Origin of the sequence: Acetobacterium sp., assembly GCF_039830195.1 — a bacterium.
Taxonomy (GTDB): Bacteria; Bacillota; Clostridia; order Eubacteriales; family Eubacteriaceae; genus Acetobacterium.
Window position 1 is genome coordinate 1 of the sequence record NZ_JBDODG010000019.1, and the last position, 53337, is coordinate 53337.

At 38.1% G+C, this 53337-nt stretch carries 65 protein-coding genes; 56 read left to right on the forward strand and 9 right to left on the reverse strand.

Going from position 1 to position 53337, the window contains the following annotated elements; genetic code table 11:
* Positions 1 to 77: 77 nt before the first annotated feature.
* Both ABGU93_RS06875 and ABGU93_RS06880 read right to left on the reverse strand, forming a co-directional pair.
* Positions 78 to 1988 carry a recombinase family protein gene (locus tag ABGU93_RS06875; protein ID WP_347412734.1) on the reverse strand — a complete coding sequence of 637 codons (1911 nt, stop codon included), beginning with the start codon at positions 1986 to 1988 and terminating at the stop codon, positions 78 to 80.
* Between the two features lie 17 nt (positions 1989 to 2005).
* Entirely contained in the window at positions 2006 to 2431 is a 426-nt protein-coding gene (locus tag ABGU93_RS06880; RefSeq protein ID WP_347412735.1) for an ImmA/IrrE family metallo-endopeptidase, read from the reverse strand.
* Positions 2432 to 2604: 173 nt separating this feature from the next.
* On the opposite strand from ABGU93_RS06880, the gene ABGU93_RS06885 reads away from it, so the two are divergent.
* Entirely contained in the window at positions 2605 to 3315 is a 711-nt protein-coding gene (locus ABGU93_RS06885) for a phage Gp37/Gp68 family protein (RefSeq protein WP_347412736.1), read from the forward strand.
* Here the strand turns inward: ABGU93_RS06885 and tcmP are convergent.
* The 4 genes from tcmP to ABGU93_RS06905 are packed head-to-tail and all read right to left on the reverse strand — an operon-like array spanning position 3300 to position 6365.
* Positions 3300 to 4439 (reverse strand): three-Cys-motif partner protein TcmP, encoded by a 1140-nt coding sequence (gene tcmP / locus ABGU93_RS06890; RefSeq protein ID WP_347412737.1) that lies wholly within the window; start codon positions 4437 to 4439, stop codon positions 3300 to 3302. The two genes, ABGU93_RS06885 and tcmP, sit on opposite strands and share 16 nt — an antisense overlap.
* Before the next feature lie 23 nt (positions 4440 to 4462).
* Complete coding sequence (locus tag ABGU93_RS06895) at positions 4463 to 5281, reverse strand: hypothetical protein (protein ID WP_347412738.1); 819 nt, start codon at positions 5279 to 5281, stop codon at positions 4463 to 4465.
* A 37-nt stretch (positions 5282 to 5318) separates the two neighbouring features.
* Complete coding sequence (locus ABGU93_RS06900) at positions 5319 to 5930, reverse strand: hypothetical protein (protein WP_347412739.1); 612 nt, start codon at positions 5928 to 5930, stop codon at positions 5319 to 5321.
* Positions 5931 to 5966: 36 nt separating this feature from the next.
* Positions 5967 to 6365 carry a helix-turn-helix transcriptional regulator gene (locus ABGU93_RS06905; protein WP_347412740.1) on the reverse strand — a complete coding sequence of 133 codons (399 nt, stop codon included), beginning with the start codon at positions 6363 to 6365 and terminating at the stop codon, positions 5967 to 5969.
* A gap of 156 nt (positions 6366 to 6521) precedes the next feature.
* Between ABGU93_RS06905 and ABGU93_RS06910 the strand changes: the two genes are divergently transcribed.
* Positions 6522 to 6767 carry a helix-turn-helix domain-containing protein gene (locus tag ABGU93_RS06910; protein WP_347412741.1) on the forward strand — a complete coding sequence of 82 codons (246 nt, stop codon included), beginning with the start codon at positions 6522 to 6524 and terminating at the stop codon, positions 6765 to 6767.
* 260 nt (positions 6768 to 7027) lie between these two features.
* On the opposite strand, the gene ABGU93_RS06915 is transcribed toward ABGU93_RS06910, so the two are convergent.
* Together ABGU93_RS06915 and ABGU93_RS06920 are read right to left on the reverse strand one after the other, a co-directional pair.
* The gene (locus ABGU93_RS06915) at positions 7028 to 7828 is read right to left on the reverse strand and encodes a hypothetical protein (RefSeq protein WP_347412742.1); all 801 of its coding nucleotides are present in this window, start codon (positions 7826 to 7828) and stop codon (positions 7028 to 7030) included.
* Positions 7829 to 7844: 16 nt separating this feature from the next.
* Positions 7845 to 8087: a helix-turn-helix transcriptional regulator gene (locus ABGU93_RS06920; RefSeq protein ID WP_347412743.1), complete on the reverse strand. Its 243-nt coding sequence runs from the start codon at positions 8085 to 8087 to the stop codon at positions 7845 to 7847.
* Between the two features lie 136 nt (positions 8088 to 8223).
* Here ABGU93_RS06920 and ABGU93_RS06925 point away from each other — a divergent pair, with 136 nt between their 5' ends.
* The 51 genes from ABGU93_RS06925 (at position 8224) to dinB (ending at position 46608) form a co-directional block, all read left to right on the forward strand.
* Positions 8224 to 8436: a helix-turn-helix transcriptional regulator gene (locus tag ABGU93_RS06925; RefSeq protein WP_347412744.1), complete on the forward strand. Its 213-nt coding sequence runs from the start codon at positions 8224 to 8226 to the stop codon at positions 8434 to 8436.
* 11 nt (positions 8437 to 8447) lie between these two features.
* Positions 8448 to 8726: a hypothetical protein gene (locus ABGU93_RS06930; RefSeq protein WP_347412745.1), complete on the forward strand. Its 279-nt coding sequence runs from the start codon at positions 8448 to 8450 to the stop codon at positions 8724 to 8726.
* A gap of 105 nt (positions 8727 to 8831) precedes the next feature.
* Complete coding sequence (locus ABGU93_RS06935) at positions 8832 to 9407, forward strand: helix-turn-helix transcriptional regulator (protein WP_347412746.1); 576 nt, start codon at positions 8832 to 8834, stop codon at positions 9405 to 9407.
* Complete coding sequence (locus ABGU93_RS06940) at positions 9379 to 9552, forward strand: hypothetical protein (protein ID WP_347412747.1); 174 nt, start codon at positions 9379 to 9381, stop codon at positions 9550 to 9552. The genes ABGU93_RS06935 and ABGU93_RS06940 overlap by 29 nt, the downstream gene beginning before the upstream one ends.
* Positions 9553 to 9714: 162 nt before the next feature.
* The gene (locus ABGU93_RS06945; protein WP_347412748.1) at positions 9715 to 9939 is read left to right on the forward strand and encodes a hypothetical protein; all 225 of its coding nucleotides are present in this window, start codon (positions 9715 to 9717) and stop codon (positions 9937 to 9939) included.
* 2 nt (positions 9940 to 9941) lie between these two features.
* The gene (locus ABGU93_RS06950; protein ID WP_347412749.1) at positions 9942 to 10133 is read left to right on the forward strand and encodes a helix-turn-helix transcriptional regulator; all 192 of its coding nucleotides are present in this window, start codon (positions 9942 to 9944) and stop codon (positions 10131 to 10133) included.
* A 5-nt stretch (positions 10134 to 10138) separates the two neighbouring features.
* Positions 10139 to 10375 (forward strand): hypothetical protein, encoded by a 237-nt coding sequence (locus ABGU93_RS06955; RefSeq protein ID WP_347412750.1) that lies wholly within the window; start codon positions 10139 to 10141, stop codon positions 10373 to 10375.
* Between the two features lie 14 nt (positions 10376 to 10389).
* Positions 10390 to 10659: a hypothetical protein gene (locus tag ABGU93_RS06960; RefSeq protein WP_347412751.1), complete on the forward strand. Its 270-nt coding sequence runs from the start codon at positions 10390 to 10392 to the stop codon at positions 10657 to 10659.
* Positions 10646 to 11554, forward strand: coding sequence for a lambda-exonuclease family protein (locus ABGU93_RS06965; RefSeq protein WP_347412752.1), 909 nt, complete (start codon positions 10646 to 10648; stop codon positions 11552 to 11554). Before ABGU93_RS06960 ends, ABGU93_RS06965 begins: the two co-directional genes overlap by 14 nt.
* On the forward strand, positions 11554 to 12456 hold the full coding sequence (locus ABGU93_RS06970) for a recombinase RecT (RefSeq protein WP_347412753.1): 903 nt from the start codon (positions 11554 to 11556) through the stop codon (positions 12454 to 12456). The genes ABGU93_RS06965 and ABGU93_RS06970 overlap by 1 nt, the downstream gene beginning before the upstream one ends.
* A gap of 53 nt (positions 12457 to 12509) precedes the next feature.
* Positions 12510 to 12839 carry a hypothetical protein gene (locus ABGU93_RS06975; RefSeq protein WP_347412754.1) on the forward strand — a complete coding sequence of 110 codons (330 nt, stop codon included), beginning with the start codon at positions 12510 to 12512 and terminating at the stop codon, positions 12837 to 12839.
* Positions 12839 to 13546: a hypothetical protein gene (locus ABGU93_RS06980; RefSeq protein ID WP_347412755.1), complete on the forward strand. Its 708-nt coding sequence runs from the start codon at positions 12839 to 12841 to the stop codon at positions 13544 to 13546. The genes ABGU93_RS06975 and ABGU93_RS06980 overlap by 1 nt, the downstream gene beginning before the upstream one ends.
* A gap of 93 nt (positions 13547 to 13639) precedes the next feature.
* Positions 13640 to 14551: a DUF4373 domain-containing protein gene (locus ABGU93_RS06985; protein ID WP_347412756.1), complete on the forward strand. Its 912-nt coding sequence runs from the start codon at positions 13640 to 13642 to the stop codon at positions 14549 to 14551.
* Complete coding sequence (locus ABGU93_RS06990) at positions 14544 to 14846, forward strand: replicative helicase loader/inhibitor (RefSeq protein WP_347412757.1); 303 nt, start codon at positions 14544 to 14546, stop codon at positions 14844 to 14846. Before ABGU93_RS06985 ends, ABGU93_RS06990 begins: the two co-directional genes overlap by 8 nt.
* The gene (locus ABGU93_RS06995) at positions 14785 to 15225 is read left to right on the forward strand and encodes a hypothetical protein (RefSeq protein ID WP_347412758.1); all 441 of its coding nucleotides are present in this window, start codon (positions 14785 to 14787) and stop codon (positions 15223 to 15225) included. The genes ABGU93_RS06990 and ABGU93_RS06995 overlap by 62 nt, the downstream gene beginning before the upstream one ends.
* Before the next feature lie 3 nt (positions 15226 to 15228).
* The gene (locus tag ABGU93_RS07000) at positions 15229 to 15414 is read left to right on the forward strand and encodes a hypothetical protein (RefSeq protein WP_347412759.1); all 186 of its coding nucleotides are present in this window, start codon (positions 15229 to 15231) and stop codon (positions 15412 to 15414) included.
* Complete coding sequence (locus tag ABGU93_RS07005) at positions 15395 to 15619, forward strand: hypothetical protein (protein ID WP_347412760.1); 225 nt, start codon at positions 15395 to 15397, stop codon at positions 15617 to 15619. Before ABGU93_RS07000 ends, ABGU93_RS07005 begins: the two co-directional genes overlap by 20 nt.
* Positions 15620 to 15729: 110 nt before the next feature.
* Positions 15730 to 16077, forward strand: coding sequence for a hypothetical protein (locus ABGU93_RS07010; protein WP_347412761.1), 348 nt, complete (start codon positions 15730 to 15732; stop codon positions 16075 to 16077).
* Positions 16078 to 16277: 200 nt separating this feature from the next.
* The gene (locus ABGU93_RS07015; RefSeq protein WP_347412762.1) at positions 16278 to 16556 is read left to right on the forward strand and encodes an RtcB family protein; all 279 of its coding nucleotides are present in this window, start codon (positions 16278 to 16280) and stop codon (positions 16554 to 16556) included.
* A 38-nt stretch (positions 16557 to 16594) separates the two neighbouring features.
* Complete coding sequence (locus ABGU93_RS07020; protein ID WP_347412798.1) at positions 16595 to 17362, forward strand: RtcB family protein; 768 nt, start codon at positions 16595 to 16597, stop codon at positions 17360 to 17362.
* A gap of 213 nt (positions 17363 to 17575) precedes the next feature.
* Positions 17576 to 18007, forward strand: a complete 432-nt coding sequence (locus ABGU93_RS07025; RefSeq protein WP_347412763.1) for a sigma factor-like helix-turn-helix DNA-binding protein — start codon at positions 17576 to 17578, stop codon at positions 18005 to 18007.
* Between the two features lie 212 nt (positions 18008 to 18219).
* Positions 18220 to 18873, forward strand: a complete 654-nt coding sequence (locus ABGU93_RS07030) for a hypothetical protein (protein WP_347412764.1) — start codon at positions 18220 to 18222, stop codon at positions 18871 to 18873.
* Positions 18874 to 18955: 82 nt separating this feature from the next.
* Positions 18956 to 19765 carry a hypothetical protein gene (locus tag ABGU93_RS07035; protein WP_347412765.1) on the forward strand — a complete coding sequence of 270 codons (810 nt, stop codon included), beginning with the start codon at positions 18956 to 18958 and terminating at the stop codon, positions 19763 to 19765.
* Positions 19766 to 19843: 78 nt separating this feature from the next.
* Positions 19844 to 20716, forward strand: coding sequence for a terminase small subunit (locus tag ABGU93_RS07040; RefSeq protein WP_347412766.1), 873 nt, complete (start codon positions 19844 to 19846; stop codon positions 20714 to 20716).
* A complete protein-coding gene (locus ABGU93_RS07045) occupies positions 20701 to 22044 on the forward strand; it encodes a PBSX family phage terminase large subunit (protein ID WP_347412767.1) in 1344 nt (447 codons plus the stop codon). Before ABGU93_RS07040 ends, ABGU93_RS07045 begins: the two co-directional genes overlap by 16 nt.
* 3 nt (positions 22045 to 22047) lie before the next feature.
* On the forward strand, positions 22048 to 23703 hold the full coding sequence (locus ABGU93_RS07050) for a phage portal protein (RefSeq protein WP_347412768.1): 1656 nt from the start codon (positions 22048 to 22050) through the stop codon (positions 23701 to 23703).
* Positions 23703 to 25673, forward strand: coding sequence for a phage minor capsid protein (locus ABGU93_RS07055; RefSeq protein WP_347412769.1), 1971 nt, complete (start codon positions 23703 to 23705; stop codon positions 25671 to 25673). Before ABGU93_RS07050 ends, ABGU93_RS07055 begins: the two co-directional genes overlap by 1 nt.
* The gene (locus ABGU93_RS07060; protein WP_347412770.1) at positions 25670 to 25876 is read left to right on the forward strand and encodes a hypothetical protein; all 207 of its coding nucleotides are present in this window, start codon (positions 25670 to 25672) and stop codon (positions 25874 to 25876) included. The genes ABGU93_RS07055 and ABGU93_RS07060 overlap by 4 nt, the downstream gene beginning before the upstream one ends.
* A 62-nt stretch (positions 25877 to 25938) precedes the next feature.
* Positions 25939 to 26121, forward strand: coding sequence for a hypothetical protein (locus ABGU93_RS07065; RefSeq protein WP_347412771.1), 183 nt, complete (start codon positions 25939 to 25941; stop codon positions 26119 to 26121).
* Between the two features lie 283 nt (positions 26122 to 26404).
* Positions 26405 to 27013, forward strand: a complete 609-nt coding sequence (locus ABGU93_RS07070) for a phage scaffolding protein (RefSeq protein WP_347412772.1) — start codon at positions 26405 to 26407, stop codon at positions 27011 to 27013.
* Positions 27014 to 27040: 27 nt separating this feature from the next.
* Entirely contained in the window at positions 27041 to 28177 is a 1137-nt protein-coding gene (locus ABGU93_RS07075) for a P22 phage major capsid protein family protein (RefSeq protein WP_347412773.1), read from the forward strand.
* Positions 28178 to 28181: 4 nt separating this feature from the next.
* Positions 28182 to 28520: a hypothetical protein gene (locus ABGU93_RS07080; protein WP_347412774.1), complete on the forward strand. Its 339-nt coding sequence runs from the start codon at positions 28182 to 28184 to the stop codon at positions 28518 to 28520.
* The gene (locus tag ABGU93_RS07085) at positions 28517 to 28936 is read left to right on the forward strand and encodes a DUF6751 family protein (RefSeq protein ID WP_347412775.1); all 420 of its coding nucleotides are present in this window, start codon (positions 28517 to 28519) and stop codon (positions 28934 to 28936) included. The genes ABGU93_RS07080 and ABGU93_RS07085 overlap by 4 nt, the downstream gene beginning before the upstream one ends.
* A complete protein-coding gene (locus ABGU93_RS07090) occupies positions 28936 to 29274 on the forward strand; it encodes a minor capsid protein (protein WP_347412776.1) in 339 nt (112 codons plus the stop codon). Before ABGU93_RS07085 ends, ABGU93_RS07090 begins: the two co-directional genes overlap by 1 nt.
* Complete coding sequence (locus tag ABGU93_RS07095; protein ID WP_347412777.1) at positions 29271 to 29696, forward strand: chloramphenicol resistance protein; 426 nt, start codon at positions 29271 to 29273, stop codon at positions 29694 to 29696. Before ABGU93_RS07090 ends, ABGU93_RS07095 begins: the two co-directional genes overlap by 4 nt.
* Positions 29697 to 29700: 4 nt before the next feature.
* Positions 29701 to 30210 (forward strand): hypothetical protein, encoded by a 510-nt coding sequence (locus ABGU93_RS07100; RefSeq protein WP_347412778.1) that lies wholly within the window; start codon positions 29701 to 29703, stop codon positions 30208 to 30210.
* A gap of 11 nt (positions 30211 to 30221) precedes the next feature.
* Positions 30222 to 30623 (forward strand): DUF6673 family protein, encoded by a 402-nt coding sequence (locus ABGU93_RS07105; RefSeq protein WP_347412779.1) that lies wholly within the window; start codon positions 30222 to 30224, stop codon positions 30621 to 30623.
* A complete protein-coding gene (locus ABGU93_RS07110) occupies positions 30620 to 31213 on the forward strand; it encodes a Gp15 family bacteriophage protein (protein WP_347412780.1) in 594 nt (197 codons plus the stop codon). The genes ABGU93_RS07105 and ABGU93_RS07110 overlap by 4 nt, the downstream gene beginning before the upstream one ends.
* Positions 31214 to 31421: 208 nt before the next feature.
* Positions 31422 to 34274, forward strand: coding sequence for a peptidoglycan DD-metalloendopeptidase family protein (locus ABGU93_RS07115; protein WP_347412781.1), 2853 nt, complete (start codon positions 31422 to 31424; stop codon positions 34272 to 34274).
* Positions 34271 to 34915 carry a hypothetical protein gene (locus ABGU93_RS07120; RefSeq protein ID WP_347412782.1) on the forward strand — a complete coding sequence of 215 codons (645 nt, stop codon included), beginning with the start codon at positions 34271 to 34273 and terminating at the stop codon, positions 34913 to 34915. Before ABGU93_RS07115 ends, ABGU93_RS07120 begins: the two co-directional genes overlap by 4 nt.
* Positions 34912 to 37248: a phage tail spike protein gene (locus ABGU93_RS07125; RefSeq protein ID WP_347412783.1), complete on the forward strand. Its 2337-nt coding sequence runs from the start codon at positions 34912 to 34914 to the stop codon at positions 37246 to 37248. Before ABGU93_RS07120 ends, ABGU93_RS07125 begins: the two co-directional genes overlap by 4 nt.
* A gap of 24 nt (positions 37249 to 37272) precedes the next feature.
* A complete protein-coding gene (locus ABGU93_RS07130) occupies positions 37273 to 39501 on the forward strand; it encodes a hypothetical protein (protein WP_347412784.1) in 2229 nt (742 codons plus the stop codon).
* A gap of 49 nt (positions 39502 to 39550) precedes the next feature.
* Positions 39551 to 39988 (forward strand): phage holin family protein, encoded by a 438-nt coding sequence (locus ABGU93_RS07135; protein WP_347412785.1) that lies wholly within the window; start codon positions 39551 to 39553, stop codon positions 39986 to 39988.
* A complete protein-coding gene (locus ABGU93_RS07140) occupies positions 39985 to 41028 on the forward strand; it encodes an N-acetylmuramoyl-L-alanine amidase (RefSeq protein WP_347412786.1) in 1044 nt (347 codons plus the stop codon). Before ABGU93_RS07135 ends, ABGU93_RS07140 begins: the two co-directional genes overlap by 4 nt.
* Positions 41029 to 41157: 129 nt before the next feature.
* On the forward strand, positions 41158 to 41913 hold the full coding sequence (locus tag ABGU93_RS07145; protein WP_347412787.1) for a DNA adenine methylase: 756 nt from the start codon (positions 41158 to 41160) through the stop codon (positions 41911 to 41913).
* Positions 41914 to 42036: 123 nt separating this feature from the next.
* Positions 42037 to 42795, forward strand: coding sequence for a hypothetical protein (locus tag ABGU93_RS07150; protein WP_347412788.1), 759 nt, complete (start codon positions 42037 to 42039; stop codon positions 42793 to 42795).
* A gap of 303 nt (positions 42796 to 43098) precedes the next feature.
* Complete coding sequence (locus ABGU93_RS07155) at positions 43099 to 43296, forward strand: hypothetical protein (protein ID WP_347412789.1); 198 nt, start codon at positions 43099 to 43101, stop codon at positions 43294 to 43296.
* 141 nt (positions 43297 to 43437) lie between these two features.
* Positions 43438 to 43785: a hypothetical protein gene (locus ABGU93_RS07160; protein ID WP_347412790.1), complete on the forward strand. Its 348-nt coding sequence runs from the start codon at positions 43438 to 43440 to the stop codon at positions 43783 to 43785.
* 144 nt (positions 43786 to 43929) lie between these two features.
* Entirely contained in the window at positions 43930 to 44601 is a 672-nt protein-coding gene (locus ABGU93_RS07165; RefSeq protein WP_347412791.1) for an Abi-alpha family protein, read from the forward strand.
* A gap of 191 nt (positions 44602 to 44792) precedes the next feature.
* The gene (locus ABGU93_RS07170; RefSeq protein WP_347412792.1) at positions 44793 to 45194 is read left to right on the forward strand and encodes a hypothetical protein; all 402 of its coding nucleotides are present in this window, start codon (positions 44793 to 44795) and stop codon (positions 45192 to 45194) included.
* A gap of 160 nt (positions 45195 to 45354) precedes the next feature.
* Entirely contained in the window at positions 45355 to 46608 is a 1254-nt protein-coding gene (gene dinB, locus ABGU93_RS07175; protein WP_347412793.1) for a DNA polymerase IV, read from the forward strand.
* Positions 46609 to 46644: 36 nt separating this feature from the next.
* On the opposite strand, the gene ABGU93_RS07180 is transcribed toward dinB, so the two are convergent.
* Positions 46645 to 46890 (reverse strand): hypothetical protein, encoded by a 246-nt coding sequence (locus ABGU93_RS07180; protein WP_347412794.1) that lies wholly within the window; start codon positions 46888 to 46890, stop codon positions 46645 to 46647.
* A gap of 144 nt (positions 46891 to 47034) precedes the next feature.
* On the opposite strand from ABGU93_RS07180, the gene ABGU93_RS07185 reads away from it, so the two are divergent.
* The 3 genes from ABGU93_RS07185 to ABGU93_RS07195 all read left to right on the forward strand — a co-directional run bounded on the left by ABGU93_RS07185 (position 47035) and on the right by ABGU93_RS07195 (position 53137).
* Complete coding sequence (locus ABGU93_RS07185) at positions 47035 to 48585, forward strand: MBL fold metallo-hydrolase (RefSeq protein ID WP_347412795.1); 1551 nt, start codon at positions 47035 to 47037, stop codon at positions 48583 to 48585.
* A gap of 11 nt (positions 48586 to 48596) precedes the next feature.
* Positions 48597 to 48809, forward strand: coding sequence for a DUF3006 domain-containing protein (locus ABGU93_RS07190; protein ID WP_347412796.1), 213 nt, complete (start codon positions 48597 to 48599; stop codon positions 48807 to 48809).
* A gap of 185 nt (positions 48810 to 48994) precedes the next feature.
* Entirely contained in the window at positions 48995 to 53137 is a 4143-nt protein-coding gene (locus tag ABGU93_RS07195; RefSeq protein ID WP_347412797.1) for a leucine-rich repeat domain-containing protein, read from the forward strand.
* The last annotated feature ends 200 nt before the right edge of the window (positions 53138 to 53337 follow it).

Below are 53337 nucleotides of genomic sequence, written 5' to 3' on the forward strand. Positions count from 1 at the left end.
GGTGGAGCAGTCGAACATGTAAAAACATATTGCTATTATAGCCGACAAACCGCTCCACTATCAGCAGAATAGGTATTTTATTTTGTTCGTTTATAACACCCTTTCCCGAGCTCAGGAGCTTGTTCGATGAGATTTCTACTGACTAATGCCCTAATAATTTGCGCTGATTGAGATTTGTTAATTCCTGATAGATCCCGCAGATCCTTATGCGTGATGGCTCCTTTATCATCAAGAAAACTATCAATTTCAGATTCATATTTTTTCAAAAATATATTTATCTTCGAAGTAGCTTTTCTTTTCCCGGGTTCCCAAACGAATTGATGAACAAGGCCATTCTTAAAAATAACTACCTGTGGGACACTGTCTTTAACATATATTTTTGAGATGACTGCTTGAAATAGTTTGCTTAATGTTTCTCTGCCCATATATTTCATTAAAAATTCATAGTCATACGATACATTCTTTTTGATGAGGCTCTTGAAAAAAACAACACCAGAGATAAATTCGAAAAGATCTTTTGAGTCATCTTCTTGAGGGGTCGTATATTCATCAATTTCTTTTTGCTTCAATTCATTAATTTTTTCTTGAAGTCTTGCTTTCTTAACAATGAATTCGCTTTGGCTCATCGATTCACTTGAAAATAAAAATAATTCTTCTAAGCGATTGATAGCTGTTTCATACTTTTTTATTTCTTCAGCAATCATCGGTGTAGGTTTTACAATTTGTTTAGGTTTTTGAATTTCAATGCTCCAAGGATCAATGCCGGAATTACTTAAATCATTCAATATAAAGAATTTAATATCTTCAATACTTTCTGAAGAGAGAGTTCTGACATGGACAAAAGAGTTACCTTTAAGAAGTATCTTTTCAATGGTGCTGTTTTTCATTCGATATGATATTTTATCGGCCAATTCACAATAGTTAGCTAAGTAATTAAAAACAAATGGCACCAGAAAGATGTCTCCAATAGTCCCAGAACATGCATCGCCACTATTATAATTTGCACAATTGTATCTTGATGATGGTATCCCATCTTTTCTTTTTGGTCCCGGCCCTGGCGTATACCTTTTTGAACAATTCTGACAAAATACGATTCCAGAAAATATATGAGGGACTGCGCTTTGTCGGTGCGCTTGACTTCCGCCTTTATGGTTCTTTTTAATCGTTTCTTGGACCCGATAAAATTGTTCTTTTGAAATAATTGCCTCATGGTTATCTTCAAGAATTATCCATTCTCCTTCATCTTTGCGCTTTCTTGGATTCAATGAAGCTTTCCTGTAATTGTACCGGTAGGTTCCAATGTAAAACGGATTCTTCAAAATACGATAAACAGATTCATTGCTCCAAGTATAACCGTTTCTTGTGACATACCCATTGATATGAAGGGTTCTGGCCACAGCGATTGTTGATTCAAGTTCTTCATATAAGTCAAAAATATATTGTACTATCTTTGATTCAGAGTCTTTTATAAAAGGAAAGTCTACTTCATTATTTAGATCATAACCAAATGGAGCAAAACCTCCATTCCAGAGTCCTCGTGATGCTCGATCGATCATCACGCTGAGGACTCTTTCCCCGGTTAACTTTCTTTCTAATTCAGCGAACACCAGGATGATCTTGAGCATGGCCTCGCCCATGGCGGAGCTGGTATCGAATTGCTCATTCTTAGAAATAAAGGCTGTATCGTATTTCTTGATTTCCTCATACATCTCACAAAAATCTATGAGGTTCCTTGAGATCCGGTCGATTTTCCAAACGAGTATATGGCTAAACTCACGCCGTCTAACCCGATCCATCATATCCTGATACCGTGGCCGATCAGTGTTTTTGGCAGAAAAACCCGCATCTTCAAACACCTCGTAATCGTCGATGTTTAAAACCAATTTCGCATAATTTATTAAATCGCTACGCTGGAGGGGAAGACTGTCGCGATCCGCTTGCATGGCAGTTGATACTCGTATATATAGAGCTGCTTTTTTTGTAGTCATGTTAGTTACCTCTGTTACTATTGAATCAGATCAATGGATAATTCCATCCTTTTATTGATAAAATTGACTGGAACTCCATAGAATTCGCTCAAGTCGTATTTAGTCATTGCTGGCGCATGATCTTCAAAATGTCCTGAAGGCATTAAGAAATAGGCTGCAAAAGCATCAGCTCTGGCTTCACTTTGAGCAGAATGAATAAAGAATTCATGCAAAATTATATGGCCAAGCTCGTGAGCAAGAGAGACCCGGAATTCAAAATCTGGAAGATGTGGTACAAAAAGGGTTTTATCAAAGATTCCGGATTTTGTGAGAGTGGGGATAATCACAATATCAAAATCGTGATCAATGATTATTTGCTCAATGGTGTAGATAGGCGTGGGGAATTCTGAAATATTATTAGATTCTAATGTGCTGAGCGCACATTCTTCACAATGCTTAAACATAATACCTCCTTAAATGGAACGTTAGTTCTAAATGAGGGTATTATAACACAAAACATTTGTTCTTATTAGATGAAGTGAGGGTAAAAATTTGCGTTAATGCTTTTAAAAAAATTAGTTTTGTGTTAAAATAGAATCAGAACAGTAGTTCGATTTCGAGCAAATGAGGTGCTTCTATGGCGGGAAATACGAAAATTGAATGGACAGAAAAAACTTGGAATCCCGTAACTGGATGTACAAAAATTTCTGATGGATGTAAGAATTGTTATGCAGAGAAGATGGCTAAAAGATTAAATGCGATGGGGAATCCACGGTATGAAAATGGGTTTGAAGTAACGATGCATGAGGATTTATTAACAGTACCTTTGAAATGGAATAAGTCTGCTAAGATATTCGTTAATTCGATGTCTGATTTATTTCATGAAGATATTCCTTTTGAATATATTCAAAGGGTATTTAACACCATGAACTTAGCAAATCAGCATGTTTTTCAAATATTAACAAAAAGAAGCGATATATTGCTAAAATATGCACCTCATCTTAATTGGAGCAATAACATTTGGATGGGTGTTACTATCGAGAGTGATAAATATAAATATCGAATTGATGATCTAGCGCAGATACCGGCAAAAATAAAATTTATTTCTTTTGAACCGCTTATTGAAAGAGTGAATAACCCAGATCTATCAAAGATCGATTGGGCGATTATTGGGGGTGAAAGCGGTGTTGGGGCTAGGCCGATAATCGAAGAATGGGTTATCCACTTGAAAAATGTTTGTGATCAATATGATACTGCATTTTATTTCAAACAATGGGGCGGTAAAAATAAGAAAAAAACAGGACGAGAATTACTTGGTCAAACATGGGACGCTTATCCGGTTGTTTGATTTTGATCCATATTTTGTGGAAATGTAATATATAGATGATCTGCCATTGTATTAGCCCTATGTTTCGGGCAAGTAATTAAGCCTTCCAATTCAAGTTCAATTAAGGCTACTTTTATATTTTTGCTTGTATAGATAGTTTCAACTAAGTTATCTATTATATTTTTCACTTTTATAGTATATCCTGAAAACTGTTTTAACAATGTCTGTTTTAGTGTGTTTCTCAGTTCTTCTGTTTTAGAAATATCTATGAAATTCAACTGCTGTGGTCGACTGCTTGAAACATAAGAAAAATTAGCAATTCCATTTGTTTTAGTTGAACTTAAAGAGTGCATAATCTCTTTCATGACATTTAGTGCTAGATGGGAATGAGTAATAAAGATGATGTAATGACTTGTCCCCATTCGATTCTCAAATTCGAAACGAAATGGAAAGGATAACAGATTATTTTCTTTTAGTGATCGAGAGAAGGCTTCAATTATTATTTCTTCTTTATTTATCGTATTTTTCTTTAGATTTTTTTTCAATTCTTCATATATTTTGTTGCTAAATAATTTGCGCATATGAATTTCTACCTTTGGGTTCAAAAGTCCAGACTGGATGCGGTTGTAGTTAAAAAAGAGGATGGCATCACATCCGAAATTCCCTAAACATGTTGAAAATAGATCTTGAGATAATCCTTTATAACCAAATGGGTCAATGAAATATAGAGTTGGAATTTTTAAGTTCGCAAATTGATGTAAATGTGAGTCGGTTGACAACTTATCGCAAAAGAATTGCGGTTTATTTTCTAAAAGATCGTAGCCATCAATTTTTTTTAGGTTTTCTTTAAGTTGTAATATATTATTCTCATCACAATCATTAAAAAAAGTCAGCATATTTTGACAATAATGGCGGTCATTCAATATATGTTCCATAATTAAAATAGGAGTTGACTTCTCACCGTCTTCAAAAGCACCTGGGCCTGAAAAAAAATCTACATAAGCGAGTTTACCAGAATTCTTAAATGGATAACGTTGAACCACGGACTTCATTATTTTTGCCCAAGCGGGGAAATAATTTTTAACGATTAGTGTTTTTGTTGTATTATTATTGTCCTTAACACTATAAAAATCATTGCAATCCATAAGTTAAAACACCTTTCAAAAAGTTATTGAATAATATTATTTTTAGTAGTTTCAATTTTGGGATTTGTTTTAATTTTTTTAGGAGGCGTAATTCTGCTATTCGAATCCCATAGACACATATAACTATTGGCTGGACCTATGTCAAATTCATCAGTCTGCAAGTAACACTCAAGTGTATAGATATCATGGAATTCATAAACAAGAGTAATTGCTTTATTCTCAATTTTCGCGTTTTCAGAAAAAACAAACAGAAAGATGAAAACTTTTTCAGTATTAATGGGAAGGGCAAAATTTGGACAGACACTTTTATTATTGAGTTTCATAGCAATATCCAAAGCATTCCCTGCACCAACATTTGACAAAGAATATTTTATTGTTATGTACTTTTGTTTCGCAGTTATTTCATTAATACCACCCTTATATCTTTTAAGATTTTCAGGGAAATGAGTACTAGGTGTTATTTCATTAGTATCAAATTCCACTAGAAAGTATTTGTAGTCATAATCATTAGAACAGATATTAGATAAATGATCAGCTGGAAAAATTTGGAGAAACTGAGCTTCTAAGTAAGGTTTCACAGAAAGTGTTCGTTCGTTTCTAAGCTGAATTTCATTAAGCCTTCGTTCATCTCCAATTTGTTTTTTATTATAATTAATAGTTAATACGACGGCAACGATCGTGGCTCCAGCACCCAAGATAGATCCATAATATGACAATAAATTTGGGAAGGTCAATGAAGTTTCAGCATTTAATTCATGGGCAAGTAAAAGTGGAAGTGTCAGAGCAAACAAAACTAAAAATATTATTATTAGAATAAAAATACTCGAACTATATTTTTTCATTTATACTCGCTTTCATTATGAATTATTTGTTGGCATATCAAGTAGTTGTTTGAGTGGCAGTTGCAGCTTGAAGAAGGTAAGGAGCAACTGCCACAAAAAGTTCAAATCCTTTATTCCCGATAGTGTTCAATACTTTTGAAATTTTCGACTTGGCTCCTTCATTATCTTTTACAGCAATCATTTCATCAATTGAATGAATAAGCTCTTTCAGTTCGACTGTTTCATTTTTGTTTAAGATGCCTTCCGGCAATTCGTTGATATTTTTCATAGTTTGACTTATGGAAATGTTAGTAATCGCTGTTGCTGATGAAATTGAATTACTGGTATTATGGTTATTGTTGTTAATTGTAATTTGACTCTTAAGTTCCAAGATTTTTAGTTCTTCTATTCTCTTTTGGTCTTCACGCAAGAGATTATCTCTATGGTTTTCTAATTTTAATTTCAATACTTTTAGGTCATGGACTGGATACACAGATTCCTTTTCAAAATTATCGTCAATAAATTTAGGAGATAAACCATACTCTAAATCAGATATTTCTGAGTGATAAATCATTGTAATTTCATTAATTAGATCTTGATGGTCAAAAATGCTTTGGTTTTCTAAATCACAACTGTGTATGTAAAAATTAAGGGTTTCAATTTTTCCCATCGTTCCTCCAAAAAAAACAGACTCAAATAAAGCCTGTCATTTTCCCTTATTCTGTTCTCTTAAAGCTTTCTGCCCTTTTAAAAACTGCAATAAATCTCTTTTCTCTTCATCAGACCAATCACCGTAGTCCTGAAACATTGCCGTGGTCACGTTATCTTTTAGAAAATCTTCAAGTTCTTTTGTGTAGTTGTGTTCAGCGTAAAGGTCTTGATCAACGTCACGTACTGGGATTGGGTCGTCAGTATTACCGAGGAGATAGTCTAATGAAACTTTGAAATAATTTGAAATGATCTTGAGTGTTTCAAGATCTGGTTCACGTTTGCCAGTTTCATATTGAGAAATGTTGTTTTTGGACTTATTTAGAAGATTGCCTATTTCTTCTTGGGTCATATCATTTTTTAATCTAATTGATTTCAGTCTATCCCCAAATTTCATTTAGTGATCTCCTTTTTCATGTAATAAATTCTATTTTATACACAAAATGGTTATTTGTAAATAAAGTTAACAAAAAGAATACTTACGGCTTGACAAGTAACCAAAATGGGTATATCATAAAAGTAATCAATACGGTTACAGATTGGAGGTGATGGAATGAGCAAAGTTAGAGAGCTAAGAGAAAACCGCGGTTATACGCAAGATGATATGGCCGAAAAGTTGGGATTAAAAAGCAAAAATGCTTATAGTATGAAAGAAAGAGGGGAAAGAAAATTCTCTCTAGAAGAAGCAAATAAAATTTCATTAATCTTTGAAATGCCGATTGAACAGATTTTTTTTAGCAATGAAGTAACCAAAAAGATTACTAATCGCAAATCTAAGTATAACCCACAAGCCAGTTAGGTGGTGATTAGATGAACAAGCTTGAACTTGAATTAAAAAGCATCGGCCGATCGTGCGAGGTAAAGCTAAGCGGGATATAGAAAATCTTAAAGAAGATGTCCCTCAATTTTGGGGAGATGTTCAAATAAGCAAACGAAGCCGATTCTTACGGCAGAGAACAAAAGCAGTATGAATATAACCCACGTCGGTTATATCTGAATGCGGTATTGTTGCAGATTCAAAATATGGTTAGGTTTTCTTTGATGATGACGGAAATTTGACTAATCTTTGATCGGATCGTGTTGTTTTTTCAGTATTTCGTTTTGCTCTTGTAGGAGATCATTTCGCTCCTTATCAAGTTTAATCTCTTGCTGATGAAGTGCAATATCTTGCTCCACATAGTCAGTTGCAATATCAACAAATTGTTCTAATTTATTTGAAGTAGAATCAAGAAATTCTTTTAGCACTACTGACTCCAAATCGGAAAGATTGGTTGAATATAGCGAGATAAGAAACCCTAATAAAGTGATGATAAATGTCAATTTATCATAGATGGAAACATGCGAATTTTCTTTAATAGTTTTCACATCAGAAGCGACATTTTTAATTATTTCATAATTTTCTGGATTAACGTCTTCTGGTAAATCATCGATTAATGCCTTGAGAAAGCTATCTGAATTATTGAACAATTCTGATAATGCAGAGTTGGTCGCTGATAAGTTGGACGACAGACTAATTGAATCTAGCAACTCGGCGTGATTGTAGATCATATCAGCAGCAAACTGGATATTTTCATAAGCCATCTTAATCATTGGTGACTCCGCCATAGAAAAAGCTGAAGTGGTCATTGCATCGTCGAACCAGCTCCCGGCAAGAGCTATAGATGACGGATAATCACCCATATTAACGGGCCAAACGCCAATGCCAGCTATATCTAAAGCCGCATGGCTGCGAAACATGGAGTCGTTGGCATGGGAACTCGGGAAACTGATGTTGTTATAAGCACCATCAAGTTTGCGTCGCAACTCCAATTGACGTTCAATTATTTTTTCAGCTGCGGTTTTATCTGTAATCTTTGCCATTAATGCAAATCTCCCTTTAATTCAAATCGATGTCTAAATTTTCGAATAAAGGGTGGTTGAAAAAGTCAATAATAGAGATATCTGAAGCATCACAAAGCTTTTTGATCGTACAAACGCCAGGGTTTTTACTTCTCCCTTTGAGGATGCTATCTATCGTCGATTGAGTCACGCCAGCTTTAGTAGAAAGCATATTGATAGTAATGTTTTGCTCATCACAGAGCAGAAGTATTCTTTTATTCACAGCTTCACGAATTGTCATAATAACCACCTTACCGAAACATCGTTATCTAAAGGATAACATATAATTTTAAAAATAATTAACGATATATAGTTGACTTTTGGAGATTAACGATATATGATTAATTAACGATAAAACGTTAAGAAAGGAGCTGGAAATGTTAGGAGCCGAATTGAAAAAACTAAGACTTGAAAGAAATATGTCACAAGTCGATTTAAGCAAAATTACTGGAATTCCACAAACAAGTATCAGTGATTTGGAGCAAAACAAATATATTCCGAAGGTAACAACTTGTTTAGCATTGGCAAATGCGCTTGGAGTGGAATTAAGATATTTGTTGGATTCAATTGAAAATGTAAAAGCCAGTTAGGAGGTGTTCACATGCCCATAAATATTAACGAAATCAAAAACAGTTTGCGAAACATGCGGTCTGAAATTGATCAAATTGAAAGAATAATTATGGGTGGAATGAAAGAAGCTGAAAATGAGCATGAAAAACTCTTTCATCCACCCAAAGAAGCAGCTGAAAAGCTGGGAATTCCTTATAACTGTTTGCGACAGCTTTATTTATATGAAGAAGGTTTCCCAGTAATAAAAATCGGAAGCCGATACTATATCAGCGTTCCAGCAGCAAAGAAGTGGATTGAAGAAAATACTTAGAATTTTGCGGGGAGCAGTTCAGGCGAAAACTGAGAGGGGGGAGAAAAAGAAAGCCGGAACAATCGCTTCTTTAGAAAAATTATATCACGAAAGGAGAAATTAGAGGTGAACGATGAAAGTAAGAATATTTATCGGATCTGCAGAGAAAATGCCGGACTGAAACTTAATGAGGCAGCTGCAAGGCTTGGACCTTGTGAACGGTCGTTGAAGTACTGGGAATCCTATGATCCGGTAACTGGGGAGGGCAGACTTCCGTCAGAAAGTATCGTTATTCAAATGACAAAAGTTTATGTCACACCATTGCAGAAAAACGCAGATTATTTATTGGTACAGCACTGGGTTTTAAACACTGAAATTGGAAGATTATTATTCCCGCGATTGAATCTAATAGACTTGATGGATTTAAAGAATCTACCATCAGCTTTTCTGAAATACCAGGCTGAGCGCGAGGATGTTGAAACACTGGACAGCAGAATGCGAAAAGTCGTAATTGATAATCAAATCTCTGAACAAGAGAAGGATACTTCAAATGATTTTCTGAAAGAAATATCGGAATCAATTATTAGCGGATGGGGATTGATGTTTGCTTTAATGGCAAATGGCTGCCAGATTAATAACAATGAAATAACTCGAAATGAAAGGAAGGTAAAGCATGGAGAAAAATTGTTTGCCTGGCGATAGCAGAAGGCAAGAAATATGGAAAGCGCTGGCTGAGATAGGCATTAACACCGAGGAAGAACTGATGGCAGCTTTTAACGAACCATTTGATATCAGTATGTTTACAGCTCCAATGTCAAGGAAAAAAGAGGAGGACAAAAGTGCTTAGAGAAAAACAAAAGACACCCGTTGGCGCAGGTGCCCTTTGCGAATAGGATATGCAAATTTTTCTAAAACAATTTTATCACACCAGCGTGTGAAATGCAAGGAGCGGCTTTACCTCCGGGCCGCTCCGATTCTCAATAGGAGGAATAATTTCAGGAGAAAAAATATGGATATGCAAAATTTATTATGCAAGTTGGCAGGAAAACAAGAAGCAATTAAAGCAAATACAAATACCTGGGATTTGTTGAGAAACAGCTATAACAAGGGCGTTTTGAATGTGTTGGATGAAGTCATTGATGATTTGGAAACAATTACTGGACTTAAGGCTCCGGTCAAACAAGAGAATCAGAATGTTGTTCATTTCAAAAAAGGGCAACATATGGCGAGGTAAGAATGCAGATCAATGAAATCATCAAGAAAGAACGCGAGTCTAAAAATTTGACGCAAAGCGAGTTATTGGAACTATCAGGAATCTCGAAGCGATCAATATCGCATTGGGAATCTGGAAATAGAATGCCTCACTTTGATAGCATCAAGCCAGTATTGGATGTATTGGGGCTAAAAATAGAAATTGTAAGGAAGTAGAAATAATGACCAATAATTATTGTTTCGATCCACCAGATCCAAAGGAATCAAAGTATCCGGAATGCCCGGAATGTTATCAAGAGTGTGACACTATTTTCTACTCAAAGAAAGGTGATGTTGTTGGATGCGAGAATTGCATTTCATCAATGGATGCCTGGGAGTGGCATGCTCGAGAAGAAAAAAATGAAGGACCTGATCCGGATCGTCTTTTTGATGAATACATGGATCGGCAAACAGCTTAACTAAGGAGTATGAAATGTTAGAAATAAAAGTAAATAAAGGTGATGTTGAACTTATGGGTGTTGGTAGTGGAGTTGATTTAACTGTTGAATTGCTAACTGCGATTGATACATTTTATCAGGAAGTTATTCATGATTCACTACCTCGGGAAATGTTCGTAAACATGCTGGCCGTTGCACTTATTCAGGCCCCAGCACATTATGAAAAACTGCAAAGGGACATAGAGTTAAACCGTGATAAGGTAAAAAAAGCCAGACAAGAGGTGAAGGAAAATGCAGAATCATGACCAATGGTTAGAGGCCAGAAGAAAAGGTATCGGTGGCAGTGATGCTGCCGCTATCATTGGCCTGAATCCATGGGCCACACCCTACACGGTATGGGCTGACAAAACTGGGCGGCTTCCTCCGAAGGAAGACAGTGAGATCATGCGACAAGGTAGAGATCTGGAGCAGTATGTAGCGGATCGTTGGATGGAAGAAACCGGGAAGAAGTGCCGGAGACGGACAAAGATTTTAGGTAACCCGGATTATCCCTTTGCCCTGGCCAATGTAGATCGTAAGGTAAACGGTGAGAATGCTGGACTTGAGTGTAAAACCACTAGCATCATGAACCTGAAAAAGTTCAAGGGTGGCGAATTCCCCGAAACTTATTATTGTCAGTGCGTACATTACATGGCAGTGACCGGGGCTGACCGTTGGTATCTAGGTGTATTAGTATTAAGCCAGGGATTTCATACCTTCGTGATCGAGCGGGATGAGGACGAAATACAGGCCTTGATGGATGCTGAACGGGACTTTTGGAAATATGTAGAGTGCGATACCCCGCCACCGGTTGATGGCCTGGATCCGACAACTGGAGCTATTAACACAATTTATGCTGGCGATGCAGAAGATGGAATAATTGAAATTTATGGAAAAGAAAATACAGTCAATCAATATCTAACAATTAAACAGAGAATTAAGGAACTGGATATTGAAAAAGAGCGGATTGAACAACAACTAAAAGAAGAACTGCAACTATATGAGAAAGGAATTTGCGGATCATACCAAATTAATTGGAAAGGCCAGAAACGGCGGACTTTTCAGGTGAAGGATTTTGCAAAAGATCATCCAGAAATTGATCTGGATGGATATTACAAAACAAGTGAATTTAGAAAATTCGAAATCAAGGAGGTTAAATAATGGCAGGAAAAATACAAACCGCGGCAGCGACAAACGCTGCAGCAAAAGCAAATGGAGCACCAACGATTCAGGCATACATAAAAAGTATGAAAGGTGAAATTGAGAAAGCTCTACCAACCGTAATGACGCCGGATCGGTTTACACGGATTGTTATGACCGCAATCAGTAGCAACCCCAAACTGGCAGAAACAACACCATCCAGTTTTTTAGGGGCCATGATGACGGCAGCACAATTGGGACTTGAACCCAATACCCCATTAGGACAAGCATATCTAATCCCATTTTACAATAATAAAAAAGGCGTTTTAGAGTGTCAATTTCAATTAGGTTATAAAGGGCTTATTGATTTAGCTTATCGATCAGGGCAAGTTTCCTTGATTCAGGCCCATGTTGTATATGAAAATGATGAGTTCGAATTTGAATTAGGTCTGGATCCAAAATTAAAACATATTCCAACAAGAGGAGCTAAAAAAGGTGATCCGATTTGGGTTTATGGCATGTTTAAAACAAAAGATGGCGGTTATGGTTTCGAGGTTATGAGCGTGGAAGATGTTCGAGAAAATGAGAAAGAAAATCGAAAAGGTAACAAAGGAATGTCAAATATTTGGGTCAAGCATTTTGACGCCATGGCGAAAAAGACTGTTTTAAAGCAGGCTCTCAAGTATGCACCAATGAAATCAGAATTTTTAAGAGGAATTGCTTTAGACGAAACGATTAAAAATGAAGTAGCAGCAGATATGACTGAGGTTCCAACCGAATATATTGAACCGGAATATCAGATTGATGAGGATGGAGTCATCCAGGATGAGCCTTCCAGCAATGAACTCACTGATGAAGAAAAACAGAAAATCATTGAATCTGAAATCCGAGAAGCAGAGCGGGAAAGCATTAATGTTCAATAAAAAAATGAACTGCCAGGTGGTACATTCCTGGTGATCTCAAAAGGAGGAAGAAAATGAATTTAGGTGAATTTGGTAATGGTGGATTGCAGGAACTCTTTGATCATGAGTTCGACAAGGTTTTAAAAAACATTCAGGATCCCAACACTGATCCAAAGGCAGCTCGTAAGATAACAATGCAGATTACGATTAAGCCCGATGAAAGCAGGATGGTCGGTCAGGTAGATATTAAGGTGAATCATGCGGCAGCCCCGATTAAAGGTCTGGCAACAAGCATCTTAATGGAAAAATCGGGTGCTGGTGTAAAGGTTCAGGAGCTTGGCGGTCAAGTTCCTGGACAGATTGATATGAATAAGATTGTAAATATGGAAGGAGCAAGAAAGTAATGGATTTAACAAGAAGTTTTTTAGAAAAAGTTGAGGAAATGACAGGACCGAAAGTGATTGAGATTGGAGGATTGGCTTATTCAGAAGGAAGTTTATATGCTGTTCAAAAGCCCATGCCAGCAATGATTAAGGCTCAAAGTTTAACAGCTCTCATTGATTATCTAAATGCAAATACCGACAAATTATTCCCGGAGAAACTACTAATTCATGTTGTTAATGAAACGACGGTACAAATTATCTCGAGTTTAAATCCGGATTTTAAAAATAGAGAAAATTACATTCAGGCCGATGCTCTTTTGCCGGTGATCACACTTAATCGGTTTATGGACCGTGAGAACTTTAATATTATGCTGCAATCCCGGTTCGTACCGAATGAGGATCGGGGGCGCGTTTTATCCAGCATCGCAAAAATGCGGTTCGAAAACAGTGTCAAGCTTGAAGATGATGGTGTCACTCAAACAGCTACCTCAGCTGTTGGCGTTACCCTTGTAAAAGAAGAACAGATTCCAAACCCGGTTGTATTAGCGCCCTTTAGAACGTTCACTGAAATTGATCAGCCTGAAAGCCCATTTATTTTACGGGTCAATGATAATTGCGAAGTCGGTCTTTTCGAAGCAGATGGCGGTGCCTGGAGACATGAAGCGATGACCAGGATCAAAGCATATTTAGAAACGCAACTGGGTGAAGACTATACGATTATCGCCTAATAACTGGACCGATCCCGGCTGAGAGCGATATTCAGCCGGGATATAAATGGTGTCAAAGTACTTGAAGGGACCACCTAGAATGGGGGTGAATAAGTGGCCAGACCGATAAAGGAAGGAATCGATTATTTCCCTTTTGACGTCGATTTAATAGCTGATCGTAAACTACGCCGGGTCAAGATAAAGTATGGACCAACGGCGGTGATGGTTTACATATCCCTGCTTTGCATTCTTTATAAAGACAAGGGATATTACATTGATTACTTTGGAGACAATAAAGAAGACGTCCTGTGGGAAGTGTGTGAAAACCTTCAGGGGAAGCACCAGCCGGACGTTGAAACTGTAGAGAGTATTATCGAGGATTTGGTGGCGTGTGGACTATTTAGCGATGATCACTTTAAATCCGGAGCTATAATTACTTCTCGACGGGCACAGCGCACGTATTATGGGGCGACTGTGGATCGTAAGGCAGCGAATATCAATTTTGATTATTGGCTTCTTTCAGAAAATGAAATGAAGGAGCTTTCTTCAAGGCACCCAATTTTAAATAATTTTATTAATCGACCGAAAAACGAGGTTAATCGACCGAATAACTCAGTTAATCACCCTAATAATACACAAAGTAGAGTAAATAAAAGTAAAGTAGAAGAAATGAAAGTAGATAAGAGTATAAGCTGTCAGATTGATCCATCTGACCAGATTCATTATCTAAATCCTCAGTTGAATGAACTATTTATGGAATTCCTGGATATGCGGAAAAAGCTGAAGGTTAACAATACTGAGCGAGCAATTAATCTTCTGAAAAGTAAGATAATCGATTTTCCAGACAACATCAAAATCGAAATTATTGGCGAATCGATTATGAATGGTTGGAAAGGGTTATTTCCGGATAAATTCAGAAAAAATCAAATGAGCGTAATTCAAAGTAATTTAAAGAACTTACCTGACTTAATGGCAAAGGCCGAGCAGGAAGATCAAAACGAAATAGAGGTGAATATTTTTGACTAAAGTCGAAACAACGAAACTACTTGGAATTATTGGTGCCATGTACCAAAGCTACCAGGTAACGGATGAAAAAATCAATATTTGGCATCTGCTAATAAAAGATATCAGCTTTCCGCATGCTCAACAAGCCTTGGTCGAATGTTTAAAGACATCAAAATTTCCACCGGTAGCAGCTGAGATCATCGAAAGAGCTGGGGTCATTCGGTTGATTGAAAGCAGAATGGAGGGGAGTTTGCTTGACTGTACAGGAAACAGTATCGCTATTAAAGAAGATGAGCGGAGTATTTACAAGGATTAGTCAGTCCGACGCTGCAATTGATGTCTGGCAAGAGATCCTTCAGGAGATTCCCTATGAGAAGTGTAACCAGGCGTTTATGATGTTTTTACGTGATGATGGGCAACGTGAGCCACGGCCAGGGGATATCTTAAGAATTTCAAAATCGATTTATGAACCGATTGTACACTATGAAAAACAACCTTGCTATAAGTGCCGATCGACTGGAATCGTCTTTTTAATTGATCAATTTGGCCATGAATCCGTTGGATCGTGCGATTGCATCAATGGGGCGCAGCATGTTGGGTTGCCAAAAATCAGAAGGTCTAACTGGGACATGGATCCGCTTGGACGTGTAAAAGTAATGAATCATAATCCACCTGAATATTTAAGAGGAGGTTGAAAAATGAAAAAATTAAGAACAATGCAGATTATTAAACATGCTTTGCAGCACTATATCACAAGACCCGGTGCAGATCCTAAAGACATCGAGCAGGAAAAACAGTTGCTACAGCGATATGAGGATGATATCCGGACACTTAAGAAGAAGATTTATAGCAAGGAGGATGATGATGGAACCAAAGCAAGCTAAAGAATCCTTGGAGAAGTTCTCCACACCATACAGTCATCAAATATACAAAGATGCTGTGAATATTGCGTCAGAGGCATTAAATAAAACTATCCCTAAAAAACCACTTAATGGAAAATGTTACGAATGTGGGTGGAGACTAAATGAAATTGACAGTTATTGTTCTAACTGCGGTCAAAAGATCAGATGGGATGTGAATCATGATTAACTGCAAAAACTGTGAAAATCTAGCAGAGAATGGCGGAAATTGCCAGGGTGTAATTGGCGATCTGGAAATCTTAGATTGTACTGAGTTTTATCTCATTGAGAGGTTGAGGGATGACTAAAAGAATCAATTCGAATCTAAAAGGGAAGGTCGGAGAGCGTGAGTTTGCCAAGTTATGCCGGGATAACGGTTATGATTGTCGCCGTGGCCAGCAATATAACGGTATTGAAGGTGAGGATGTTGTTGGATTACCTAATGTCCATATTGAAGTCAAAAGGACCGAAAAACTGAAACTCTATGATGCCATGGATCAGGCAATCCGGGATTCAGGTGAGAAACTGCCGATTGTTGCCCACCGAAAGAATAATTGTGACTGGGTTGTGATTATGCCGGTTGAGGCATGGTTTGAAATGTATCGGGAATATGAAGCGGGAATAGAGAGGATTACAAATGAAAACTAAAAAACAAGGTCATTGTAAAAAAGCAAATTGTCAGTATTACGACCACAAGCATTTTAAAAATAATTGTTCAGCATCGGCCATGGCTCACAGATGGAATAAGTGTAAGTTGTTTATTAAGAAAAAAATTGAGGATGCCAGCTGACTATAAATTTGATAAAATGAGTTACTGTAACTTTCGGACGAATGTGAGAGGGTAAAAAATGATAGAAATAAAAGGGCAATACAACAAGGCAAATGTTTTTATAGATGACATTGAAAAAGAAACATATAAACAGGTTTTAACAATGTGTAATTTGAAACAGTTGGAAACTTCAACAATACGGATTATGCCGGATTGTCATGCTGGGGCTGGGTGTACGATTGGAACCACCATTCGGATGCCTCATAATACGCCAATCAACCCCTATTATGTTGGCGTTGATATCGGCTGTGGAGTAGAAGTTGAAAACTTGAAGGTTCATTTTCTTTTCAAGAATTAGATGAAGTTATTCGAAAAAACATCCCATATGGATTTCAAATTAATGATAAGGAAGAAACTAAAGCGATTGAACTTATCGGGAATTTATACTGTAGAGAAAAACTTAGAAGCTTAGATCGGCTTTATAAAAGCCTTGGGACATTGGGAGGAGGTAATCATTTTATCGAGATTGCAGAAAATAAGGACCAGGAGCGATTTCTTTTAATCCACAGTGGATCCCGGAACCTGGGCCATCAAGTTGCAACAATTTATGGCGAAATGGCTGATAAGGATGGGTTTTTAACAGGTGAATTAATCAAAGACTATTTGCACGATATGAATATCTGTCAGTATTACGCAGAAATCAATCGCGTTTTAATGGTAAGTAAGATTGTTGATAATTTGAATTTGACAAAAGCTGAGAGAGAATGTACGACGATCCATAATTATATTGAAATGCATATGGATTGCATTACCTTGAGAAAAGGTGCTGTCAGAGCTATGAAAGATGAAAAACTGGTGATTCCATTAAATATGCGAGATGGAACGATTTTGGCTAAAGGAAAAGAGAATCTTGAATGGAATTGTTCAGCACCCCATGGAGCTGGCCGAATCCTGAGTCGATCCCAGGCGAAAAAAACACTTGAATTAACGGAATTTGTCAAAGAAATGAATGGTGTTTATACGACATGCGTTTCAAAAGAAACCCTGGATGAAGCACCAATGGCTTATAAATCGATGAGCATGATTTTAGAGCATATCACCGAAACGGTTGAAATAATCGACGTACTTAAGCCAGTTTATAATTTTAAAGCAGCAGAAAAATAAGAAAAGAAACGAGACTGACTATGAAAGCACTAACGATATGGCAGCCATGAGCGCAGTTGATAGTTTATGGTGATAAATGGACAACAGGGCTTTTGGAACTGGAAAGAACATGAACAGGTATAAAAAAAGAATGCTCCTACTGCAATAGGAAACATTCTAGCGTATTCTCTCCCGAATACTGATTAACTTATTATAACATAAGGGGGAGAATACGTGCAAGTAAGAAGCTTTTTTGAAAAGTATATGGATAATAAAATTGTGATTATCTTCATAGATCGTGAGATCAAATTACTCAGAGAACAGATTGACCCGTCGTATACCCAGCAGTTGTCACATACCCCGATTGTTCATGGCGGGGGGAGTAGCACGGAACGAACGGCGATAAGGCATCTTGAGGATAAAGAAATTTTGGAGTTGCAGAAAAAGAAAAAACTAGCTGAGGCGGATATAGAGGTGGTGGACCGGCTCATGCCGATGATGTCACCGGAGCTGAAAAGTATCATAGAGGACCGATATTTTAAAAAACTGACCTGGAGGGAAATTGCAGACAAAATGGAACTGGATGAAAGGACCGTTCAAAAGAAAATCGAAGTGACACTGGATCAGTTGGACATGATTTCTATGCGTGAAAGTGCTTGCGGGTAGAATGCTGATAGAATGCAGATGTTTTGCTGGTTGGATGTGTTCCAATGCAGGGTTTATGCATGTTATTATTAGGATAGGAAATTAATATGTGTAATAGACAACTTCCAAAGGGCGTTTTTAAAGTAATAATATTCATGGTTAATTAATGCATAAATTTGCATTTGTTTCAAATTTGATGTATGCTTATAAAAATCGTTCAAATGGAGGATGATATGGTTGCTGTTGTTGATTTTATAAATAATTACTTGTTGTTGTTTGCTGTAATGGTCGTTTTTTTTGGATTGTTAATATTTGCTATAGACAGACATTATGAACACAAGGCTAATCGAAAAGATGATGAAAATGAAACAGACGAATTCATTGTACTTGACAATGATTGGCTTCAAAACAATGAAATAATATTAAAAAATTTCGAAAATGACTATTTAGGAATAGTAAATATTGATATCCTAAATTTAGAAATGCTTCAAATTGATGAAAAAATTGGAGCGAATAGGGGGAAAATTAAAGGAAACAAAGGTGTTTCAGATGTAATTTTGCAATTAATCTTTCTTTTGATTTCTTTTGGTTTAGGATTTGGGATTCTCGATAATATCACTACTGCAATCAGTGCGGTTGGAAATAATCAAATGGCTGTAGCATTAGAAAAATCTATGTTATATATTTTTTACTTTATGTTTTTGGTTATTTCAATATTTATTATTGTTATAATACCATATTTTATTGTTAGTTTAGCATTTAAAGGAATTATAAAAAATAATGATTCGAAAAATAAAGAATTGAATTTGGAGAACCATAACTTGATGGTTAGAAAAATTGCAATTAAAAATTGTATTAAAAAACTTGAAAAAACGGCTGACACCTGATGGTGTCTTTTTTTGAATTCATACATTGTAAATGTTCTCATGCAGGCGTATAATAATCATAAAAATTGTGTGAGGTGGATTTGTGAGTAATAAATCAGAATTGGACGTAGAAACAATTCAAAAGGGTGAGGATAATACTTGTTTTGTAATTATGCCTATAAGTGATCCCGATGACTATGCAGAAGGTCATTTTAAAAAAATATATGACCAAATTTTTTGCCCAGCAATAAAAGAAGCGGGATTCAAACCCAAAAGGGCAGATGATGATTCATCGTGTGGTATGATACAGGCTCAAATTATTATGGATATTGTAAATGCCCCGATGGCATTATGTGATCTAAGTACAAGAAATCCAAACGTGTTATTCGAGTTAGGATTACGACAAGCATTTGATTTGCCAGTTGTTTTAGTGCAAGAAGAAGGAACGCCGCGAATTTTTGATATTGCAAATTTTTCAACTATTGATTACAGGAATAAAAGAATAATTGATGAAGTTGAAGAAGATAGAAAAAGAATTACCGATGGCATAAAGGAAACAAAGATTAATACTAAAGGTATTAACTCAATTATTAAACTTTTAAGAATTGAAAAAGCTACTGCCATTGACGAATCACATCCAACAGAAAATGATACAATAAACTTTATGTTAAATGCAGTTTTAAATCGTATTGACAAACTTGAGGTTGGAATCAATAATGTTAATAAAATAAATCCGGATTTTTCTAATGAACAAATAAGCAAGCTTATGAGCGAAATAAAGTATCTGAAGAAACAGAATATGATGTTAAGTGCCGAAAAAGAAAAATTTGATGAAGAAAGATCATTGATCTATAATAGACAAAAAAGGCTTGAATTTGAAAATAATTCATTTCGTATTAGAGAAGAAAACTAATAAGTTAATTAATTTGACGCTGGCACCTATGGGTGTCTTTTTTCATGCACAAAACCGACGAATGAGAGGTGGTGAGAGTTGCCAAGAGCACCCAATGAACAAATTAAAAAAGCAAAAAAATTATTTGATCAAGGCCAAAAAATGGTGGACATTGCCGCCGCTCTCAACATCCCTGAAGGCACCATCCGGAGCTGGAAGAAAAGGTATAACTGGGATGCAACGTTGCAATCAGAAAAACGCAACGTTGCAAACAAAAAAGCGAATAAACGTGTCAAAACAAAAGTCTCTATTCCAGAAGTTAAATCAGTCATTGAAAACCCTGATTTAACCGATGAACAGCGGCTTTTTTGTTTGTATTACAGTAAGTCGTTTAATGCGACAAGGAGCTACCAGAAAGCTTATGGATGTGACTACTTAACAGCCATGTCTAACGGATCCAGGATGCTAAGAAATGATAAGGTCAAAAACGAGATCATGAAGCTTAAACATGAGCGATATGTCCGTTCTTTTATCTCAGAAGAAGACATCTTCCAGAAGTATTGGGACATCGCATTTTCTGACATTTCAGACTTTCTTTCATTTGGCCGCCGTGAGGTTCAAGTCATGGGCCCGTTTGGCCCGATAACAATCAAGGATGACAATGGCAAAGAAATACCACTCATGAAAGAAGTAAATTCCGTGGAATTCAGAGAGTCATCCGAAGTGGATGGGTCTATTATTTCGGAAGTCAAGCAAGGGAAAGATGGTGTAAGCATCAAGCTGGCAGACCGCATGAAAGCCCTCCAATGGTTGTCAGATCATATGGATCTGGCTACTAATGAGCAGCAGACCCGAATTGACAAGATGAAGCTGGAAATGAACAAACTTGGCGGCGAGCCTGAAACCTATGAGGATGATGGCTTCCTAGAAGCTTTAGCCGGAAAGGTTGAAGAAATATGGGAAGACGAGTAAGACAAGCAATTTTTAAGTTCAAAGCGTTTTCCAAAAAGCAAATGAAGGTCTTAACCTGGTGGATGCCAAACTCGCCAATGCGAGACAAAGAAGGCATTATTGCTGACGGTGCCATTCGATCAGGTAAAACATTGTCCATGTCTCTTTCCTTTGTGATCTGGGCCATGGTCTCATTTAGTAATCAGAATTTTGGCATGTGCGGGAAGACGATTGGATCTTTCAGACGTAATGTTTTGTTTTGGCTAAAGCTGATGCTTAAAGCCAGAGGCTACAGAGTTCAGGATCATCGGGCAGATAACCTGGTAATTGTTACCCGGGGAGAAGTCACAAACTATTTTTATGTTTTTGGTGGAAAAGATGAACGTTCACAAGACTTGATCCAGGGGATCACGTTGGCGGGCGTTTTTTTTGATGAAGTCGCACTGATGCCGGAATCCTTTGTGAATCAGGCCACCGGTCGTTGTTCAGTTGAGGGCTCGAAATTTTGGTTTAACTGCAACCCGAGCAATCCGCAGCATTGGTTTAAGATCAATTGGATCGATAAGAAAGATGAAAAGCAGTACCTATATCTCCATTTCACCATGGATGATAATCTTAGCCTAACTGAAAAGATAAAAGCTAGATACCGCTCCATGTATAGCGGTGTTTTTTATGAACGCTTTATTCTTGGTCTATGGAAAGCGGCAGAAGGGGTCATATACCGACAGTTTGCCGACAACCCCAGTAAGTATGTCATCGAGCTGACTGACGCCTTAAAAGAGCAATTAAAGCGAGATCTTGAATTCATATCCATTGGCGTTGACTTTGGGGGGAATCGATCTCTGACAACCTTTGTGGCCACTGGATTTACACATAACTTTAAAGACATCTATGCATTGGCAGATCATGCCATCAAAGGGCAAAAGGGCGATATTGACAGTGATCGGGTTAACCAGGAATTTATTGCATTTTATCGACAGCTTGAAGCATTGTTTCCAAATATCACGATCAGGTATTGCTTTGCAGATAATGAAGCTCAATATCTGATTAATGGTCTTATCAAGGCATGTAAAAATGCTGGACTACCTTTAAAGATTGGCGATAGTGCCAAGGTCAAGATCGTGGAGCGGATCCGATGCTGTAACACCCTGTTAAATCGGGACCGTTTAAAAGTTTTAAGTTGCTGTACAGCCCTCATTGGTGGACTTTCATCGGCGGTCTGGGATCAAAAATCCAGTGATGCCGGTAAAGATGTCCGACTGGATAATTTCAGTTCAGACATCGATATATTGGATGCCTTTGAGTATTCATTTGAAAGATTTATCAAAAAACTAATTGGAGGAGGATAACGCATGAACATAAATTCAGTGGTAGATTATCTCAATAAAACAAATGGTTATGATGTGCCGACTGGCTACTATGCGCATATCCAAGAATGGGAAGATTGGTGGAAGGGATATCACAAACCTTTCCATGATTTTAAAGAGAGTGGGTATGATGGAAAAACAATCAAACGCAAGATTTATTCCCTGAAGATGGGAAAGAAAGTTTGTGAGGATTGGGCAAGTATCTTACTTAATGAAAAAACCGAGGTGGTTATTGACGGTAAGAAAAATAATGACTTTATTAATTCAGTATTCGAGCTTAATACTTTTTGGCAATCTGCCAATGAGTTGGTTGAGAAAACATTCTACTCTGGCACCGGCGCTTTTGTCCTGAGATTTGAAGGACTCAAGCTAAGTGGAGAAAAGGCATTAGGATCAAAGGATACCAAAATTCGCATGGAATACCTCAGTGCTTTGAATATCGTTCCGCTATCAGTCAAATACGGAAAAATCGTTGATGTCTCCTTTGTTTCAGATGTTATGCATGAAGGAAAAAACTATGTTTATGTCGAAACTCATGTTTTAAAAGACACTGGATATGTTATTTCTAACCAATATTTCAAGGAAGAAGCTGGCAGTCTGAATCCCATACCATTGCCAGACGGAATGATTGAGGAGTTCTCAACAACATCAGATATCCCTTTATTCTCAATCATAAAACCAAATATTGTGAATACAATTGACGGTTCAAACGGTTTGGGAATGTCAGTTTTTGCCAATTCAATCGATAATTTGCAGGGTGTTGATCTTTGCTATAACAACTTCAATCGAGACTTTAAACTCGGCGGTAAGAAGGTATTTCTCAATGATTCGTTGACGACAACAACGGAGAGTGGCGAAAAAATTACACCAGATGATACAGCACAACAATTGTTTATCCAATTTGGCGATGATTTTATTGATAAAAATGGTAGTAACAACCTGATTCAGGAGTTCAACCCATCGTTGAGAGTTCAGGAAAACATTGATGGGTTGCAGGCTCAGCTTGACTACCTAAGCTTTAAGTGCGGTTTTGGTACTAAGCATTATCAGTTTAATACCGGTGCCATCATCACAGCGACACAGTATGTCGGGGATAAGCAGGAGCTGATGCAGAATGCCAGTAAGAATTATATTGTCGTAGAAAGAGCATTGAAAGCTTTAATCAAAGGGATTCTTTGGGCTGGGAAAAATATTTGTGGCATTGATCTAGATGAAAACCCTGAGATCAAGGTTAACTTTGATGACAGTTACATCATTGATACCGAATCAGAACTATTATTTATGCAGCAGGATGTTGCCAGCGGGTTAATTCGACCAGAAATCTATCTTGCCAAGAAGTATGGTGTGACTGAAAAAGAAGCTCTGAAGATGATGCCCACTGCTAGTACAACCGTTGAGGATAATCCGTTTGATCAAGCCTTGAAAAACATCGAACCGCCTACAGCCAATACAACTGTTATTGATACCGCTGAAAATGTCACCGGTAGGTCGCTAAATGGTGCCCAAACACAATCGTTGATAGCCATATTATCGCAGTATTCAGCCGGAGAATTGACACTAGGACAAGCGATAAACGTCATTTCTATTTCGATTGGAATAACTAAAGATGAGGCCAAGAAGATCATTGAGGGGGCTGAATAATGCTGACTCCTGAGCAACTGCAATCCATCCCCGACTATTTCGTAAATCTGTATCAGGAATTAGAAGAATTCATCATCGCCGACTTTGTGCGACGTATTGGAAAAGCTGGTGCGATAACAGAAACAGCAGAATGGCAGGCAATCAGAGCAAAAGAAATTGGTATGGCACTAGAAGGGCTCGAAAAGGAAATCAAACGGGTCACAAAACTTTCACAACGTGAAATTGATCAGTTGATGAAGGAAGTTGCCGAGCTATCGTTGGAAAATGACAGGCCGATATATGAAAGTCAGGGGAAATTGGCTCCCAGCCTTGAAAAGTCTGAGACGTTACAGAATTATGTCAAGGCCGCTCAGGAGCAGACCAAGGGGGAGTTGTTTAACATGACCCAGTCCCTGGGATTCGCCCGAAAGGTTGGGAATAAGATTGAGTACCTGCCTATGTATGAATATTATAACAAGGCTCTGGATATGGCACAATTTCAGGTTTCGACGGGTGTGCTGGATTACAACACGGCCATTAGAAATGCTGTGAAAGGGATATCACAATCTGGACTGAGGTGGATTGACTATGAATCGGGCTGGCATAACCGGGTTGATGTGGCTGCCAGACGGGCGGTGATGACGGGTGTTAATCAGATGGCCAGCAAAATGAATGATCAGGTGGTAAAAGATCTGGGCGCTGAATATGCTGAGGTTACTGCTCATGCCGGGGCAAGACCGTCTCACGCAGAATGGCAGGGAAAGGTCTTCAAGATCATTGGTTCCGCCCCGGGGTATCCTAATTTAGCAAGAACAACCGGCCTTGGCACAGGTCCAGGGCTTTGCGGATGGAATTGCCGACACAATTACTATGCATTCTTCCCTGGTATCTCTGTTCCAACCTATTCAGAAAAAGAATTAGAGCATTTGGATAATGATCCTTTTGAGTACGAGGGTAAAACTTACAATCATTACGAAGCGACTCAGCAGCAAAGAAAAATAGAAACTGCCATGCGACAGAGTAAAATAGAATTGATTGGATATGACGCTCTGGGAGATAAAGAAGCGTTCACGACGGCCAGTATTAAGCTCCAGCGACAGAAACAATTCTATAAAGAATTCAGCAACACAGCCGGATTGCCATTGCAGAACGAGCGTCACCAGGTAATTGGTTTTGATAAAAGTATCAGTCAAAAGAGTGTTTGGACGAATAAACAAGCGGTTAAGAAGTATTCAATGAGTCATATTAATTCAGTTAATTCGCCTAACTCAAACAATCTTATAAAAGATCCTAAAAACAGCATCGTTAATAATGCGCTCCGCTTCGATGATCGCAAAAAAGCGGATCAGTTATACAGGCCGCAGACTGAAAAACTATGGCCACGATTAACCGCACCAGAAAAAGATGCTGCTTACCAATACACCATGGGATCTGGTAAATTCAATCGACCGATGCGGGGATATGACAAGACCTGGAGTAACTTTAAAGGTGTTGGAAATGTTCCGTTAGATAATGAAAATGGCGAAAAGTATATTCATTCGTTAAAGGATGCAATAGACAAGAGTCATATTCCTGAAGATGTCTGGTTGTTTAGAGGGTCAGACAAACAATCGTTGGCTGGACTTTTAGGGATTGATAAAAACAAAATTATTCCTTCCAAAATTGCTGCATTAAATAAAAAATTCTCAGGAAAAAAAGTTCTTGATCCGGCTTTTTTTAGTACAGGGATTGCAACAGATGCAGGTTTTTATGATATAATATCTTATGAAATACTAGCTCCTAAAGGGACTAAGGGAATTTATGCCGAGCCTTTCAGTTATTACGGTGATACGAACACAACGGGGAATTGGGACGGCAAACAAACATCAAAAGTTGTTGGGTCTGAAGCTGAAATAATTTTGCAAGCGAAGACACGATTTGAAATTGTTGAAATCAAAGAAGTGAGTGGAAAAGTTACAGTTGTTATGAAAGTGATAGGGGTGATGAAATGAGTTTAAGCAATATGATTGGTCTACGAAAGGCCAATGAAGAAAAAATGCATTGCCGGACATGTCGACACGCTCAAAAGGGTCATATCGGTTGGGGACGTTGTGAGGTTTACGAGGATAAGCCAGATGATGTGTATTTTGATAATGCTCAGTGTCCCAAATATGAAGAGGGCGAAGATTTATTAAAATATGAAATAGTGATTTGAAACCACCAGATTTAAAAGTCAGGTGGTTTTTTTATGGAAAAAATTAAGGAGGATTAAAATTGATGAGTGCGACGGTACCCAAATATGTAGCAGTAACAAAGATTGAGGATGGTGAATTACTTGGTTATATAAATCTTGAAACAAATGAAGTGATTCAAAAAGATGATGTTGATATTCGAATTGGCTTTGGTGAACCCCAGTTTATCGATAAAAACGAGAAAGTATTCATGAGTATTGAAGAATGAGGGAGGATTAAACAATGCATCACTATCTTACAAAGTACTGGGAAAACGGGAAGCACTATGTTGAAGCATGGCTTCAAATCAACTTTTTAGGAATGTGTTTTTGCTTTTCGAAATGAAAAATGATAATTGAGTAGTTTGACTGCCGAAAGTTCAACTGTGTCATGAGCATGACGTTAAAAGGCTTATTTTTTATACCTAAAATTTGGCTATCCTGCAAGCCTACGAGAGCAGGACCATGGGTGAAAGCGACCACCTAAAACGCTTAGTGGGGAAGGATAAAGAGATGAAAACAGAAGAGTTAACCGCATTAGGATTATCAGAAGATCAGATTAAAGGCGTGTTTGCATTAAATGGTACCGATATTGAAAAGTTAAAACAGGATATCGAAAAGCAAAAACAGGATGTAATCAAAGCGAAAGAAGAACTGGAGGGTGTGAAAACCCAATTGGGCGAAGCAAATGCGACAATCAAGGGTTTTGAAGAATTGGACGTTGAAGGGATCAAGAAAGCAGCCGATGAGTGGAAAGCAAAGTATGAGCAGGATACAGAAGCTCTAAAAAATCAGATGGCAACAAAAGATTATGAGTTTGCAGTAGATAAGTTCCTGTGCGGCATTGAATTTAGTTCTGATTTAGCCAAAAAAGCGGTGTTTTCAGAATTTAAAGAAAAAGCTTTCAAATTGGAAGATGGTAAATTCTTGGGTGCAGATGACTATATCAAAGCCCTTCAAGAAAGTAATCCTGGGGCATTTGTCAAGCAGGACAAAACAGATCCGGAACCCCCAGGGGTTATTTTATCTTCAGGCGGTGTTCATGGTAGCGGGATTAAAACCATTGATCACAATACTATTTCAGATGATCAGTATTTTGAGATGGTTTTTGCGAAAAAATAGTATTTAATTGAGAGGGAGAAATAATAAATGGCAAATGAATTTTTAGAAGTAAAAGTAATTGCAAGACTAACCTTGCAACGGTTAATTGAAAACATGGTCTTTCCAAATTTGGTTTATCGTGATTTTTCAAATGATTTTCAACCTGGGAAAGGGGCAAAGATTCAGGTTAAGAAACCAGTTGTTTTGGAAGCCAAAGATTTTGACGAAGCAAATGGAGTAGTACCACAGGACATCAAAGAATCCAGTGTCGAAGTAACCCTAGATAAGCTGGCAACCGTAGATGCAGAATGGGGAGCAATCGCCGGAGCAACCAATATTGACGATCTGACTCGGTTGTTTATCGAACCTTCAGCTGTTGCATTAGCAGAAAAGATCAATAGTGACGGGTTATTCCTGTATAAGGATATTCCGTATATTGCCGGTGAGGCCGGAACTACTCCAGCAGCATTGGATGTCATTGCTAATGCACGAAAAGCGTTGAACATCAACAAAGTACCTTTAGCTGGCCGTGTTGCAGTTTGGGATCCTGAAGCTGAAGCCTCACTGAGTGTAATTCCTTCAGTAGCCAATGCTGAGAAATCTGCAAGTACAGCGGCATTACGAGAAGGTGAGCTGGGAAGATTGTACTCTTTCAATAATTATATGGCCCAGGGTGTCAAGGTTCACACAGCAGGAACTTTGGCGGTTGGTGGGGGTACGAATCCTAAAATTGTGCCCAAAACAGCTGTTGCAGCAGGTGCTACAGCTTTAACGCTTGCGGTGACTGGAGGAACCGGCCCCACTCTAACCGGAACACTGGTTAAGGGTGACATTCTGACAATCAAAGGGAAACCCTATACTGTTGTAACCGGTGGAACGGCTGCTTCAGATGAGCTTGCAATTACGGTTTATCCGGCTTTACCTGAACTTAAAACGACCGATGCAATTACCAAGATTGCAGATCATACTGCAAACTTGGGATTCATCCCACAGGCCTTTGCATTTGTGACTCGACCGCTTGTTTTGCCTTCAGGTGTTGAGGCTTATGTTGTATCTTACAACGGTGTTTCCATGCGAGTAGTAAAAGGCTATGATCTTAAATACAAAAAGGAAATGATTTCGATGGATGTACTCTATGGTTACAAAACAATGTACCAGGAGTTGGCAGTTCGTATCCTTGGTTAACATCATGTCCTGTATTGATTACACCTATTACACGGAAACTTATGGAGGAAAGCTGGTAAAGAATGAAGATTTCATTCGGCTTTCCTCTAAGGCTACGGCCTATGTGAATATGATCGCTCAAGGGCGCATCGGTTCTAATGTTACTGATCCAATAAAAATGGCAATCTGTGCTGTGATGGATGAAATGTATAACCAGGAAAAGGGGCTTGAAATTGCAAGTGAGTCAAGTGGAAAAGAGTCAAGATCCTATGTCGCATCCGGGAAATCAAACAATCAAAAACTGTATGAAGAAGCTAAACCTTGGCTGGTTAATACCGGTTTACTGTATCGAGGCCTGACATGATTTCAAATGCCGATATGACCATTTACAACAAATATTATGACCGCAATTTAGGCCACGACGTCTATTTGCGGTCATATCTTTATAGTGTCAACTGGCAGGGATCCCGGGCCGTGACGGTAAATGATAAGGGTTTGCAAACTGCTGACTTTACAGAGGTTTTTACTTACCCGGACTCCGCTATTAATAAAACATACATCAAACCAAAAGCATGGGCAAATTCCGACGAAAAGGAACTGTATTTCACTTTCAATGCCGGGGATATTATAGTTAAAGGAATAACCGATTTTAACCTAACTGGAGTAAAGCCCTATAATCTGGAAGGGTTGAAAAATACTCGGGATGATGTATTGACCATTGTGTCGGTAGTGGATCTGACAGATACAGGCTTGCCTCACTGGGAGATTGGAGCGAAATAATGAGCAAAATGACACGGGTAAAGATAAATATTGATTCATCGGATAGGATTCTATTAAAGCGCAGACTCAATAAAGGTGGCGATATTCAAAAATTCTTTACGCATGAAGTAAGGAGGTTAAGTGACAAGTATGTGCCAATGCGTCAAGGTCCATTAAAAAATACGGCTATTGAAAAATCTGATGAAATTCAATATATCCAGCCTTATGCCAGACGCCATTGGTTTGAAAATAAAGGCAAAGGCTTACGAGGGAAACAATGGTGTTTGCGGATGTGGTCGGATCGTGGGCCGGAGATTGTTCGATCAGTCGCAAAAAAGGCAGGTGTTAAAGTAAAGTGACAATTATTAAGTACATTCGTGGTTTTATCAAGACTTGTCCTCATCTGGACGAATTTCACCAGGGGATTGGGATTGATTATCTACGAGAGGATGCTACAGCCTACATGATCGAAAATGTGCCGGTGGATCCCATTGTTAAGAAGTTTATGGATGGCGGTTCCATCCGGCAATTTGCTTTCAATTTTTCCAGTCGGGAGGTTTACGGCTCTGATGTTCTTGAAAACATCGAAAACATCGGTTTCTTTGAACACTTTTCAGAATGGCTGGAAGAACAAACAGATTCCCGAGTATTACCAGAACTTGATGCCAGGCGAATGCCATTATCTGTTCAAGCAACTACTCCGGGATATCTGTACAACAATGAATTGGACAAAGCACAGTATGTTATCCAGTGCAATTTTAAATATAAACAGGAGGCTTGAATAAGTGAGTGAAGTATTAGTAAAAAGAAGTGATAAGCTGGCGTTTTATGGTGTGCCAGCGGCGGGTGGTGGGACTATTACCTATCACCGGATGAGAGGATTTACAGAATCCAGTACAAGTAAGAATGCGAAAGAATACAATCGACAGTATGTTGATGAAGATTCTGAGCGATCCGATGTCATCGCATTTAGTCCGGCCATGTCATATGGGTTTGACCAGTATCTTGAAAATCCTGTGCATGATGATATTGTCGCATTGACCGATAGTGAGACCTTGGGTACAGCAGCGATTCGTTCGATTATAATTGTTGATTTGACGGATTCAACCACCACTGGTGAAGTCACAACCTATGCGGCAAGAAAGCGTGATTTTGCTGTTATTCCTGACAGTGAAGGGGATTCGACGGATGCTTATACCTATAGTGGCAATCTGAAAGCTAATGGCCCCATTACTAAAGGAACGGTTACCCTGGATGCAGAGAAGAAAATCGCAACATTTACTGCAGCGGTTTAAGGAGGAAAACAATGATTGAAATTAATGGTGTTGAACTGGAACTGGATTTGATGGATGCGGATGTTCTTGATTCGCTTCAGGATGCGCTTGAAAATCTTCAGGATGAATCGGTTGAGAGTGATAGAGTCGGTGATTTGGTGCGGCAGCCGTGTTTGACCATCAATAAATTTTTTGATGCTGTTTTTGGTGAAGGCGCAGCAGAAGCAATTTTTCAAGGAGGGATGAACCTTACAAATCATCTTGATGCATTTGTTAAAGTCGTTTCCGAAATTGAGAAGGCACCGGAAACAATCAAAGGCCAAATGGATAAATACCTAAAGGTTGTCAAAAAGAAACCAGCGCCTGTAAAACCGATGGATCATCTGCCTAAAACACGCACGGCAACCAAGAAAAAGTTTACTGCGGCAAAATGAATCTTTTGACTGAACCCCCAGTTCAGTATATTGAGTTGGAGGGAATAGATTATTTGGTCAATGCTGATTTCAGACTTTTTATCGAATATGAGATGATTGTGCAAGGCCCCGGTACAATTGAAGAAAAAGGTTCAAAGACGCTGCAACTGGTTCAGCGTTTTTTTAACGGCCACAATATTGTTGATCAGGCGCTGGCAGTTGAAGCCTTTCTCTGGTTTTATCAGTGTGGTGAAGAGAATAGAAGTATTAAGAAAAGCGAAACGGAAACAGCTCGGCGGCAACGTCCGGTTTATTCCTTCGAGGTAGACGGTGCTCTTATTTATGCAGCTTTTCTCGATCAGTACCGGATTGATCTGGTAAATATCGACTATCTGCACTGGTGGGTGTTTCGTTCGTTAATGTCGGCACTGAGAGAGGATCACGAATTTAAGAAGGTCATGGGCTATCGTGCTATGAAGATTGATAAGAATATGACGGCCGAACAGCGCAAAGCTTTTCGGAAATTAAAACAGCTATATCGGCTGCCTGATTATCGGTCAGAAGAAGAAAAAGAAATTGAATTTGCAAATAGTCTGGATGCCTTAATTTAGGTGGTGATAACAATTGAAAAGAGAGTAAAATGCCCATATTGCGGCTATGAAATGCCGATTATCTATAACGAAAATTCTGAGAGTAAAGGGTTGTTCGTTGTATGTAAAGGGCGAAAGTGTAAGAAGAAGTTTGAAATCAGAATAAATAAAGTCAAGTAGTGCCTGAGATGCCGATGACTCAAACCAGTTAAAAGGTGGTGAGAACGCATTGGCAGATGGCAAAATTATTATTGAAACTGAAGTTGATACCAGTGGGGTCGAGAAAAGTACAAAAAATCTAAAATCTCAGGCAGCTTCACTGGCAGCTGAATATCGCAAAGCTGGAATGGATCAGTCGCAGGCAATGTCAAAAGCCTGGGCAGAAGTCAGAAAATCCAGCAGTCAGGGTTCAAAACAATTAATTGATGATCTAGACCGAGTGGGCAAATCGTCTGAAGGGGCAGGCAGTCGGCTTTCGGAATTAGGACAAACCGCAATGAGCGGTTTGAAAGCAGTTGGTGGTGCCATTGCGGCGGCTTTTGCCGTCGATAAAATCATTGAATTTGGAAAGGCGGCCATTGAAGCGGCAGGATCAGCCAAAGCGATGGAGGCTCAGTTTACGCAGGTGTTTGGCGATCTGGAACCGATGGCCCAGGATGCGATTGATAAGATGGCGGACAAGTTCGGAATGGTTTCCAACCGCTTAAAACCTTCAATGTCGCAAATGACATCAATGTTTAAAGGCCTGGGTCTTGATACTGAAGCTGCCATGCAAAAGGCGAGTGATGCGGTGACATTGTCTGCTGATGCAGCAGCGTTTTATGATATTGCCTATTCCGATGCAAACAGTGCCTTAACGTCATTTATCAAAGGGAACTACGAGGGTGGCGAGGCAATTGGTATTTTTGCTAATGATACCCAAATGGCCCAGTTTGCCATTCAAAAAGGTTTAGTTGAAACGACCGCCGAGTGGTCAAATTTAGATGAAGCAACCAAGCAGGCTACCCGGTTAGAATATGCCCAGAATATGCAAAATTTGGCTGGTGCTACCGGGCAAGCTGCGCGCGAGTCAGACGGATTAGAAAACCAATTGGGTAATATTAACCAGGCCTGGACCGATTTTTTGGCCATTGTCGGCGGTCCCGTTTTGGGGTTGGCGGTTGAAGCGCTAAAAGGTCTGACATCAGGATTGCAGTTGGCTGGCGATGGGTTTAAAACGCTTCTTGAAAATGCCAAGAAACTTGACTTATCAGGCGTCGCAAAAGAGCTTTCCCCATTTGGCACAGCATTTGAACGGGTGAAAATAGCGGCTATTGACGCTTTTGACGAGGCCAGGAAGAAGGTTTTTGAAATTATGCCGCAAATTATTGAAGCGGTGCAGCCAATTCTGGCAGCGTTTCAAAACCTTTGGGAAAATGTCAAGCCGGTGTTTTTATATCTGGTACAAGTCCTATATGAATCTGTTATTCCAGCATTATCAGCTTTATTTGCGGCTTTCATGGAGACACTGCCGGGAATTATTAATTTTTTGACTCCGATTTATGAGGTCATTTCCAATCTGATTTCTTTTATCTGGAATATCATTGGTATGATTGTGGCCATTTTCCAGGGGGACTGGTCAACGGCCTGGGAGTTTGCTGGAACGGCAGTTAAAAATGTTGTTGATACGATCGGATCCATTCTAAATTTTCTCTGGAGTCTGATAACGGGGATTTTGAGCAATATCAGCAATTCAATTTCAGCATCCTGGAAAAGCATTACTGATACAACCAAAAATGTTTGGGATGGGATCATAAATCTGCTTCAAAATGCTTGTCTAGCGATCTATGACAATACCATTGGAAAAATGATTGAACTCGTCGAGGCAGTCACAGAACATTGGGATGAGATTAACACGGCGACTAAAACAAAATGGAGTGAAGTCAAGCAGGCGATCATTGATATTATTTTTTCACTTCCCGCAAAGCTTTATGAAGCTGCAACGAGTATGATCTCAGAGATTGTCCGGGGGATTAAGGAAACTGCTTCTAATGTCTATGATGCCGTAACCGGGCTGGTTAATGATATTCTGACCAAGTTTAAGGAAGGGCTTGGAATCGCATCGCCATCAAAAGAACTGTTTGAAATTGGAAAGTGGATGATCAAGGGACTGATTAATGGTCTCAACGGAGATTCATTGATTGCATTTGTCAACAAAATGATTGAAGAAATCAAAACGGCGTTTGCTGCAGGTAATTTTAACCTCAAAGCCGCAATTGATTTTATTGGTTCAGGGGCATTGGAGTTTTTTAAAAGCATTGGAATTGGTGGAGCATCCATGGGTGACTTAACTGCGCCAGTTAGTGGATCGGTAACCAGTGGATTTGGATACAGGGATGATGTTGGGGATATCGGTACAAAAGATCATATGGGCATTGATATTGGTGTACCAGAAGGAACACCTGTCGGGGCCGCGGGTTCGGGAACGGTCGTACAAGCTGGCTGGAATGGTGGTTATGGCTATTCAGTAATGATTGATCATGGCAATGGGCTTGAGTCTTTATATGGACATCTTTCTGAAGTATTGGTCAGCGTGGGTGATTTGGTAACTAAATTGCAAACAATCGGCTTGTCCGGAAATACTGGAAACTCTACCGGGCCTCACCTTCATTTCGGATTGATGCAGGATGGAGTCTGGATTGATCCATCCGCTTTGTTTGGCTTGGCAACAGGAACGAATCGGGTTCCTAAAACTGGCCCTTACCTTTTGCATAAGGATGAAGCCGTTGTTCCGAAGAAATATAATCCTGCTTTAACAGGTAATGATAGTCTGATTGAAAAACTGCTGGCCGCTGTGACAGCTGAAAATATTCGGTTTGGTGATAGTATGGTTTTCAAATCCTCGGTTAATCCGATCCGACAGGCTATTTCGCAGACATCTTATGAATCCAAGCTTGATTCAATTAATGAAACACTGGATGCGCTTTTAAATAAAGACAGTACTCTGGTATTGGATACCGGGGCCCTGGTTGGCGGGACGATTGCTCAGTTTGACAGTAAATTTGGCACAATAAGGGCAAGAAAGGATCGTGGACAGTTATGAAATTTGACATATTTTTAGATGATATCAGCCTAAGTGAAAATTATGGATTGAGGGTTTTGAAATATTCAATATCACCACCGGTGGCCAAAACGATGATAATCGATATCCCAGGGACTTCTGATTATTTTGATTTGACAGAGTCGATTTCTGGAAATGTGGAATATCAGATGAGAACAATAAAAGTAACGGCTGATCTGCGATTTTCAAGGGATCAGTTTTTTTCGGTATTTAGCGGTTTGTCAAATGCTATAACCGGGAAACGTACGAAAATTAAATTCTCCTGGGACCCTGATTTTTATTGGATTGGCCGGGTTGAGTTTTCAGACTGTACTAATATTCTGGGCTATGGTGGGCAGATTGAAATGATAGCGACGGTTGAACCATACAAATATGAAATCAATCAACAATATCCGGTTGCGTTAACGCTTCCTCAAACGGTTACCTTAGTTGGGCTACATAAGCATATTTGTCCAGTGTTTTTATGTTCAAATGAGATGACTGTCGAATATTTAGGGAATACCTATTCTTTAAATACCGGTGAGAACCAGATTCTTGAAATTTTTCTTGGTCCGGGAACTCATGAATTGAATTTTTCGGGAACTGGAACAGTGACAATAGATTATCGGGGAGCTTCTTTATGAAACTGACTTATCGAACGCATGTGGAAAATCTAGGATGGAGAAAATGGGTCGAGGCTGGCCAATTAAGCGGGACGGTTGGAAAGGGTCTGCGAATTGAAGCAATTGAAATTAAATTTGACGATTTAAATGGTCTTGACTTAAATATTGCATATAAAGCGCATGTGGAAAACATTGGTTGGCAGGATGTGGTCACCAATGGTTCAACTGCAGGGACAACAGGCGAAGGCTTGCGTTTAGAAGCGTTAATGATTTCATTGTTTGGTGCTGATGCAAATAAATACAGCATCTGGTATCGGGTTCATATTCAAAATATTGGCTGGCTGCAGTGGTGCAAAGATGGAGGGGTAGCCGGAACTGAGGGTCAGGCACTGCGGGCCGAAGGGCTTCAGATTCTGATTCTTGAAAAAGGAAAAAATCTCTATCGTTCGGAGGATCCCGGTGCTGTTATGAATACAGTGTACCGGTCTCACGTTGAAAACATCGGTTGGAAAGCCTGGTTTAGAAATGGTCAGGCATCTGGCACAGTGGGACAGGGGTTACGACTGGAAGCAGTCGAAATAAAATTAACAGAAACACAGGATTATAATTTAGGAATTCGTTATCGATCACATGTTGAAAATCTAGGATGGATGGATTGGGTGCATGATGGTCAAACATCCGGGACGGTGGGACAAAGTCTTAGGTTGGAAGCCATAGAAATTCAATTGACTGGTTTTGATGCCAGTAAATTTAAAGTGATGTATCGTGGACATATTGAAAACTCTGGGTGGACGGACTGGGTCGAAAATGGTGCGAGGCTGGGAACAACAGGGCTTGCTTTAAGGGCAGAGGCGATCAGCGTGATTGTCATCCGGGATATTGATAGCATAAATGAGAACATTTCAAATGAGATTGTCAATAAAGCACCGTATATTCAAGTTTGGGCGGTTGACTTTCCAATATCGGAATACCTGATTCATGATATTAGATCCAGGGAACGGGTGACGGAAATGCAGTTGACTGAAGAGCTTAATAAAGTGGCGAGTTTTCAGTTTAAAATTAACCCTAAGCATAAATACTATCATGATCTGATGAAAATGCGAACGGTGATCAGAGTCTTTGCTATTAATACCAATAAGGAGCGAGAACTGTTATTTGAAGGTCGGATTTTGGAGGATGACCGAAATTTTTATAACGAAAAAATGGTTGTTTGTGAAGGTGAGTTGGCTTTTTTACTGGACACAATCCAAAGACCAGCTGTATATGAAAGTCAGCCGATTGAACAGTGGTTGACTGCAATCCTGAATAATCATAATTTAAACGTCACACAAGACAAGCATATTTATATGGGTATTGTCACAAAGCTTGATAATACCTATGATGATCTGCGAAAAAACGATTATATTAATACCTTTGAGCTGATGAAGACGACATTGCTTGATAATATCGGTGGAATTATCACAATTGAACATATTGGCGGTTTGCGATTTCTTGATTTTCGTGAGTCGATGGGGCGGGTTAATACGCAAGTCATCCGCTTTGCCAGAAATCTGCTGAATTATCAGTCAAATGAGTCTGCAAATGGATTAATAACGGCTCTGATTCCTGTTGGAAAAACAATTGATGGAATCAAAGTCAATATTGAAAGTGTGAATGATGGATCTGATTATATCTATAATGAAGAAGCCGTTAATCTTTATGGCTGGATTTTTGGCTATCAGGAATGGAATGATATCGAAGATCCGCAGCGATTATTGGAACGGGGAATTGACCATCTTAATAATCTTGTGAATCTTAAAATCAATCTGGAGTTAACGGCGCTAGATTTGTCTTTGGTTAATGTCGATATTCAGAAAATCAATGTTGGCGATTCGGTAAGATGCATTTCAAATCCGCATGGAATCGATGAGTTTTTTCTTGTTACAAAAAAGGTCAGAAACTTTCAGGATCCAGCAAAAGACAAGTTGATCCTAGGTGATGCGTCGGCTGGTGTTACCCAACAGATGTATGATGATAAACAGTATCTCTTGAAGAAAATTGCGGCAATTAACAATGACCGAAAAGCCTGGATAGAATATGGAAATTATCCTTTCGATTTGACTGGAGTAAATGTTGTATTTCAGCGAGAACATACCATGCCTCCAGTTGTGAATGTATCTATTTTGAAGAATATTGATGATGTTGGTGGGGGCACTGAAACGGCAAAGGATATTGTTGTTACTACGGATTTGGTCATTCAAAGAAATGATGAGGGCCTGATTCTATACACTGGTTGTAGTTTGAAGTTTACCGGGACATTGAGTGATCCTAGTAATTGGTATGTAAGTGTGCAAATAATTGGGACATATGTTTAATGAGAAAGAGTGGTGTTGAATTTCATGTCTTTAACTTATCAGGTCTTTGCCCTTCATGACTGGCAGGTGAATTTTAACGCTGCTGCTATCGCCTCGGCAAATTCAATTTCGGATCAGTCACTAAAAATATGTGGTAGTTTTCGGGCATATAATGATTATATTGGCTTCATTTGGAAAAACACGGACACAAAGAATCATGCGATGTTCAGGCATGAAAAAGTGACAGATTTTGCTGATATTATCATTGATTTTGATGTCAGCTTTACTGGTGCCGTAAAGCCCTTTGATGCTGCCATTGAAGACAAAGCACCGGCTTTGGCAGTTTATTATAGTGATGGAACGATCCTGACGCATTTGTTAAGGGATTCATTGACTGGCAACAATCATTATCATATTGATTTTAGTAATCTGTTTGAGCGAAGAATGGTAGAAAATCCTGACTATGATCCCAGCGATCCGGAGTCGCAGCCATATGTTTTGCAATTATTTCCACTTCCAACTACGGGGATTGAAACGGTTGTTATGGCGATTGTGCCAACATATTATGACTATACAAATGTAACTTGTACCGGCCGTTTTGATGAATTTACAGTTTTTTTTTCAAATTATACTGTCACTGGGGGATTCACGACAATTGATGATTACGAACGTGAGACCCATTTTTTTCGTGTTGCTGAAGGCTATGATGACGAATGTTTCAGAAATCCCCGGAATCTGCTGATGTTTAACAGGAAGCTCGGATATCGAGACGTTATCAATTTGTACATCGGTGCGTCACATTATTATGAGAAGGTGGGCATTGCTGGAGCGGATAGTGAGGACTATAACAATTTTAAAGTTGTGGAATCAAAGGGGCTGTGCCTGGCATTTTCCGAATGGCTTAAATGCTTATGTTACTACATGCCGCAGTATGGCTTTAACCGGTTGATTGTCTCAATTTCTATGGAAAACTTGCACATCCCGGAAAAATGGCAACAACTGTTTTATGACAAGGAGTCTGCCTGTTATAAGGCCGGGCGTACTGGTTGGGAACCACCGACATTCTTTTTCAGTCCAACCAATCAGGAAGCAAGGATTTATTATCAGCGTATCTGTGAAGAATCATTGGATATTGCGATTAGTTACCTGGGGAGTCAGAATGTGACATTACAGCTTGGAGAACCCTGGTGGTGGTGGCAGGAATTTATGCCGGGGGATGTCAGTATACCTTATCCAAACAGACCCCCATGTTTTTATGATCAAGCCACAGTTGCCCTTCATTTAAGTGAACTGGGCAGGGAGATACCAGTCTTTGATACGTCCAGTTTTGAATTAACAAGTAAAAATATTGAAACGGCAAATTGGTTGGGAATGAAGCTTGGTGATTTTTCGGATTTTGTCAGGCGTATTGCAAAGGATAAAAACGTCAAATACACAATTTTATTTTTCCCGCCATCGGTTTTGGATTCAAAACGGGTTCCCAAAGGCATGATGTATGCAAATTTTGCCAGACAATATTGGAAATTCCCAAACCTGGATTTTATCCAAATTGAAGACTATGACTGGCTCATGACTGAAAACAAGTCGCATCTTTCGGTTTTTAAATTTGCTTTGAAACAGCTAAACTATCAATTTGTCAAAGCCAATTATTTTGCTGGTTTTGCATGGGCAGAGTATCAGGAGCCAATTGAGGTTAAACCTTACAAAAAAGAAACTACGATCAGTATGGTGCCTGGTGGAGTTTCAATTTCAGCGACAAATGAAGCAGCTTATTTTAATGTAGTTTCAGACCAGTCTATTTATAATGAGCTGCAGATTCGATCAGAAACATTTTCTTCAGGTGATGTGATCTATATTAAGAACTCAGGAACAGCCTATTTAGCAATTTCAGCGGTTAACAGCACATGGGGATTCACTTATTTAAGTGGTGGAATGAATATGGCACCCTATCAACCTTATATTATGAAATGTGTTTACAATGGGTGGGGAGCGGATACGATGTGGAGTAATTATCTTGTTTCTGATTACGGTTCTGATGGCTCGGTAGCAGCAAAAGTGATTGATCCGGAGGACAATAACGATAAGTCAAGACCAGCTTATGAGGGTCAATGGAAAAAGATTGAACGTGCAGCTAATAAAGGAATTACCTTGGGTTTTTCAGATGTGTTTATCTGGGCGGGAACACAAATAAGACGTGACGGTTACAGTCTCAGGAAATTTATGGTTCCCGAAATAGTTAATGACATTGACATTCGGTTTATCAATAAAAAATGAGAATATCAGCTTTGAGGCTGATTTTTTTTGCAAAGGAAAGGATGAAACAATGAGATATTTAATTGACAGCCCGATTTTATCGGGTATTTTTACGGCGGTTATTGGCTTTTTTACCTGGTTGTTCGGAGGTTGGGATACACTGATGAGCGTGTTGGTATCGCTGATGGCATTGGATTATCTGACGGGTTTAATGGTAGCGTATCAGAATAAAGGATTGTCCTCATCGGTTGGATTAAAAGGATTGTTTAAAAAGATGGCTGAGTTGGTCGTGGTTATGGTGGCCGTTCAGATTGATATTGCCACCAATCAAGGCGGGGCATATTTTAAAAACATCGTCTGCCTGATGTTCATTGCCAATGAAGGGCTGAGCATCTTGGAGAACACCGGTAATTTAGGTGTTCCCCTCCCGGAAGCACTGACCAAGGCATTAAAGCAGATAGAAAATAAAACAGAAACACAAAATGAAAGTGAGGGTGAAATAAAATGATTGAAAAAGCAAACGTAATATATGACGGCCATGTCCAGGACATTGGCAATATCGGCCCATTTCAAAACGGAGAACTATGCGGAACATTTGGTAAGTCAAAACGACTGGAAGCCCTGAGCATCAAAACCGATTCGGATCAGCTAGGGGTCGAATACGAGGGGCAGATCCAAAACACTGGCTGGACGGATGTAAAGCGGGATGGTGAGTTGCTGGGAACAACCGGTCAGGGGTTACGCCTGGAAGCTGTAAAAATCCGGCTGACGGGCGAAAAAGCAAGCGAATATGATATCTATTATGGCGTTCACGCTGAAAATTATGGCGATATGAATTGGGCCATGAACGGTGAACCAGCCGGAACAGAGGGGTTAGGACTCCGGATCGAGGGGATAAAGATCATCATCGCCCCCAAATCGGTTAAATTGACTGTTGGCGATGTTCGTAATTTCATTAAGGCAGAACCAAAATCGGTAGCCCCGGCCATGCCTACACCACAAGTGCAGAAAAGTCTGGCAGGGAAAATTATCTGCCTGAATCCTGGTCACGGTGGCTCCGATCCAGGGGCGGTTGGATTGCTCCGTGAGTCAGATCAAAATTTATGTGTCGTTCTCAGGCTTGGTCAGCTACTTTCGGAACGTGGAGCATCAATCATCTATACAAGAACAACGGATGTCCATATGTACCTATCTGAGCGAACAGAGATTGCAAATAATGCCAATGCCGATATTTTTGTTTCAGTACATCATAATGGGTCAAGTGATCCGGCGTCAAACGGATCTGAAACGATCTGTTATCCGGGCAGTGATAATGGGCTGCGGTTGGCCACTCTGACATTAAACGGGTTATGTAACCGTCTTGGCACTTATCGGCGGGGAGTGATCCAGCGTGATGATTCGGATGTAACATATTCTGATATGGTCGCAGTAATCACCGAAGCGTTGTTTTCATCCAATCCGGATGAGTGCAACTTATTTTCAAATGGTGGGGCCGAATTAGAAGCGTTGGGTATCATGGATGGAATCCTTGCATATTTCGGTTTCTGACAAAATTATAAATAAAGTATATCGATCTTGACGGTTTATTTATAGACGTATAATGATCTTGACTGAAAATTTGTCAAGTAAGCTTCACGGCCACCTTCGGGTGGCCATATTATATTTTCAGGAGGAAAAATGAATAGTTTTATACCATGGATTGGCGGGAAACGCCTGTTAAGAAAAACAATAATTGAAATGTTTCCAAAGGACTTTGATCGATACATTGAAGTCTTTGGCGGTGCCGGTTGGGTGCTCTTTGCAAAAGATAGGCATGCCGATCTGGAGATTTATAATGATTATGACGGTCAGCTGGCCAATTTATTCCGGTGCGTGAAGTTTCACCCGGATGAGGTAAAAAAAGAAATTTCCTGCGTGCTGAACTCCAGGGAGTTTTTCGAAGATTTCAAATCTCAGCTTGATATGCGTGGATTAACCGATATTCAACGTGCTGGGCGGTATTTTATGATCATAAAAACTTCATACGGAGCTGATAGAAAGACCTATGGAGCGACTAAAAAGAACCTCGCTAAAAGCACAGACTATCTGAGCGAGATCAGTGAACGGCTGAATGGCGTGGTGGTTGAAAACCGAGATTTTGAACGGATCATCAAAGTTCATGATCGTCCCAATGCTCTTTTCTATCTTGATCCACCTTATCATGGGACAGAAAAATATTATCAAACTGGCTTCGGAGATACGGATCATGAAAGATTAAGAGATGCCTTGAAAGAAATCAAAGGAAAGTTTATACTGAGTTATAACAATGATGATTTTATCCGGGATTTGTATAAGGATTTCAACTTGATTGAAGTCAGCCGGAGAAATTCGCTGCTTGAACGATATGATGGAAAAGATAAAGAATACAAAGAAGTAATAATCTTGAATTACTAAAATCTACCTTATATTAAAGGGCCTTACGGTCTGGGGGCTTTTGGTATGTGGTTTGAGCAAGTTTGTATTTTTCATTTTTTGCAATAATTGTTAGTGGAATAATTATTAGTAGGTGGTGATAGCTTGGCAAAGTTAAAAGATTTTATTCGAAAGTATAAGGTTTTATTGGGAATTATCATAGGGGTTAGTTTTGCAATTATTGGCCCTTTTATTATTGACAAAGTGTATGATTCGAAAAATAAAATATTTTTCACTTTATGGAATGCTTCAGATGTTCTTTCGTATTATGGCACCCTTTTAGGCGCAGCTGCAACTATTATTGCAGTAACTTGGACTATAATCACAACAAAAAAATCAGCTGAATTAGATAGAAAACACGCTATGATAGTTAATCACAGTAATATTGGAGTGAAAGAGTGTTACGATCTAATAGAAGTTTGCGATACTATTAAAATAAAGACTTTGCTTGATAATTTAAATAATCCAACTGATAAAAATGACTTTGATAAAAGTATTGAAATATCATTACTACAAAATAAATTCAGCAAGCTTATAGATGAGATAAAAATAAGCCATATTAAATGGCAATTCATTTATCCATTCGTCGGATCAAAAACAAGAGACTTTATTGATTTTTATATTATAGGACTCCAAAAACTTATAGAAGATTTATCAAAATCGATAGAGTGTAACGGGACCTATTTTTGGGTAAATAATGAAAATTTGGATAAAATTAGCTGCTTTCAAAATAAACATCAACCAACTTTTATTGTAATTCTTCAGTATCTTGTCCATGAATACGATTGTGAGACAATTTGGGAATGTTCGTTATTTGATGGTAAAAATGACTCCGATGATAAAGAAAAAACAAATATCCGATAAGATAAATTAAATGCTATGCTGATGAAGTTATGATATTTGCTTTCGCAACAGCGTTTACAGTCCAAATGAGCTTGAAAGGAACGGTTCAATCAATGAAAATTTATAATTTGAAAAAAATGGCGATAAAATGGCTGTATTACTTCAAGGTTCAGTGAGACTACTATTCTTCCCCGACTCTTAATCAGGGTACTGTCTATAAAACATATAAAATAAGAAGAAAGTTTAAATTGTGACAATCTAAACAAGAATATGATTTTGAAAAAAGTGTGTTATCATCTAAATTAAATAAATTGGCAACGTTTTATGGTTGTGCATATGTCTGGGTACGGGCACCCGTGGCGTGATGGAGCGGATGATTATGAGGCTTCCGGAACGAACATGATTGCCTGTATTTTTGAAACTGGGTCAATCCAGGCAGATATCAATACGTTGGTGGATGTTCAGAATTATGGAAAAGCAATTGCAAAAGGAATTTGCAATTTTGCCAATCAAGAAGCGTAGAAATTTGTTTGAGTAAAGGTTCTATTTTCGACTAGAAATATTAAATGCTATCGTATATAATATTTAATATAATCGTTATGCAAATGATATTTTATTTAAGCTTGCATATTCGTTTTAATATGAAGAATGGGAGAATCAAAAATGAATATATCTGAATCAAAAAAAATTTTAATATTTTGTCTTAGTAGTTACACTATTCTTGTTCTAATTGTGAATTTATTTGGAATTTTTTGGCCGGCTTTTATTATTCTAGAAACTGGAGCACCTAGCGCACTTGTAACTCTTTTTGTAGGATTATTTGGGACAGTGATCGTAGATTACATTGTTGGATTGATAATTATAGAATTAGCTGAAAAATCTTTCGAAATCATGGAGGATCATATAAAGAATGATTGTATGAAATATATGACAGGGTTGACATGTGCTATAGTAGTAAGCAATTTTATAACATTCTTGGCAATTTTGGATTCCTTTAATACAATCCTTTAGCTTAAATCTGTTTTTACTCAAAAAATAAATAACTATGGAAAGTAGTGATTTAGCAATATCATCCATTTAAAATTTGACACCACCCTTAGGGGTGGTGTTTTTTTATTTTTTGGATTATAATTAAAAAATGGGAGGGATGATATTATGTGTGAAGGATTAGAACTTATAAAAATGGTTACTGCATTGTCATCGACAGCGGGTAAAGCGATAGATTTTGCGAGCGTCTCTGGAATTCCTGAAAGCATAAAGAACGCATTAGGTATTCTTGATGATAAGATTTCGGAAATGAAGTTAAACAACCAAATTAATTTCCTGATAAGAGTCAAAAAGAAACTTGATGATATAGGTTATCCATATATATTAAAACCTATTGAATTAAAGCTAACCGCCCATCTATTGGAGGCAACGTCACTAGAAACGAATGATTTTCTGCAAGAAATGTGGGTAAACCTTTTAATTAACTCGTCGATTGAAGAAACTGGTATTTACTTAAACAGAACATTCATGGATATTTTAGAAAGATTGAGTCCTTTAGAAGCTAAAATTTTGATTAAAATTTATGAATTACCGTTTGAAGAAACAGAAAACAGAGGTGTCTTAACAATTGGGCTTCCGGAAAAAGTAACTATTGTAGAAGATAATTATAAACGGGATGACAGATTAGAAAATGAACCGATTAAATTAGCACTGTCTAATCTTTTGCGATTAGGATGTATATCACAAAGAGATTTATTTGCACCGGATGAAATTTTCGAAATTGTCAAACCTACTTTGTTGGGAAAACGGTTTGTTGAATCGTGTACTTTGGATCTTTGAATTAAAAAAAGAAAATTGATTATCATAATGACAAATACAGGTTTTTATAGAAATGTGGTATAGTGCCTCAAAAGTGGGAATGATTTTTGAATAAATATTTAATCCTAATAGGTGGCGTTTTTTCATATATAGATTTAGAATAGACGAAAGTATATTATAAGTTGGGACAAACCTACGGAGTTGAAGAGAATATGGATAATTTAGAACTAAAAAAAGATATAGAAGGCTTGGTTCAAATGTTGGAAGACCGAGAGGAAATAAAAGTTATTGTCAAGTCTGTTGGCAATAAAATTAATATCAATGAATACCCATATGACTTTAATTCTGATTTTCAAATTGATTTCAGAGTTAAAGAAAATGAATTTAGATTGGCTTTACTCTATTTAATAAAAAGGAATACTGGAACTGGATCAAAGATTATTGATTGGATCTTGAATTATTGTAGAACAAAGAAAATTGATTCTCTCTTAATTGCAAATATTAGTGCTGAAAAAAAGGAAATGATCAAGCTATGTAAAAAGTATAATGGATCATGGGAAAATGTTTGCAAATGCGAAGGGTTAACATATAGGGACTATCGAATCATATTATGAAAAAAATAAATACGCCGTTATGCAATCAATATCATAGTTAGCAATGCATGGCGTGTGAAAATCATAAAAGAAGGTGCCAAGATCTAGCATCTTCTTTTTTATTGACTTTACAACAGAACGGATGTACTATAAAACAAACGTTCTTTTGTGAGGTGGATAAATGGATCGTGTAATTTTGCATTCAGATATGAACAGTTTTTATGCAAGTGTTGAGTGTCTTTATAACCCAGAGATCAGAGATAAACCAGTGGCTGTTGGTGGTAATCCTGAAAAACGTCATGGGATTATACTGGCTAAGAATGAGAAAGCCAAAAAAGCGGGAGTGAAGACGGGAGAAACTTTAGGACAAGCATTGGGAAAATGCCCCAATCTTGTTATAGTGCGCCCAAATTACGAGCGTTACTTGCGTTATTCAAAACTCTCAAGGGAAATATATAACCGATATTCTAATCAGGTTGAACCGTTTGGATTGGACGAATCGTGGATCGATGTAACAAATAGTATAAAACTTCATGGATCAGGTGAGAAGATCGCTAATAAGATCAGCTCGGAAATCAAAGATGAACTGGGAGTAACGGTTTCTATTGGCATATCCTGGAACAAAATTTTTGCGAAGTATGGATCGGATTATAAGAAACCGGATGCGATCACTATTATTACACGAGATAATTATAAACAAATTGTCTGGGAACAAGATGTAGGGGACTTACTTTACGTTGGGCGATCTACGAAAAATAAGCTTCGAAAATATGGGATTTATACTATTGGTCAATTGGCCAGCACTTCGGTTGATTTTCTCGTTACTGTTTTTGGAAAAATGGGCGTAGTTCTATGGCGGTTTGCTAATGGCCTTGACGACAGCCCGGTTAAACCATTTGACGAACATTATAATGGAAACGAACGTTTAATTAAGAGTATTGGTAACAGTATTACAACTCCTAGGGATCTCAAGAACCTTAGGGATGTAAAAATCATCATTTATATGTTAACAGAAAGCGTAGCTATGCGTTTAAGGGAAACTGGATGCTATTGCCAGACGGTGGCTATCCACGTTCGAAATAAAGAACTATATAGCTTTACCCGACAAATGAAGCTTCAGAAACCATCAGATCTCACAAATGAGATTGCCAGAGCAGCCATCGATCTATTTGTAAGAAACTATGATTTTAGTTCTGATATCCGATCCATGGGCGTAAGGGTGACCGATCTGGTACCTGATTCAACACCAATACAATTAGATTTATTTGGCAATGAAGAATTGCGGGTGAGACAGGCTCGACTTGACGATACCATCGATGGTTTAAGAAAACGCTTTGGAAATTTGGCAATACGGAGGGCGTTAACCATTGACGATCAAATGGGAAACCTGGATGCTAAAAAAGATCATGTTATCTATCCGATTGGGTATTTTTAGTAATAAGTAAAAACATCAGGAGTTTACTAGGACATGTTATTTTTGCACTGAATGTGCTATCTCTTTCAGTAATGCAAGCCAAAGTGACCCATATTTCGTGTTGAGTTCATCAACCAATTTATTTCTTTCTAAATCAGCAAGTATTCCAGCGTTAAAACAGTAAAGCAATACGCCCAGTGCCATATCATGGACCATCTTCAGAGATTCATAATCTTTGGCGATGGTCATTTCTTTATAGGTGTCTTCTAAGTATTTTTGAAGAGCAGTTTTTAAATTATTCATATCGTCCTCGCTTTCCTTTGCAGTAATTAAAACATTTATTAATATGATAATCAATCAATTTGAATAATTTTTACTGTTGAATACTTCTCAATAATAATGTTACAATCGTTATTAAAGAGAAATAGTGAGAAGGAGGACGAATTTATGAGGAAAAGTATTCATAAGTGTTTTGTGGTGCTATTAACTTTGTTCATGATTGTTGGAATGGTACCAGCTAGTGCTTCAGCAGCATCAACGCCAGTAGCAAGTTATCATACCCACGTTCAAAATGTGGGATGGCAGGACTTTGTATCCGATGGCAACATGAGCGGCACGTCGGGCAGAGGGCTTCGATTAGAGGGAATCGAAGTTAAGTTAGATAATCAAGGCTACGATTTAGGGATAACCTATCAAACCCATATTCAGAATATCGGCTGGGAAGCTGATACGACGAGGGGCTGGAAGTCAAACGGTCAAATGAGTGGAACTGAAGGTTTATCTTATCGACTGGAAGGTATTCAGATTAAGCTGACCGGGACCGATGCCAGCAAGTTTGATATTTATTATCAGGTTCATGCTGAAAATATAGGATGGATGGGCTGGGCCAAGAATGGAGAGAGTGCAGGAACAGCTGGCTTTGGTTATCGGCTTGAAGGAATAAGAGTCAAAATTGTACCGGCTGGATCAGCAGCACCTGGAAGCACTGAAAATCCATTTGTGATAAATACACCAACATATGGCAAGCTAAAAGTAAGTTATGTTGATGTTGGCCAGGCTGATAGTATACTCATTCAGCAGGGCGATCATGCGATGCTGATTGACGCTGGGAACAACGACGATTCAACTTTAGTTAAAAACTATATTACAAATCAAGGTGTTTCAGTTCTTGATTATGTAATTGGAACGCATCCGCATGAAGATCACATCGGCGGGCTTGATTATGTTATCAACAGCTTCCAGATTGGTAAGATCTATATGCCAGAAGTTGTTGCAACAACAAAGACTTTTGAGGATGTCATCACTGCGATTAATAATAAAGGAATGTCAATTTCAAAACCGAATGTTGGCGAGACATTTAAATTAGGCGATGCAACTTGCACGATACTAGGACCAATGGATCCGGATGCTTCAGAATTAAACACCTATTCAATTGTTTTGAAGGTTGATTATAACAATAATAGCTTTTTATTCACTGGAGATGCGGAAGCAGTAAATGAATCAGCTATGATCAATTCCGGTCGTGATTTAAATGTTGATGTACTAAAAGTTGGACATCATGGGAGCACATCGTCAACTACTCAAGCGTTTTTAAATGCCACTAGTCCATCATTTGCGATTATCTGCGTAGGCGCCGGCAATTCTTACGGACACCCGGCTGCAAGTGTTGTAACAAGGTTGGAAAACAATGGGGCTAAAATATTTAGAACAGATGTAAACGGGACAATTGTGGCTACAAGTGATGGAACGAGTATTTCATTTAATGTAAACCCAACTAATCCTGATCCGGTAACGCCACCACCTACACCAACGCCGACGCCGGATCCTACACCAACACCAACTCCTGAAACACCCGTGGACTACACTGTGTACAAAACGAATACGGGAACGAAATACCATCGAGATGGATGTTCTTACCTCAGCAAAAGTAAAATACCAATCATGAAGTCGGTCGCAATTGCCCAGGGATTAGGTCCATGCAGTAAATGCAATCCATAAAAGGTGAAACTATGAAAGTAATAATTGATCGATTCGAAGGAAGAGCAACGGTTTGCGAAAAAGAAGATAGATCTATGATTGAGATTCCTAGAATTGTAACTCCGGAAGATGCAAAAGAAGGGGACGTCCTGATAATAGAAAATGGAGATATTATTATTGACCATGAGGCTACTGAGAAAAGGCGAAAAGAAATTGGGGAAATTACAAAAAGTTTGTGGAAATGATAGTTCGAAATAATGTATTAAATGAGGGATTACAACAATAAAAGGTGATTTGCAATGAAAAGAGAAAGTTTATTTGTCGGAATTTTCTAATGAAAGGTATTTTATACTTTTGTATTCGATTTGTGTGTGGATTTTCGGCAGCTTTTTTAGAGTGAAAATATATTTATATTAATGGAGAAAGAGTTATGCAATTACTGTTTTGGTTAGAAAAAAAATGTCAAAATCATATGTATCAGTTAGAAGATAAGCTTGAATTTGAAGAAAAATTTGACTTTTGTAAATATAAAAATTTATTTAATATATTGCCAAGAGATCTTTACGATGAACTTATGGACTTTAGTGAATTTGAAAAATCTCCATTTGGGGTAATCTATACAATATTAGATGGAAAAGTTGAAAAATTAATTTTGGACAATATTTATTTTGATAATATACCAACATTCAGCGACACAAATTGTTTAGAAGAGTTATTGGTAAATGGAAATGTATTTTCGAATAAAGATATAAGCAATTTAGTGAAACAATGTCCATCACTTATTAGATTGAGTTTAAATAATTCAGAGATCAGAGAGGTGCCGGCATGTGTGGAAAGGGTAACAAACCTGACCACATTAGATTTAAGTGGAACAGAGATTACTGAGTTACCGGAGTGGATTGGTAAAATGACAAACCTGACCAGTCTGGATTTAAGCAAAACAAAGATTAGCGAGTTGCCGGAGTCGATGAAAGGAATGACAAACCTGACCACATTGGATTTAAGTGGAACAGAGATTACTGAGTTACCAGAGTGGATTGGTAAAATGACAAACCTGACCAGTCTAAATTTAAACAAAACAAAGATCAGTGAGTTGCCGGAGTTGATGGAAGGGATGACAACTTTGAATACTTTGGATTTAGGTAATACTGAGATCCATAAGTTACCGGAGTGGATTGGTAAAATGACAAACCTGGCCGGTCTGAATTTAAGCAAAACAAAGATTAGCGAGTTGCCGGAGTGGATAAGTGGAATGACAAACTTGATCGCATTGAATTTGAGTTATGCAAAGATTAGCGAGTTACCGGAGTGGATAAGAGGAATGTCAAACCTAATCGGATTGAATTTGAGTTATGCAAAGATTAGCGAGTTACCGAAGTGGATTGGCAAAATGACAAACCTGACCAAACTGGATTTATGCGGAACGAAGATTAGCGAGTTACCGGAGTCGATGAAAGGAATGACAAACCTGACCACTTTGAATTTAAGTGGAACGAAGATTAGCGAGTTACCGGAGTGGATGGGTAAAATGACAAACCTGACCACTTTGAATTTAAGTGGAACGGAGATTAGTGAGTTACCGGAGTGGACTGGTAAAATGACAAACCTGACCACTTTGGATTTAAGTGGAACAGAGATTAGCGAGTTACCGGAGTGGATGGGTAAAATGACAAACCTGACCACTTTGGATTTAAGTGGAACAGAGATTAGCGAGTTACCGGAGTGGATGGGTAAAATGACAAACCTGACCAGTCTAAATTTAAACAAAACAAAGATCAGTGAGTTGCCGGAGTTGATGGAAGGGATGACAACTTTGAATACTTTGGATTTAGGTAATACTGAGATCCATAAGTTGCCGGAGCGGATGGGAGAAATGATTAGCCTTGCCACTTTGGATTTAAGTGGAACAAAGATTAGCGAGTTGCCGGAGTCAATGAAAGAAATGACAAACCTGACTAGGTTGAATTTAAGTAGAACAGAGATAAGTGAATTGCCGAAGTGGATTGATAAAATGACAAACTTGACCAGTCTGGATTTAAGTGAAACAAAGATCAGTGAGTTACCGGAGTTGATAGATGGAATGACACACCTGACTAGGTTGGATTTAAGAAAAACAAAGGTATGCGAGTTACCGGAGTGGATTGGTAAAATGACAAACCTGACCAGTCTGGATTTAAGTGAAACAAAGATCAGTGAGTTGCCGGTATCGATAGGTGGAATGACACACCTGACTAGGTTGAATTTAAGCAAAACAAAGGTATGCGAGCTGCCGGAGTGGATTGGTAAAATGACAAACCTGACTAGGTTGAATTTAAGCAGTACAAAGATTAGCGAGTTGCCGGTATCGATAGATGGAATGACAAACCTGACCAGTCTGAATTTAAGTGGAACGAAGATTAGCGTGATACCGAAATCGATGGGAGGAATGAAAAACTTGACCTGCCTGGATTTAAGCGGAACACCTATTAGTAAGATATCTGTTGAGTTGCATAATCTTAAAAAGTTGCGGGTATTAGGTCTCAATGATACATGTCTTGATAGTGTACCAGAGGAACTTCTTAGATTGAAATTACCATTTATTCAGAATAAGTTTGTAACGAATGAAAAAGGAATTAATATTTACAATGTAAATTTTCGTTTCATGGAAAAAACATTATTTGAACAGCCAATAGAAACTATTAAAGAGTTCTACAAAGATGGTTTACAAGAAATAAATGAAAGCAAGGTCATTTTTATTGGCGATGGTGAGGTTGGTAAAAGTTCTTTAATTGAATGTCTAATAACAGGAGATTGTGATAGGAAAAAAAGCTCTACTCATGGGGTGTCGATTGAAAATCTGCTAGTTAATATAGATGATAAAGATGTGAAATTGCGAATCTGGGATTTCGGAGGTCAACATATCATGCACGCTATGCACAGATGCTTCCTTACTGACCGAACAGTATATGTTATTGTTGTTGAAAGTAGAAATGATACGTATGTTGAGCGATATGTAACTGACTGGCTTGAAACAGTAAAAGCATTTGCACCTGGTTGCCCTGTTATTTTAGTTTTTAATAAAATTGAAAATAATCCTAATATATCAATAAATCAAACAGATTTTTACGCAAAATACCCAATGTTGAAGCAAGTATTATATGTTTCTGCCCACCAGAATGAAAAAGTCGCTGAAGGCTCTTTGAATGGAAATACTATTGAACAATTAAAAAGTGTTATTTGTTCAACTGTTAGTAATTCAGACTGGTATAGATTTCTTTTTAACAAAAAATGGTTAAAAGTTAAAGAAAAACTTGAGTTGATGAAAGACGATTATATAAGTATTAATGATTATCGCAATATCTGTAAATATAACGGAATAAACCATGAGGAGACGCAAAATAATCTGCTTCGCTGGTTTAAAGATCTTGGGGTATCTAACTATTATGAAAGAGAAATCGACACAAGTGTTTTAGAAATGTTTCAGGTTCTAAACCCTGAATGGTTAACTAATGGAATATATCGTATGATATTACGTTTACCTAAAGAACAAGGAATTCTTTCGCATCAAGAAATTAATGAAGTAATGAATAAAAGTTTTGCAGGTGATGTAAAAGAGAATATTAGATACTCAGCAATCGAAGTTGATTATATACTCCAAGTTATGCGTCGATTTGGGATTTCCTATAAAATGGGTAAATCAGAACTGATACCACTTCGACTCCCTGTAAATACTCCGCAAGAAGAAGAAAAATTCAATAAGAAAACTGCGATGCATCTTTCGTGGGAGGCTCCTTATATTCCATCTAATGTACTTCATAAGTTAATGATAAATCAGTACAATTGGTTGAATCTCGGGTGCATTTGGCGCAGTGGAGCATGGTTAAGTTGGGATGACAACGATGTGATTTTGGTTTCAGATGATCGTAGTCTAAACTTGTATATAAATGCCAGTAATCCACTCGAAAACTATACAGCGTTAGAAATCATGCGAAAAGAGATTAGAAAAATATTCGCAGAGATGAACATTATTCCAAATGAAATGCTCCATTACACTCGCTTGAAGGATGCAGATGGTAACCTTGTGAAGGATGGAAAAATTGATTATTTAAGTGTTTGTAATCAATATAAAGCAAAACCCAATAATGAAATATATTTAGCGGATTCAGATGCATATGTCAAGCCAGATGTATTATTAATGCGTTTTTTTAGAGAAGAGACTATTAAAGGAGAAATAAAAAATTTGAAGATTGGCAAGATTGTAATTAATAGTTCTAGTGGAATTCAAAATAATGTCGAAGGTAATCAAAAAATAAAAACACAAAATGCAACTAACCAGACAATAGAATTTAGTGATGAAGATATTAATAAAATTGTAAACATGTTGAAATATTTAATCACTACCGAAGAATTACCGAATGATGTCAATAGTGAGTTGCAAAATGTACTTGATAGTGGGAAATCGGATGAAAGTAAAAAGAGTTTATGGAACAATATTACAAGTTTTCTAGGGTTAGGAGGTAATTTGGCAACGATCATTGATGTAGCTACAAATCACTTGCCTAAATTAGTTGATTATTTAGGTCGTTTATCATAAAAATAAGTACTTTTTGTAGATGAGTTTATATTTTTGTTTGAAAACCGTTTAGGAAAAATGGTAGAGAAAAAATTGCTAGTCTATGTACTTGTTTCGGCAGAGTCTGTTGTTGTAGAAACTCAACTGTATTTTAGAATTGGGGGAAGCTGAGTAAAATATTATTCATGATGGAATAATGTTTATAAATTTGCGACAGGTGG

What these genes read in the sequence shown, in the direction of transcription:
- ABGU93_RS07000 (WP_347412759.1), top strand. Translation starts at nt 15,229, where the DNA reads ATGAAAAAATTAAGAACAATGCAGATTATTAAACATGCTTTGCAGCAC.
- ABGU93_RS07145 (WP_347412787.1), top strand. Translation starts at nt 41,158, where the DNA reads ATGAATAGTTTTATACCATGGATTGGCGGGAAACGCCTGTTAAGAAAA.
- ABGU93_RS07070 (WP_347412772.1), top strand. Translation starts at nt 26,405, where the DNA reads ATGAAAACAGAAGAGTTAACCGCATTAGGATTATCAGAAGATCAGATT.
- ABGU93_RS07105 (WP_347412779.1), top strand. Translation starts at nt 30,222, where the DNA reads ATGATTGAAATTAATGGTGTTGAACTGGAACTGGATTTGATGGATGCG.
- ABGU93_RS07180 (WP_347412794.1), bottom strand. Translation starts at nt 46,890, where the DNA reads ATGAATAATTTAAAAACTGCTCTTCAAAAATACTTAGAAGACACCTAT.
- ABGU93_RS07065 (WP_347412771.1), top strand. Translation starts at nt 25,939, where the DNA reads ATGAGTGCGACGGTACCCAAATATGTAGCAGTAACAAAGATTGAGGAT.
- ABGU93_RS07015 (WP_347412762.1), top strand. Translation starts at nt 16,278, where the DNA reads ATGATAGAAATAAAAGGGCAATACAACAAGGCAAATGTTTTTATAGAT.
- ABGU93_RS07005 (WP_347412760.1), top strand. Translation starts at nt 15,395, where the DNA reads ATGGAACCAAAGCAAGCTAAAGAATCCTTGGAGAAGTTCTCCACACCA.
- ABGU93_RS07140 (WP_347412786.1), top strand. Translation starts at nt 39,985, where the DNA reads ATGATTGAAAAAGCAAACGTAATATATGACGGCCATGTCCAGGACATT.
- ABGU93_RS07160 (WP_347412790.1), top strand. Translation starts at nt 43,438, where the DNA reads ATGAATATATCTGAATCAAAAAAAATTTTAATATTTTGTCTTAGTAGT.
- ABGU93_RS07050 (WP_347412768.1), top strand. Translation starts at nt 22,048, where the DNA reads ATGAACATAAATTCAGTGGTAGATTATCTCAATAAAACAAATGGTTAT.
- ABGU93_RS06925 (WP_347412744.1), top strand. Translation starts at nt 8,224, where the DNA reads ATGTTAGGAGCCGAATTGAAAAAACTAAGACTTGAAAGAAATATGTCA.
- ABGU93_RS06885 (WP_347412736.1), top strand. Translation starts at nt 2,605, where the DNA reads ATGGCGGGAAATACGAAAATTGAATGGACAGAAAAAACTTGGAATCCC.
- ABGU93_RS06895 (WP_347412738.1), bottom strand. Translation starts at nt 5,281, where the DNA reads ATGAAAAAATATAGTTCGAGTATTTTTATTCTAATAATAATATTTTTA.
- ABGU93_RS07165 (WP_347412791.1), top strand. Translation starts at nt 43,930, where the DNA reads ATGTGTGAAGGATTAGAACTTATAAAAATGGTTACTGCATTGTCATCG.
- ABGU93_RS07055 (WP_347412769.1), top strand. Translation starts at nt 23,703, where the DNA reads ATGCTGACTCCTGAGCAACTGCAATCCATCCCCGACTATTTCGTAAAT.
- ABGU93_RS06965 (WP_347412752.1), top strand. Translation starts at nt 10,646, where the DNA reads ATGCAGAATCATGACCAATGGTTAGAGGCCAGAAGAAAAGGTATCGGT.
- ABGU93_RS07195 (WP_347412797.1), top strand. Translation starts at nt 48,995, where the DNA reads ATGCAATTACTGTTTTGGTTAGAAAAAAAATGTCAAAATCATATGTAT.
- ABGU93_RS07045 (WP_347412767.1), top strand. Translation starts at nt 20,701, where the DNA reads ATGGGAAGACGAGTAAGACAAGCAATTTTTAAGTTCAAAGCGTTTTCC.
- ABGU93_RS06950 (WP_347412749.1), top strand. Translation starts at nt 9,942, where the DNA reads ATGCAGATCAATGAAATCATCAAGAAAGAACGCGAGTCTAAAAATTTG.
- ABGU93_RS07135 (WP_347412785.1), top strand. Translation starts at nt 39,551, where the DNA reads ATGAGATATTTAATTGACAGCCCGATTTTATCGGGTATTTTTACGGCG.
- ABGU93_RS07130 (WP_347412784.1), top strand. Translation starts at nt 37,273, where the DNA reads ATGTCTTTAACTTATCAGGTCTTTGCCCTTCATGACTGGCAGGTGAAT.
- ABGU93_RS07185 (WP_347412795.1), top strand. Translation starts at nt 47,035, where the DNA reads ATGAGGAAAAGTATTCATAAGTGTTTTGTGGTGCTATTAACTTTGTTC.
- ABGU93_RS06945 (WP_347412748.1), top strand. Translation starts at nt 9,715, where the DNA reads ATGGATATGCAAAATTTATTATGCAAGTTGGCAGGAAAACAAGAAGCA.
- ABGU93_RS07010 (WP_347412761.1), top strand. Translation starts at nt 15,730, where the DNA reads ATGACTAAAAGAATCAATTCGAATCTAAAAGGGAAGGTCGGAGAGCGT.
- ABGU93_RS06875 (WP_347412734.1), bottom strand. Translation starts at nt 1,988, where the DNA reads ATGACTACAAAAAAAGCAGCTCTATATATACGAGTATCAACTGCCATG.
- ABGU93_RS07090 (WP_347412776.1), top strand. Translation starts at nt 28,936, where the DNA reads ATGAGCAAAATGACACGGGTAAAGATAAATATTGATTCATCGGATAGG.
- tcmP (WP_347412737.1), bottom strand. Translation starts at nt 4,439, where the DNA reads ATGGATTGCAATGATTTTTATAGTGTTAAGGACAATAATAATACAACA.
- dinB (WP_347412793.1), top strand. Translation starts at nt 45,355, where the DNA reads ATGGATCGTGTAATTTTGCATTCAGATATGAACAGTTTTTATGCAAGT.
- ABGU93_RS07060 (WP_347412770.1), top strand. Translation starts at nt 25,670, where the DNA reads ATGAGTTTAAGCAATATGATTGGTCTACGAAAGGCCAATGAAGAAAAA.
- ABGU93_RS07155 (WP_347412789.1), top strand. Translation starts at nt 43,099, where the DNA reads ATGGTTGTGCATATGTCTGGGTACGGGCACCCGTGGCGTGATGGAGCG.
- ABGU93_RS07080 (WP_347412774.1), top strand. Translation starts at nt 28,182, where the DNA reads ATGTCCTGTATTGATTACACCTATTACACGGAAACTTATGGAGGAAAG.
- ABGU93_RS06905 (WP_347412740.1), bottom strand. Translation starts at nt 6,365, where the DNA reads ATGAAATTTGGGGATAGACTGAAATCAATTAGATTAAAAAATGATATG.
- ABGU93_RS06880 (WP_347412735.1), bottom strand. Translation starts at nt 2,431, where the DNA reads ATGTTTAAGCATTGTGAAGAATGTGCGCTCAGCACATTAGAATCTAAT.
- ABGU93_RS07120 (WP_347412782.1), top strand. Translation starts at nt 34,271, where the DNA reads ATGAAATTTGACATATTTTTAGATGATATCAGCCTAAGTGAAAATTAT.
- ABGU93_RS06900 (WP_347412739.1), bottom strand. Translation starts at nt 5,930, where the DNA reads ATGGGAAAAATTGAAACCCTTAATTTTTACATACACAGTTGTGATTTA.
- ABGU93_RS06970 (WP_347412753.1), top strand. Translation starts at nt 11,554, where the DNA reads ATGGCAGGAAAAATACAAACCGCGGCAGCGACAAACGCTGCAGCAAAA.
- ABGU93_RS07110 (WP_347412780.1), top strand. Translation starts at nt 30,620, where the DNA reads ATGAATCTTTTGACTGAACCCCCAGTTCAGTATATTGAGTTGGAGGGA.
- ABGU93_RS07170 (WP_347412792.1), top strand. Translation starts at nt 44,793, where the DNA reads ATGGATAATTTAGAACTAAAAAAAGATATAGAAGGCTTGGTTCAAATG.
- ABGU93_RS06930 (WP_347412745.1), top strand. Translation starts at nt 8,448, where the DNA reads ATGCCCATAAATATTAACGAAATCAAAAACAGTTTGCGAAACATGCGG.
- ABGU93_RS06980 (WP_347412755.1), top strand. Translation starts at nt 12,839, where the DNA reads ATGGATTTAACAAGAAGTTTTTTAGAAAAAGTTGAGGAAATGACAGGA.
- ABGU93_RS06940 (WP_347412747.1), top strand. Translation starts at nt 9,379, where the DNA reads ATGGAGAAAAATTGTTTGCCTGGCGATAGCAGAAGGCAAGAAATATGG.
- ABGU93_RS06915 (WP_347412742.1), bottom strand. Translation starts at nt 7,828, where the DNA reads ATGGCAAAGATTACAGATAAAACCGCAGCTGAAAAAATAATTGAACGT.
- ABGU93_RS07190 (WP_347412796.1), top strand. Translation starts at nt 48,597, where the DNA reads ATGAAAGTAATAATTGATCGATTCGAAGGAAGAGCAACGGTTTGCGAA.
- ABGU93_RS06955 (WP_347412750.1), top strand. Translation starts at nt 10,139, where the DNA reads ATGACCAATAATTATTGTTTCGATCCACCAGATCCAAAGGAATCAAAG.
- ABGU93_RS06960 (WP_347412751.1), top strand. Translation starts at nt 10,390, where the DNA reads ATGTTAGAAATAAAAGTAAATAAAGGTGATGTTGAACTTATGGGTGTT.
- ABGU93_RS06920 (WP_347412743.1), bottom strand. Translation starts at nt 8,087, where the DNA reads ATGACAATTCGTGAAGCTGTGAATAAAAGAATACTTCTGCTCTGTGAT.
- ABGU93_RS06910 (WP_347412741.1), top strand. Translation starts at nt 6,522, where the DNA reads ATGAGCAAAGTTAGAGAGCTAAGAGAAAACCGCGGTTATACGCAAGAT.
- ABGU93_RS07125 (WP_347412783.1), top strand. Translation starts at nt 34,912, where the DNA reads ATGAAACTGACTTATCGAACGCATGTGGAAAATCTAGGATGGAGAAAA.
- ABGU93_RS07075 (WP_347412773.1), top strand. Translation starts at nt 27,041, where the DNA reads ATGGCAAATGAATTTTTAGAAGTAAAAGTAATTGCAAGACTAACCTTG.
- ABGU93_RS07030 (WP_347412764.1), top strand. Translation starts at nt 18,220, where the DNA reads ATGGTTGCTGTTGTTGATTTTATAAATAATTACTTGTTGTTGTTTGCT.
- ABGU93_RS07085 (WP_347412775.1), top strand. Translation starts at nt 28,517, where the DNA reads ATGATTTCAAATGCCGATATGACCATTTACAACAAATATTATGACCGC.
- ABGU93_RS06975 (WP_347412754.1), top strand. Translation starts at nt 12,510, where the DNA reads ATGAATTTAGGTGAATTTGGTAATGGTGGATTGCAGGAACTCTTTGAT.